Annotated in this window: 48 protein-coding genes and 2 pseudogenes (1 of these 50 only partly in view); 26 read left to right on the top strand and 24 right to left on the bottom strand. The window is 72.1% G+C overall.

The features are described 5' to 3' along the window. A protein-coding gene (locus C1J01_RS07570; RefSeq protein WP_111177461.1) for an HD domain-containing protein crosses the window boundary here: on the bottom strand, positions 1-312 show its 5' portion. The gene continues 273 nt to the left of window position 1, outside the view; the window shows 312 of its 585 coding nt (coding positions 1-312); it begins with the start codon at positions 310-312; the stop codon falls past the left edge of the window. Between the two features lie 278 nt (positions 313-590). Here C1J01_RS07570 and C1J01_RS07565 point away from each other — a divergent pair, with 278 nt between their 5' ends. Continuing rightward, positions 591-1,373 carry a BBE domain-containing protein gene (locus C1J01_RS07565; protein ID WP_111177459.1) on the top strand — a complete coding sequence of 261 codons (783 nt, stop codon included), beginning with the start codon at positions 591-593 and terminating at the stop codon, positions 1,371-1,373. A gap of 6 nt (positions 1,374-1,379) precedes the next feature. Here C1J01_RS07565 and C1J01_RS07560 read toward each other — a convergent pair whose 3' ends face one another. Together C1J01_RS07560 and C1J01_RS07555 are read right to left on the bottom strand one after the other, a co-directional pair. Beyond that, positions 1,380-1,931: a hypothetical protein gene (locus C1J01_RS07560; protein ID WP_111177457.1), complete on the bottom strand. Its 552-nt coding sequence runs from the start codon at positions 1,929-1,931 to the stop codon at positions 1,380-1,382. Between the two features lie 140 nt (positions 1,932-2,071). Beyond that, the gene (locus tag C1J01_RS07555) at positions 2,072-2,986 is read right to left on the bottom strand and encodes an NAD(P)/FAD-dependent oxidoreductase (protein WP_181448619.1); all 915 of its coding nucleotides are present in this window, start codon (positions 2,984-2,986) and stop codon (positions 2,072-2,074) included. Between the two features lie 106 nt (positions 2,987-3,092). On the opposite strand from C1J01_RS07555, the gene C1J01_RS07550 reads away from it, so the two are divergent. Beyond that, on the top strand, positions 3,093-3,935 hold the full coding sequence (locus tag C1J01_RS07550) for an alpha/beta fold hydrolase (RefSeq protein WP_111177453.1): 843 nt from the start codon (positions 3,093-3,095) through the stop codon (positions 3,933-3,935). Here C1J01_RS07550 and C1J01_RS07545 read toward each other — a convergent pair. After that, on the bottom strand, positions 3,916-4,749 hold the full coding sequence (locus tag C1J01_RS07545; RefSeq protein WP_111177451.1) for an SPFH domain-containing protein: 834 nt from the start codon (positions 4,747-4,749) through the stop codon (positions 3,916-3,918). The genes C1J01_RS07550 and C1J01_RS07545 overlap by 20 nt on opposite strands. A gap of 178 nt (positions 4,750-4,927) precedes the next feature. Here C1J01_RS07545 and C1J01_RS07540 point away from each other — a divergent pair, with 178 nt between their 5' ends. Both C1J01_RS07540 and C1J01_RS07535 read left to right on the top strand, forming a co-directional pair. Then, entirely contained in the window at positions 4,928-7,360 is a 2,433-nt protein-coding gene (locus tag C1J01_RS07540) for an acetyl-CoA acetyltransferase (protein WP_235854309.1), read from the top strand. Between the two features lie 147 nt (positions 7,361-7,507). Then, a pseudogene (locus C1J01_RS07535) lies at positions 7,508-8,365 on the top strand (class I SAM-dependent methyltransferase). A 293-nt stretch (positions 8,366-8,658) separates the two neighbouring features. On the opposite strand, the gene C1J01_RS07530 reads toward C1J01_RS07535, so the two are convergent. Further along, positions 8,659-9,189, bottom strand: coding sequence for a hypothetical protein (locus tag C1J01_RS07530; RefSeq protein ID WP_111177447.1), 531 nt, complete (start codon positions 9,187-9,189; stop codon positions 8,659-8,661). A gap of 89 nt (positions 9,190-9,278) precedes the next feature. Between C1J01_RS07530 and C1J01_RS07525 the strand changes: the two genes are divergently transcribed. After that, a complete protein-coding gene (locus C1J01_RS07525; RefSeq protein WP_111177445.1) occupies positions 9,279-9,662 on the top strand; it encodes a nuclear transport factor 2 family protein in 384 nt (127 codons plus the stop codon). Positions 9,663-10,056: 394 nt separating this feature from the next. On the opposite strand, the gene C1J01_RS07520 is transcribed toward C1J01_RS07525, so the two are convergent. After that, entirely contained in the window at positions 10,057-10,566 is a 510-nt protein-coding gene (locus C1J01_RS07520) for a hypothetical protein (RefSeq protein ID WP_146615488.1), read from the bottom strand. A gap of 156 nt (positions 10,567-10,722) precedes the next feature. On the opposite strand from C1J01_RS07520, the gene C1J01_RS07515 reads away from it, so the two are divergent. Continuing rightward, a complete protein-coding gene (locus C1J01_RS07515) occupies positions 10,723-11,322 on the top strand; it encodes a hypothetical protein (RefSeq protein WP_146615487.1) in 600 nt (199 codons plus the stop codon). 373 nt (positions 11,323-11,695) lie between these two features. Next, a complete protein-coding gene (polX, locus tag C1J01_RS07510; RefSeq protein ID WP_111177439.1) occupies positions 11,696-13,429 on the top strand; it encodes a DNA polymerase/3'-5' exonuclease PolX in 1,734 nt (577 codons plus the stop codon). Positions 13,430-13,435: 6 nt separating this feature from the next. Here the strand turns inward: polX and C1J01_RS07505 are convergent, their stop codons facing one another. Further along, a complete protein-coding gene (locus tag C1J01_RS07505; protein WP_181448618.1) occupies positions 13,436-14,329 on the bottom strand; it encodes a LysR family transcriptional regulator in 894 nt (297 codons plus the stop codon). A gap of 159 nt (positions 14,330-14,488) precedes the next feature. On the opposite strand from C1J01_RS07505, the gene C1J01_RS07500 reads away from it, so the two are divergent. After that, positions 14,489-14,914 (top strand): hypothetical protein, encoded by a 426-nt coding sequence (locus C1J01_RS07500; protein WP_111177435.1) that lies wholly within the window; start codon positions 14,489-14,491, stop codon positions 14,912-14,914. Here the strand turns inward: C1J01_RS07500 and C1J01_RS07495 are convergent. The 3 genes from C1J01_RS07495 to C1J01_RS07485 all read right to left on the bottom strand — a co-directional run bounded on the left by C1J01_RS07495 (position 14,890) and on the right by C1J01_RS07485 (position 17,591). After that, positions 14,890-15,489, bottom strand: coding sequence for a class I SAM-dependent methyltransferase (locus C1J01_RS07495; RefSeq protein WP_111177433.1), 600 nt, complete (start codon positions 15,487-15,489; stop codon positions 14,890-14,892). The genes C1J01_RS07500 and C1J01_RS07495 overlap by 25 nt on opposite strands. Positions 15,490-15,621: 132 nt before the next feature. Then, positions 15,622-16,803, bottom strand: a complete 1,182-nt coding sequence (locus C1J01_RS07490; protein ID WP_111177431.1) for a glycosyltransferase family 4 protein — start codon at positions 16,801-16,803, stop codon at positions 15,622-15,624. Then, positions 16,800-17,591 (bottom strand): sulfotransferase family protein, encoded by a 792-nt coding sequence (locus tag C1J01_RS07485; protein WP_235854308.1) that lies wholly within the window; start codon positions 17,589-17,591, stop codon positions 16,800-16,802. The genes C1J01_RS07490 and C1J01_RS07485 overlap by 4 nt, the downstream gene beginning before the upstream one ends. Positions 17,592-18,047: 456 nt before the next feature. On the opposite strand from C1J01_RS07485, the gene C1J01_RS07480 reads away from it, so the two are divergent. Further along, positions 18,048-19,679, top strand: coding sequence for a glycosyltransferase (locus tag C1J01_RS07480; RefSeq protein WP_235854307.1), 1,632 nt, complete (start codon positions 18,048-18,050; stop codon positions 19,677-19,679). Between the two features lie 60 nt (positions 19,680-19,739). On the opposite strand, the gene C1J01_RS07475 is transcribed toward C1J01_RS07480, so the two are convergent. Further along, positions 19,740-21,833, bottom strand: a complete 2,094-nt coding sequence (locus tag C1J01_RS07475; RefSeq protein ID WP_111177425.1) for an ATP-binding protein — start codon at positions 21,831-21,833, stop codon at positions 19,740-19,742. A 59-nt stretch (positions 21,834-21,892) separates the two neighbouring features. On the opposite strand from C1J01_RS07475, the gene C1J01_RS07470 reads away from it, so the two are divergent. Beyond that, on the top strand, positions 21,893-23,377 hold the full coding sequence (locus tag C1J01_RS07470) for an MFS transporter (protein ID WP_111177423.1): 1,485 nt from the start codon (positions 21,893-21,895) through the stop codon (positions 23,375-23,377). Here C1J01_RS07470 and C1J01_RS07465 read toward each other — a convergent pair. Genes C1J01_RS07465 through C1J01_RS07450 form a run of 4 tightly spaced genes read right to left on the bottom strand, consistent with a single transcriptional unit; the run spans position 23,315 to position 29,791 of the window. Then, a complete protein-coding gene (locus C1J01_RS07465; protein ID WP_111177421.1) occupies positions 23,315-26,773 on the bottom strand; it encodes a hypothetical protein in 3,459 nt (1,152 codons plus the stop codon). The genes C1J01_RS07470 and C1J01_RS07465 overlap by 63 nt on opposite strands. Continuing rightward, positions 26,770-27,582, bottom strand: coding sequence for a carbohydrate ABC transporter permease (locus tag C1J01_RS07460; RefSeq protein ID WP_235854306.1), 813 nt, complete (start codon positions 27,580-27,582; stop codon positions 26,770-26,772). The genes C1J01_RS07465 and C1J01_RS07460 overlap by 4 nt, the downstream gene beginning before the upstream one ends. Then, entirely contained in the window at positions 27,579-28,481 is a 903-nt protein-coding gene (locus C1J01_RS07455) for a carbohydrate ABC transporter permease (RefSeq protein ID WP_235854305.1), read from the bottom strand. The genes C1J01_RS07460 and C1J01_RS07455 overlap by 4 nt, the downstream gene beginning before the upstream one ends. A gap of 5 nt (positions 28,482-28,486) precedes the next feature. Then, complete coding sequence (locus C1J01_RS07450) at positions 28,487-29,791, bottom strand: ABC transporter substrate-binding protein (RefSeq protein WP_111177417.1); 1,305 nt, start codon at positions 29,789-29,791, stop codon at positions 28,487-28,489. A gap of 306 nt (positions 29,792-30,097) precedes the next feature. Here C1J01_RS07450 and C1J01_RS07445 point away from each other — a divergent pair, with 306 nt between their 5' ends. The 4 genes from C1J01_RS07445 (at position 30,098) to C1J01_RS07430 (ending at position 34,956) form a co-directional block, all read left to right on the top strand. Beyond that, positions 30,098-30,883 (top strand): DeoR/GlpR family DNA-binding transcription regulator, encoded by a 786-nt coding sequence (locus tag C1J01_RS07445; RefSeq protein WP_111177479.1) that lies wholly within the window; start codon positions 30,098-30,100, stop codon positions 30,881-30,883. A gap of 141 nt (positions 30,884-31,024) precedes the next feature. Further along, positions 31,025-32,605, top strand: coding sequence for an alkaline phosphatase D family protein (locus C1J01_RS07440; RefSeq protein WP_111177415.1), 1,581 nt, complete (start codon positions 31,025-31,027; stop codon positions 32,603-32,605). Positions 32,606-32,618: 13 nt separating this feature from the next. Continuing rightward, on the top strand, positions 32,619-33,515 hold the full coding sequence (locus C1J01_RS07435; RefSeq protein ID WP_111177413.1) for a discoidin domain-containing protein: 897 nt from the start codon (positions 32,619-32,621) through the stop codon (positions 33,513-33,515). A 16-nt stretch (positions 33,516-33,531) separates the two neighbouring features. Further along, the gene (locus C1J01_RS07430) at positions 33,532-34,956 is read left to right on the top strand and encodes an L-fucose/L-arabinose isomerase family protein (protein ID WP_111177411.1); all 1,425 of its coding nucleotides are present in this window, start codon (positions 33,532-33,534) and stop codon (positions 34,954-34,956) included. 271 nt (positions 34,957-35,227) lie between these two features. Here the strand turns inward: C1J01_RS07430 and C1J01_RS07425 are convergent, their stop codons facing one another. Further along, entirely contained in the window at positions 35,228-35,923 is a 696-nt protein-coding gene (locus C1J01_RS07425; protein WP_111177409.1) for a TetR/AcrR family transcriptional regulator, read from the bottom strand. 120 nt (positions 35,924-36,043) lie between these two features. Here C1J01_RS07425 and C1J01_RS07420 point away from each other — a divergent pair, with 120 nt between their 5' ends. From C1J01_RS07420 to C1J01_RS07405, 4 genes are all read left to right on the top strand, one after another. Further along, positions 36,044-36,778: an SDR family oxidoreductase gene (locus C1J01_RS07420; protein WP_111177407.1), complete on the top strand. Its 735-nt coding sequence runs from the start codon at positions 36,044-36,046 to the stop codon at positions 36,776-36,778. Positions 36,779-36,809: 31 nt separating this feature from the next. Further along, positions 36,810-37,322 carry a DUF1097 domain-containing protein gene (locus C1J01_RS07415; RefSeq protein WP_111177405.1) on the top strand — a complete coding sequence of 171 codons (513 nt, stop codon included), beginning with the start codon at positions 36,810-36,812 and terminating at the stop codon, positions 37,320-37,322. Between the two features lie 63 nt (positions 37,323-37,385). Continuing rightward, a complete protein-coding gene (locus C1J01_RS07410; RefSeq protein ID WP_111177403.1) occupies positions 37,386-38,573 on the top strand; it encodes a PQQ-dependent sugar dehydrogenase in 1,188 nt (395 codons plus the stop codon). Positions 38,574-38,591: 18 nt separating this feature from the next. Continuing rightward, a complete protein-coding gene (locus tag C1J01_RS07405) occupies positions 38,592-39,521 on the top strand; it encodes an SDR family NAD(P)-dependent oxidoreductase (RefSeq protein ID WP_111177401.1) in 930 nt (309 codons plus the stop codon). A gap of 350 nt (positions 39,522-39,871) precedes the next feature. On the opposite strand, the gene C1J01_RS07400 is transcribed toward C1J01_RS07405, so the two are convergent. From C1J01_RS07400 to C1J01_RS07380, 5 genes are all read right to left on the bottom strand, one after another. Continuing rightward, positions 39,872-40,768, bottom strand: coding sequence for a hypothetical protein (locus C1J01_RS07400; RefSeq protein ID WP_146615486.1), 897 nt, complete (start codon positions 40,766-40,768; stop codon positions 39,872-39,874). 202 nt (positions 40,769-40,970) lie between these two features. After that, entirely contained in the window at positions 40,971-42,794 is a 1,824-nt protein-coding gene (locus C1J01_RS07395) for an HAL/PAL/TAL family ammonia-lyase (protein ID WP_235854304.1), read from the bottom strand. An 84-nt stretch (positions 42,795-42,878) separates the two neighbouring features. Next, on the bottom strand, positions 42,879-43,883 hold the full coding sequence (locus tag C1J01_RS07390) for a sodium:calcium antiporter (protein WP_235854303.1): 1,005 nt from the start codon (positions 43,881-43,883) through the stop codon (positions 42,879-42,881). 146 nt (positions 43,884-44,029) lie between these two features. Continuing rightward, positions 44,030-44,440, bottom strand: coding sequence for an ATP-binding protein (locus C1J01_RS07385; protein ID WP_181448617.1), 411 nt, complete (start codon positions 44,438-44,440; stop codon positions 44,030-44,032). Positions 44,441-44,540: 100 nt separating this feature from the next. Continuing rightward, complete coding sequence (locus C1J01_RS07380) at positions 44,541-45,350, bottom strand: SAM-dependent methyltransferase (RefSeq protein WP_235854302.1); 810 nt, start codon at positions 45,348-45,350, stop codon at positions 44,541-44,543. A 559-nt stretch (positions 45,351-45,909) separates the two neighbouring features. On the opposite strand from C1J01_RS07380, the gene C1J01_RS07375 reads away from it, so the two are divergent. The 7 genes and pseudogenes from C1J01_RS07375 (at position 45,910) to C1J01_RS07340 (ending at position 52,840) form a co-directional block, all read left to right on the top strand. Then, on the top strand, positions 45,910-47,160 hold the full coding sequence (locus C1J01_RS07375; RefSeq protein ID WP_111177392.1) for an MFS transporter: 1,251 nt from the start codon (positions 45,910-45,912) through the stop codon (positions 47,158-47,160). Between the two features lie 416 nt (positions 47,161-47,576). Beyond that, positions 47,577-47,846, top strand: coding sequence for a metal-sensitive transcriptional regulator (locus tag C1J01_RS07365; RefSeq protein ID WP_111177390.1), 270 nt, complete (start codon positions 47,577-47,579; stop codon positions 47,844-47,846). A 78-nt stretch (positions 47,847-47,924) separates the two neighbouring features. Further along, positions 47,925-49,256, top strand: a complete 1,332-nt coding sequence (locus C1J01_RS07360) for an MBL fold metallo-hydrolase (protein WP_111177388.1) — start codon at positions 47,925-47,927, stop codon at positions 49,254-49,256. A gap of 49 nt (positions 49,257-49,305) precedes the next feature. Then, positions 49,306-49,899: a rhodanese-like domain-containing protein gene (locus tag C1J01_RS07355; RefSeq protein WP_111177386.1), complete on the top strand. Its 594-nt coding sequence runs from the start codon at positions 49,306-49,308 to the stop codon at positions 49,897-49,899. A gap of 40 nt (positions 49,900-49,939) precedes the next feature. Continuing rightward, positions 49,940-50,773: a sulfite exporter TauE/SafE family protein gene (locus C1J01_RS07350; protein WP_438943100.1), complete on the top strand. Its 834-nt coding sequence runs from the start codon at positions 49,940-49,942 to the stop codon at positions 50,771-50,773. A 238-nt stretch (positions 50,774-51,011) separates the two neighbouring features. Further along, positions 51,012-51,143, top strand: a pseudogene (locus C1J01_RS54255) (copper amine oxidase); the annotation flags it as partial. A 122-nt stretch (positions 51,144-51,265) separates the two neighbouring features. Beyond that, positions 51,266-52,840 carry an alkaline phosphatase D family protein gene (locus tag C1J01_RS07340; RefSeq protein ID WP_235854301.1) on the top strand — a complete coding sequence of 525 codons (1,575 nt, stop codon included), beginning with the start codon at positions 51,266-51,268 and terminating at the stop codon, positions 52,838-52,840. On the opposite strand, the gene C1J01_RS07335 is transcribed toward C1J01_RS07340, so the two are convergent. Together C1J01_RS07335 and C1J01_RS07330 are read right to left on the bottom strand one after the other, a co-directional pair. Beyond that, positions 52,830-54,209: an amino acid permease gene (locus C1J01_RS07335; RefSeq protein WP_220039782.1), complete on the bottom strand. Its 1,380-nt coding sequence runs from the start codon at positions 54,207-54,209 to the stop codon at positions 52,830-52,832. The genes C1J01_RS07340 and C1J01_RS07335 overlap by 11 nt on opposite strands. A 22-nt stretch (positions 54,210-54,231) precedes the next feature. Beyond that, the gene (locus tag C1J01_RS07330) at positions 54,232-55,365 is read right to left on the bottom strand and encodes an aminotransferase class V-fold PLP-dependent enzyme (RefSeq protein ID WP_111177381.1); all 1,134 of its coding nucleotides are present in this window, start codon (positions 55,363-55,365) and stop codon (positions 54,232-54,234) included. Between the two features lie 100 nt (positions 55,366-55,465). Between C1J01_RS07330 and C1J01_RS07325 the strand changes: the two genes are divergently transcribed. Then, on the top strand, positions 55,466-56,002 hold the full coding sequence (locus C1J01_RS07325; protein ID WP_111177379.1) for a helix-turn-helix domain-containing protein: 537 nt from the start codon (positions 55,466-55,468) through the stop codon (positions 56,000-56,002). Positions 56,003-56,009: 7 nt separating this feature from the next. Here C1J01_RS07325 and C1J01_RS07320 read toward each other — a convergent pair whose 3' ends face one another. After that, on the bottom strand, positions 56,010-56,774 hold the full coding sequence (locus C1J01_RS07320; protein WP_111177377.1) for a methyltransferase domain-containing protein: 765 nt from the start codon (positions 56,772-56,774) through the stop codon (positions 56,010-56,012). Positions 56,775-56,817: the final 43 nt, after the last annotated feature.

The raw sequence follows: 56,817 nt of genomic DNA, 5'->3' as shown, positions 1-56,817 counted from the left end.
GTGCAGCACGATGACGTCCTCGACCCTGGCCGCCCGATCCGCCGGCCAGCCGGCCGCCACCCCGAAGACCCATCCGAGGCGCCCACCCGCCTCCTCGAACGGCACCGTGTGGCTGTCGAACGTCTCCGTCAGCCCGATGTCGTGCAGCAGCGCCGAGACGTAGTAGAGCTCGTCGTCGTAGGAGATGCCGTGCTCGCTCGCGTACATCGCTCCCCAGAGGTAGGAGCGGACGCAGTGGTTGAGCAGCGCGGACGAGTAGAAACGCCTGGCCACGGACAGGGCCGCCGCGGTGGCGGGAGTCTCCGGGAACATGCGCTCAGGCTCTCACGCCACCCGGCCGTGATCCCGGTTCCGGACGCGTGTCATCGAGGCGCCTCCAATCGTTACACACACTATGTGTAACGTACGGGAGAAGAAAGGCCGAGACGATGACCTCGTACGACACGACCCGGCCGAATGCGCCACCTTCAACCTGATGACCCCGGTACGGCCGGTCGACGTCACCGCGGACGGAGAGCCGCGCCGGGTCACCGCCACGTCCGAGCCGGACCTGTTCTGGGCGCTGCGCGGCGGCAAGGGCAAACTGCGGCGTGGTCACCGCCCTGGAGTTCGGCCTCTTCCCGGTCGAGCGCTTCTACGGCGGCGGCCTGTTCTTCGCCGGCGAGCACGCGGCGCGGGTGCTGCACGCCTGGCGCGAGTGGACGACCGGCCTGCCGATGGAGGCGACGTCCTCCATCGCGTTCCTGCGCCGGCCCCGCTGCCCGGGGCGCCGGAGCCCCTGCGGGGGACGTTCGTCACGCACGTACGGTTCTCCGCCCTGCTGCCGGGGCAGGAGGCCGAACGCCTGGTCGCGCCGCCCGTGCTGGACACGATCGCCGGCACGCCCTACCGCATGGCCCGTACGCCCGCACATGGACGCGCCCCGGCCCGCGCCGTGGGTCGAGCGGTCGGCGGCGCTGCGGGACTTCCCCGGCGAGGCCGCCGACGCGCTCCTCGGGGAGATCGGTCCCGACTCGGGGACACGGCTCGGCTTCGTCGAGGTGCGGCTCCTCGACGGCGCGCCGGCACGCCCGCCCGCGGTGCCGAACGCGGTGTCCGGCCGGAACGCGCGATGGGCGGTGATCGCTTCAGGCGCCGGCGCCCCCGACCAGGCCCCGGCCTTCCGCGAACAGCTGGACGCCCTGGCCGGGACGCCGGCGCCGTGGACCCAGGACGAGATGAACGCGAACCTCCTCACCGCCGCCCAGGGCGCCACCCCGGACGAGCTGCGGGCCGCCTACGGCCGCGAACGCCACGACCGGTTCGCCGCGATCAAGAAACGGTACGACCCGCGCAACCTGTTCCGCGTGAACCACGACATCGTGCCCGCCTGACCGCGCTCAGACGGAGGCGTCCGCCGGGACCATCGGCGTCAGCTCGTGACCCTCGTCGTGGACGAGGATGAAGTCCGGGTCGGTACGCCGTGCGGCTGCCAGCAGCCGCCCCATGACGTCGGCCGTCAGGTCGAGCCCCAGCGCGGCGGCCACCCGCTCCTGGCATTCGGCGAGGCGGGGGAAGTCCTCCTCGACGAACTCCGCCCGGCACTCCTCGGAGATCGCGCGCATCGCCTCGACGCCGCCCCGCCAGCCGATGAGGCAGTCGAGCCACCACGGCGCGGCGACGACCAGGGTGAGCAGATCGGTGAGGTTCTCCGCGACCAGGCTCGTCATGCCGTCGGACGACAGGAACAGCACCGGGCGCTCCTCGCCGCCCTCGCCGCAGAAGAAGTAGCCGCAGCCGCTCGCCATGCCCGCCACGGCCTCCTTCGGCTGCCCCGACCGCAGCCTCTCCTCCTCGCCCACCCAGTACGGGCGGTCGAGGTCGAAGTCGAACGGGTGGATGAGGAGATCGGCGAGCTCGGGGTCGTCCTTGATCCGCTGAATGAGGCTCATGCGGCATGATCCTATTGCTCCCGGTTCCTCCCTCGGACGGGGTCCGGGCACGCCTGGAACCGGCGATCCGTGTCGTGCGCGCGGCGGCCGGTGACCTTCCACCGTCCGGGCAACGGGCCGGCGATCGCGATGAAGCTGGTTCACCGACCTGGAGAGCCGAGACCGGTGTCCTCGTCGAGAAGGGCGTCGTTGAGGGCGATCGCGGTGGTGGTGGCGTGGCCGGCGGAGCCCGCGACGGTCAGGGCGGGCCACGCGCACGACCCGGCCGCCCAGACCCCCGGCACCCCCGTGTGGCCGTTCTCGTCCGTGACGACGGCCGCGCCGCTGATCGTGCAGCCGAGCGCGGCGGGCAGCGGCGAGGCGGGGCGGCGGGCCGTGGCCGCGAACACCGCCGCCCGGGGCAGGAACTCCCCGTGCTCGAACTCGACGCCGGCGAGACGCCCGCCGTCGGCGAGCACCCGTGCGATCGGCTCCTCCCGCACGGCGACGCCCGCCGCGCGCAACCACTCCAGCCGCCCGTCGTCGAACCCGGCCGGGCCGTTGGTCAGCAGGACGAGGTCGCCGGTGAACCGCCGCAGCAGCAGCACCTGCCGCCAGGCCCGCTCACCCGCCCCCACCACCGCGACCGCCCGGTCACGCGCCTCCCACCCATGGCAGTACGGGCACGACACCACGTCGCCGCCCCACAGATCGGCCAGCCCGGGCACCGGCGGCAGCTCCTCGGTCACTCCCGTGGCCAGCAGCAGCGCCCGCGCCAGCACCCTGCCGCCGTCACGCAGCCCGACCTGCCATCGCGGCCCCTCCCGCTCCGCCTCCGTCACCAGGCCGGGGACGATCTCGGCGCCGTAGCGGCGGGCGTCGTCGCGCGCGAGCTCCAGCAGGCGGCCCGGCGCCACGCCCTCGTGCCCGGCCAGGTTGTGCACGGCGTGCGAACGCGCGTTGCGGGGCTCGCCGCCGTCGACGACCGTCACGGCGCGACGCGCACGCGCCAGCACCAGCGCCGCCTGCAGCCCCGCCACGCCGCCGCCCACCACGATGACCTCACTCGTCCTCATGGGGTCACCCAAGCAGGTGTCCGTATCGTGAGCAAATTTGTATCGGAATGCGAGACGGAGATAATCGGTTGCCGTGGCGGGTGCGGCGCTGACACGCTCGTCGGTCATGCCCTCCTTCTCCGCGCCCGACGGCACCGAGCTGGCCTACCACCTCTCCGGCCAGGGGAGCCCGGTGATCTGCCTGCCCGGCGGCACGCAGGACGCCGGCTATCTCGGCGACCTCGGCGGCCTGTCCGCCCACCGGCGGCTGGTCCTGCACGACCCGCGCGGCACCGGCCGGTCCGCGACCCCCGCCGACCCGGCCTCGTACCGCTGCGACCGGCTCGTCCGCGACGTCGAGGCGCTGCGCGAGCACCTCGGCCTCGACCGGATCGACCTGCTCGCCCACTGCGCCGGCGCCAACCTCGCCCTCCTGTACGCCGTCCGGCACCCCGAGCGCGTCGCCAGGCTCGCCCTCATCACGCCGAGCACCGTGGCCGTCGCCCTCGCCCCCACCGGCCGGGAGCGGCTCGAGGCGGCCCGGCTCCGCGCGGACGAGCCCTGGTTCGGCCCCGCGTACACCGCCCTCGAGGCGATCGTGGCCGGTGACGGCGACGACTGGGAGGCCGTCGACCCCTTCTTCTACGGCCGATGGGACGCCCGGGCCCAGGCCCACCTGGCCGCCCAGGAGGGTCGCCGCAACGCGGAGGCCGCCGCCGTCTTCGCCGTCGAGGGCGCGTTCGACCCCGAGGCCATCCGCGCCGCGCTCGGCTCCCTCCCCGCGCCGGCGCTGGTGCTCGCCGGCGAGCTCGACCTCAACTCCCTGCCCGGCGTCGTGGCCGGCCTCGCGGCGCTGCTCCCCGGCGCCGAGTACGTCGTCCAGCCGGGAGCGGGCCACTACCCGTGGCTCGACGATCCCGGCCGGTTCACCGCCACGGTGGCGGCGTTCCTCACGGGTTGTTCGGGGTGACGTTCACGGCGCTGCCCGTCGGCACCGGGACGATCGAGATCTTGCCGTCCTGGATGGCCTTGTAGAGGATCGCGCCCTGCGGCCCGAGCACCTTCGCCAGCTGCTCCAGCGACTTCAGCTCGGTCAGCGCGCGGGTGTTCTCCGCCTCCTGGGCCTTCTGCCGCTCCTGCGCGGCCTGCGTCTCGGTCTGGGCGTTCACGATCGCCTCGGGCGGCTCCGGCTGGCGGATGATGAACTGCAGCCGTTCGAAGTACTGCCCCTGCGTCAGGGCGGCCACGTACTGGTTGGTCAGCTTGGCCATGTCCTGCTCCCACAGGGCCTTCTTGGCGGGGTCGGCGTAGAGGTCGCGCCAGTTGTACTTGAGCGTCGCCTCGTCCATCGCCCGCTCGACGCTGTTGCCGATGTAGAACTGCAACATCCGGGTCCAGCCGTCGGACTCGTAGGCGGCGTACTTCTTGCCGATGTTCTCGTGGAAGGACTGCAGCTTCTTGCAGTCGGAGGCGGAGAAGTAGAACGTCAGCCCGCCGGACATCGTCATGACCTGGCCGTCCCGGCTGACCGACGTGATCTGACTGCCCTCCGACTCGTCCCGGCCGGAGAAGTCGTACGTGCGCTGGCCGTTCGGGTAGCGGTAGCCCTCGTCGCCCGGCCCGGAGATGTCGCGGGTGGACGGGCTGAGGCACTCCTGGAACTTCGTGGAGCTGAACATGCCCGCGTCGTAGACGATGCCGCCCTCGTCGGGCTCGACGTTCGTGATCGAGCAGCCCGACAGGGCGGCGACGGCGAGCAGGCATGGGGGGATGAAGCGCTTCACTGAGGATCTCCTGCCTGGAATCGGTCTGCGAAGAGGGCAGAGATGATAGGGGCACGGGGTTGATACCGGTCCCGATTCGGGAATGTCCCGCCGATCATGCTTGCCGGGCCTCGCGGACGCGGTTACGCTCCCGTTGTTCGGCACTTTTGGGACGGAATGCGTCTATAAATTGTGTCTGGTGGTGGGCTTGAAGCGGTTCGAGGGTGTTGATCCCCGTACGCCGGTGCTGGTGGGCGCAGGACAGGCGTCCGAGCGGATCGACGAGCCCGGCTACCAGCGGCTGTCGGCCGTCGAGCTGGGCGCGGCCGCCGCGCGCGAGGCCCTCGCCGACACCGGCGCCGACCCCGCCGAGGTGGCCGCCGCCGTGGACACGGTGGCGGGCGTGCGCCAGTTCGAGATCTCCACGCCGGGCGCGCGGGCGCCCCTCGGCAGGTCCGCCAACTACCCCAGGTCCGTCGCCCGCCGGATCGGCGCCGCGCCCCGGCGGGCGATCCTCGAGGTGGTGGGCGGCCAGTCGCCGCAACATCTCGTCAACGAGTTGGCCGCGACGATCGCGGCCGGCGGCGCCCGGGCGGCCCTGATCGTCGGCTCCGAGGCGATCTCCACCGCCCAGCACCTCGCCGGGGCCGCGGACCGGCCCGACTTCACCGAGAACGTCGACGGCGACCTCGAAGACCGCGGGTACGGCCTGGCCGGGCTCGTCTCCCGGGCGCTGATCGCGCACGGGCTCACCGACGCCCCCACCCAGTACGCCCTGTTCGACAACGCCCGCCGCGCCCGGCTCGGCCAGAGCCGCGAGGAGTACGCCGCCGGCATGGGCGCCCTGTTCGCGCCGTTCACGAAGATCGCCGCCGCGAACCCCCACGCCGCCGCGCCCGTCGAACGCACGGCGGAGGAGCTCGTCACCCCGTCGGAGCGCAACCGTCCCATCGCCGACCCGTACACCCGATACCTCGTGGCCCGCGAGAAGGTCAACCAGGGCGCGGCCGTGCTGTTGACATCGGTGGAGGAGGCGGAGCGGCTGGGGGTGCCGCGCGACCGCTGGGTGTTCCTGCACGGCCACGCCGACCTGCGCGAACGCGACCTGCTGGAACGCGCCGACCTCAGCAGGGGCCCCGCCTCCGTCATGGCCGCCCGCCACGCGCTGGAGCTGGCCGGCATCGGTGCCGGCGACCTGGCCGCCATCGACCTGTACAGCTGCTTCCCGATCGCGGTCTCCCACGTCTGCGAGGGCCTCGGGCTGCCCATGGACGGCTCGCGCGAGCTGACGGTGACCGGCGGCCTGCCGTTCTTCGGCGGACCCGGCAACGCCTACTCGCTGCACGCCATCGCCGAGATCGTGCGGCGGATGCGCGCGCAACCCGGAGCGTACGGGCTGGTCGGGGCGAACGGCGGCATGCTGAGCAAGTACTCCGCCGGGGTCTACTCCACCACCCCGGCGCCCTGGCTGCCCGGCCGCAGCGCGACCCTCCAGGCCGAGATCGACTCCTGGCCGGCCGTCGGGCAGGTGGCCCACCCTGACGGCTGGGCCACCATCGAGACGTACACCGTCAAGCACGGGCGCGACGGCAGGCGCACCGGCATCGTCGTCGGACGGCTGAAGGCCGACGGCCGCCGCTTCCTCGCCATGACCGCCGACGGCGACGACGCGGTGCTCGACCTGCTCACCACCGGCGAGCCGATCGGCCGCCGCGTCTACGTACGCTCCTTCGGCTTCGGCAACCGCGTCACGCTCGGGGACGCGCGGATGGACGAGCTGTTCCCGCCCCGGCCGGCCGGCCTGCGCGACGACTACGCGCACGTGCACGTCCGCCGCGACGGGCACGTCCTCGAGGTCGCCGTCGATCGGCTCGAAGCCGCCCACGACGAGCTCGACCAGGTCTTCGACGCCTTCTTCGCCGACCCTGACCTGTGGGTCGCGATCCTCACCGGAACGCCCACCGACCCGCTCCCGACGAACGACGACCTCTCCAACCGCCCGGAGCCGAAGCCCAGCCCGTCGGATCGGGTTGAGCCGGAGTCGGGCCTGTCGGGTCGGCCCTCGGCGAAGAGTGTGGTGAGCCCGCCCCCGCCGAAGACCGGCCTGGCAGGACTGACCGCTCGGCGTGGCATGGCGAAGCCGGTCATCGCCGCGGTCAACGGCCCCGTCCTGGGGGCCGCCTTCGAGGTCGTGCTCGCCTGCCACCTCGTCGTCGCCGACGAGACCGCCGTCTTCGCGCTGGACCAGATGAGGGCCGGCCAGGTGGCGACCGGAGGAGGCCTCGTCCGGCTGGCCCGCGCCCTGCCCGCCAAGCTGGCAACGGAGCTCGTCCTCACCGGCCGTCACCTCACGGCCGCGGAAGCCCACCGGCACGGCCTGGTCAACCGCGTGACACAACCGGGCGGCGCGTTGGAGGGCGCCCGCGCCCTGGCCCAGGACCTCCTGGCCGTCGCACCCCCAGCCGTACGCGCCTCACTCCGGATCCTGTCCGAGACCGCCGCCATCCCGGACCCGATCGACGCCATCACCCACCCGTCCCCCGCTCTGGACGAAGCCCTTTTCACCGAGGACGCCGCCGAGGGCTGGCGAGCCATGACCGAGAACCGCCCACCCCACTGGCACAACCGCTGACCACCGCGCGGGGCGCCGGCCGCTCGCCAGACCACGAATCCCGCTGCACGAAATCAAATTGCAATTGTTCATGTCTTAGATAATTTTTCTTTCTGTGCTATTCTCGTTTTGTCATCAAAGAAAAGCCAAAGTAATTTCTCGGCCGTGATGAACAACCGAGAACCGAGCCAGACCGCGTTGACCGCGGCGGCGGCGCGGGCGGCCCACCTGGTCGTCGACCGCGAACCTCTCATCTTCCGCGACACGGTGGCGCGAGCCCTTCTCGGCGATCGCGCCGAGGAACTCATCGGCTACCACCGCGAGCACGGCGACCATCTCATCCTCTCCAGCGCGCGGACCATGACCGTCACGCGCAGCCGCTACACCGAGGACCGCCTCGCCGACGCCGTCCGACGCGGGGTCGCGCAGTACGTCGTCCTCGGCGCGGGCCTGGACACCTTCGCCTACCGCTCACCGCATGCGGAACGCCTCCGCGTCTTCGAGGTCGACCATCCCGCGACCCAGGAGTAGAAACGCCGGCGACTGGCCGAGGCGGGGATCGCCGTCCCGCCCGCGCTGGCCTTCGTCCCGGCGGATCTGGAGGCCGATTCACCGGCAGGCCGACTGGCGCAGGAGGGGTTCGACCCGTCCCGGCCGGCGTTCGTGAGCTGGCTCGGGGTCACGATGTACCTCACCCGTGCGGCCATCGACGCGACCTTGGACCTGATCGCCGGCTTCGCCTCCGGCACCGAAGCGGTCATCGACCACATCGTCCCCGACGAACTGCGGGACGCCGACGGCCGCGCGTACGCGGAGGCGATCATGTCCTTCTCGGCCGGCCAGGGTGAGCCCTGGCTGACATGTCTCGGGCCGCAGGACATGGCGTCCCTGCTGGCGGAACACGGCCTCGAGGCGGTCGAGCACGTCGGCCAGCGCGACGCGGTCGACGCCCGCCTCTGGAACCGATCCGACCCATTGCGCCCAGCAAGCCTGGCGATGCTCGCCCGCGCCCGCGTCCGCAGGTGACCATCGGGCCACCCGGCAGAAGCGGGCGACCACCGTCCGGCGGAAAGCGGGTGACCCCAGTTCGGCATGACGCGGTCGATCGCCAGCCCGGCAGGAAACGGGCGACCGCCGACTGACAGGAGATGGGCGACGCCGCCCGCGCCATCGCGTCGGCGGCGCCGGGGGACCGCCGCCTGCCCGAAGGAGTGTGCGGATCGCCGATCTCGACGGGACGACCTTCCGGCGCAGGACCCGGGCGGCTGGACGCATCCCTCGGGGTGTGCCCGATCGGATGCGACGCGGCAGCGTCCGGCTTACGAGAGGCCGACCTGGTCGGGGATCACGCGGGGGAGCCCGCGGAGCCAGCCCTCCAGGTCGGCGGGCCACCACCGGCCGGCGGTCAGGCGGCCCAGCTCCTGGCCGACCGCCGACGCCGAGGCGTGCACCGGCACCACGCGTACCGGCGCGGCGCCCGCCAGGACGCCGAGCCACCAGTGCCGCCAGGTCGCCGTCATCCCGTCGGGGTCCAGCACCAGGTAGTAGTCGGGCAGAACGAGCCGGTCGGCGCGCAACTCGGCCAGCGCCGTCTCGACGGCGACCTCCAGGGCGCCGGTGGGAGCCGTGCCGTCGAAGAACGCCGTCCAGGCCGCGGCGACGTCGGCCAGCGGGTCGGCGTCGTGCACCACGTACGTCGCCGACGACCGCCCCGCGAGTTCCATCACCTCGGCGGGCCGCCGATCTCCCCGGGGGATCGCCCGTACGTTGTGCAGCCCCTCCAGGCCCGCGACCACGTCTCCGGCGCCCTCGCCCGCCACCACGACCACCGTACTGATCAAACGCCGCATATCGGGCAGTTTATGTCGGCCGCCACCGCCGGCCGGACCGGCCCGGCGAGGGCGCGGAAACGTCGGTGGCGGCCGTTAGGGTTCCGCGCATGGACGAGACCTCCCGCACCCGCAGCGTCGTGCACGCCTACGTCGACACCGCAGAGAGACGCGACTGGGACGCCTTCGCCGCCCTGCTCACCGACGACGTCGTCTACGAGATGCCGCAGACGCGGGAGCGCATCCAGGGCAAGACCGCCTATCTCCAGTTCAACACCGACTATCCGGGTGACTGGCATCTGAAGGTGCGCCACGTCGTCGCCGACGGCCGTCACGCCGCGGCCTGGCTCGACGCCCGCGTCGGCGACGAGCCACAGGACGCGTGCGCGTGGTTCGAGCTGTCCGCCGAGGGCCTGATCAGCCGCATCACCGACTTCTGGCCCGAGCCGTACGATCCGCCCGCCGGCCGCGAACACCTCGTGGAGCGCTGGTGACGGCCGATGCGTCCCGCACCCGCGCGGTCTGATCGATGACGGCGGCGTGCGAGCGAGGCACCATGCGCACACACGAGAACCGTCCGCTCGCCGCGGACGGCACAGAGATCGCCTAGGAACGATCCGGCGCCGGACCGACGCTGGTCATGGTCGACCCTGCGGGGGGCTACTCCGGGTTCGACTCCATCCATGGCTGGGGGCGCTGCTGGCCGAGCGGTTCAGTGTTCTCACCTACGCCCGGCGCGGTCGCGATGAGAGCGGCGACACCGCGCCCTACGCGGTCGAGCGCAAGGTCAGGATCTTGCTGCGGTAGCGACACCGCCCTGGTCTACGCCCGTCTGCTCGGGAGCGCTCGAGGATGTTGTCGAAGCGCAGATCGAAATGCAGGAGCGTGTCACCGACCGCCAGTTCCGTCCACATCGCTTCGGCGGAGGCGAGACGGGACAGGTGCTCGCGTTCCCATTCCCCCCATGCTGTCAACGGTGACCGCGCCCCGGACACCGTTGCGCTCAAGCTCCCGCCAGGTCTCACACCGTCCGGCCATCCGCTCGGCCAGCGTTGGCAGGCCGCCGATCGGCGAGGGCGTCAACTCTCTGGCGCACACGGCCAGCGCCTCCAACGCGGCGGACAGCTCATCGGGCCACCATGGCTTATGCGGCTGCGCGCCCGGCGTGATCTCGAAGCACAGCAGGAGCCACCCGGCCAGCTCACATGCGAATCGCAGCCGTGGCGTGGGCACCGTCCGGGGCAACGCGGCGGCCACAACCGTCTCGGTCCGACAGTCACGCACGCCGGCCGCATCGTCGCCTACGGCCTTGATGAACACCTGCTCGCCGGTGGTCAGCGTGGCGACACCGAGAACGCCGAAGGAGAACCCGCCTTGACGTTCCTCGAAGTCCCGCACGGTAGAGCCCAACCGGTATTCGACTGCCCGTCTCATGACGACCGGGAGCTCGGTCCACTCGCGGCGCCGGGTTCTCATACGCCCCAGCCAACCAGGAGCCGCCGGTGGTCCGCGAACCATTTGCGGGCTGCGTCTCTCAGCTCATCGAGACGTGGTGTGGCTGGGGTGGGCCAGGCCGACGACCCCGCGCTGGAGCGACGCTCCCGTACGGACCGGCGTGGTCTGGCAGTGCTGTCGCTGCTGTCGTCGGGTGGGTTCTCGATCGTCTCGTTCGGCGGCGGCCTGGTGGGGTTCATGGTCCTCGGCGTCCTCGACGTGTTCGGGCCGTCTGGGAGGCCCGCTCCGCGCACGACCTCGGCGGCCCGCCGCACGTCCGGCGACCACAGGCCCCTGGCCGTTCGCGGCCGTGGCCGTGCTGCTCCCGCTGGTCCCCGCGGCCGTCAACCTCGCGCGGCCATGCCGCTGTGGATCGGCCCCAGAGGCGCGATCGAGGAGTTCGTCGCCGAGTTCGCCGGGTACCAGGTCGCCCTGCTGTGGCCGGCCACGGACCTGCTCGTCGGCGTCGGCGCACCCGCCGCGCCGGTCGCGGTCGAGGTCGAGGCCGTGCGCCGGACCAGAGGGGTGCTGCGCGGCACGACGTACACGCTGGCCCTGGCCGGAGGGGAAGGGCGACAAGGTCGTCACCTACCGCAGGCCTCCGAAAGGCGCGGTCCGCGGCCCGGTCGGCTAGGGAACGTGCGGGTACGCTGCGGGTAAAAAACCGTGTCGATTCTCCATGATTCGGAAATCCTGGGAAGTTTCGTTATAGCTGGCTGGTTGCCGGAGATATCCAATCGATAAGAGAAGTGCCGGTCCGGGAAAATCGTCCGGCACGCGATATACGGGGGAATCAATGACGATCCGCCAGTACCTCGGACTCGGATTCCGACCAGCGTACGACCCCTACCCGCACCCGGGAGGTCGTGGCGGCTCCGACAGCTCGCGGAGTGCTCGCCGCCGCAGGCGTCGCCGCTGACGACGTCGCCCGCCCGGGAGGGTCCGGGAAAGCACAACATGACGTAGCCAGGACGACGCGAGTGCGGCGACACTCGACGCCGCCCTGGCATGCGCCGTGTCAGGGGGAAGCGACATGGCACGCACCAACGACGACGTGGCCGCCGTGCTGGAGGAGTACGCTGACCTGCTGGCCATCACCGGCGCAGAAGACTTCAAGATCCGCGTTTACCAGAAGGCGTCCCGCTCCATCGGCGCGTACCCCGCCGACATCGCCGATTACGACGCCACCGCCCTCAAACAGATCCCCAACGTGGGCGAGTCGATCGCCGGCAAGGTCGCCGCGTACCTGCGTACCGGCAGCATGGCGAAGCTCGAGGAGTTGCGCGCCCGCATCCCCGCAGGAGTGCGCGCACTCACCCGCATCCCCACGCTGGGGCCCAAACGCGCGATGGCGCTGCACCAGAGCCTGGGCGTGGACTCGCCGGAGAGCCTGGAGGCCGCCATCCACGCCGGCGCGCTGGACGACGTGCCGGGGTTCGGCCCCAAGAGCGGGGAGAACCTGCTGCACGGCATCGCCCTGCTGCGCCAGGCCGCCGAACGTGTCCACCTCGGCGTGGCCATGCCGCTGGCCGAGGACATCGTGGCGGCGCTCCAGAAGGTGCACGGCTGCCGCCGCTGCGGCTACGCCGGGTCGCTGCGCCGCATGAAGGACACCATCGGCGACATCGACATCCTCGCCACCTCCAACCGCCCCAAGGCGCTCATGTCCGCCTTCGTCGCCCTGCCCCAGGTCACCGAGGTGATCGTGCGCGGCGACAAGAAGACCTCCGTCAGGACGGAACAGGGCCTCCAGGTCGACCTCCGCGTCGTGCCCCCGGCCGCTTGGGGCGCGGCCATGCAGTACTTCACCGGCGCCAAGGCGCACAACATCCGCACCCGCGAGATCGCCGGTCACCACAAGCTCAAGCTCTCGGAGTACGGGCTGTTCGACGCCGGCACCGACGAGCTGGTCGTCTCCAAGACCGAGGAGGAGGTCTACCGGCGGCTCGGCCTGCCCTGGATCCCGCCTCCCTTGCGCGAGGACACCGGCGAGATCGAGGCCGCGCTGGCCGGCCGGCTGCCGGACCTGGTGACCGAGAACGACGTGCGCGGCGACCTGCACACCCACACCGACCTCACCGACGGCCTGGCGTCGCTGGAGGAGATGGCGGCCGCCGCCGCGGAACGCGGCTACGCGTACTACGCCGTCAGCGACCACGGGCCCGACCTGTTCATGCAGCGGATGACCCTGGACAAGGCCCGCAGCCAACGCGAGCGGCTGCGCGAGCTGGACGAAACCTGCCCGGTCAGGCTCCTGCACGGCGTCGAACTCAACATCGGCCCCGACGGCGACGTGGACTGGCCGGCCGACGTGCTGGCCGAGTTCGACGTCTGCGTCGCCTCCGTGCACTCGCATTTCGACCTGCCCCGCGACCGGACGACCAGGCGACTCGTCCGCGCCGCGGAGAACCCGTGCGTCAACGTCATCGGCCATCCCAGCGCCCGGCTGATCGGCCGCCGCCCGCCGATCGACGCCGACTGGGAGGCCGTCTTCGAGGCGTGCGCCCGCACCGGGACCGCGCTGGAGGTCAACGCCTTCCCCGACCGCCTCGACCTGGCCGCCGATCTGGTCAGGCGGGCCAGGCGGCAGGGCGTGAAGTTCGCCGTCGACAGTGACGCCCACGCCGTCGGCCACCTGGCGAACCTCCGCTACGGCATCGGCGCCGCCCAGCGCGGCTGGCTGACCGCCGACGACGTGATCAACACCTGGCCGCTCGACCGGCTCACCGCTTTCCTGCGCAAGGAACGGACGCTGACCCCCGCCTGAGCGGCCTCACGGCGACAGCGTGACGCCGAACGTCGTACAGACCAGATCCGCGAAGGCGGAGGCGGCCGACGTGAGCCGCCTGCCGGACGGCGCGACCAGCGACACGCCCCACGGCGGCAGACCGGCCACGCGCCGCCACACCAGCCCCCGCGCCCGCCTGACGTGGGATCTGGGCACGATGGCGACGCCGAACCCGGCACGGACCAGCTCGGCGCACGTCATGATGTCGGCCACCTCCACCGCGACGCTCCGGCGCACGCCCGCCTCCCGGAACGCCTCGTCGGTCAGCGCCCGGGCGCCCCAGCCCTCCGGGAAGTCGACGAACGCCTCCCCGTCCAGATCGGCGATCCGCACCTCCCCGTCGGGCAGGCGGTGGTCCGCCGGCGCCGCCAGCACGATCGGTTCGCGGGCCAGCTCGGCCACGCGCAACCCGTGCGCCCACGCCGGCGGCACCCACGCGAACGCCAGGTCGAGGTCGCCGTCGCGCACCTGACGGGCGAGAGTCAGGGAACCGCCCGGAGCGGGCCGGGGCTCGATGACCACACCGGGATGCGCGCGGTGGAACTTCGTGAACAACGTGCCGGCGTCGATGAGGGCCAGCGACTGCATCATGCCGATCCGGAGTCGCCCCCGCACCACGCCGCGAACGGCGGCCACCTCGTCCCTGGCGGCCTCGACCTCCCGCAGGACCCGCAGGGCGGCGGGGAGCAGCGCCTCACCCGCCTGGGTCAGCCGCACGCCGCGACTCGTCCGCTCGAACAGCGCGGCGCCCAGGTCCTTCTCCAGTTTCCTGATCGACACCGACAGGGCCGACTGCACGAGGTTGAGCCGCTCGGCCGCCCTGGTGAAGCTCGAATGCTCGGCGAGCACCACGAAGTGCTCGAGTTGCCGCAACTCCATCGGTATTCCCCGAATCGATGGCAGCGATCGAAGGTCTTCGTTGGACAGCATAGCTCGGCGGGGCGAAAGTGAACATGCTGGTCACCGGGCCCCTACGGGGCCATGCGGCGGCCAGGACGCGTACGAGCCACACGACTCCTCGAACGGGAGTGACGACACATGAATCGGCTTGCCCCGAAGATCGGGGCGATCTTCTACATCCTCTGGGGCCTGGTGCACATCAACGCGGCCTACGCCCTGCTGACGCTCGGGTGGTCGCTCGATCCGGGCATGGTGCAGGCCCGCGTCTTCCAGGACGCGTGGAACATCCTGGCCGGCGCCGTCGTCGCGATCATCGTCGGCGCGGTGATGAACTGGCGCAACTCCAGGGCGGGCTTCTGGATCAACCTCGTCCTGGTGTCCCTGCTCGACACGGCGTTCGTGCTGTTCGTCCTCGTGCCGGGCTACGCGCCACTGTGGCCGGGGCTGCAGGGCCCGATCGCGTGGGTGATCGCCGCGGTCTTCAGCGCCGTGGGCGTCCTCGCCGCCCGCCGGGAGGACACGCCCGGCCCCGCCCCCTCCTACGGCCGCGCCGCGCGCACGTAGTACAGCAGGTACGGCAGCTCGCCCTCCGACTCCACCTGGAACCCGGCGTCGACGATCAGCGAGCCCAGCACGTCGCGGAGGTCGCACTCCGTCGGCCCGAGACGGCCGGCGAGCGGGCGGGACTCGACGACGAGCAGCCGCCCTCCCGGCCGCAGCACCCGGTACATCTCGCCCAGCGCCTCCGGCCGGTCGTCGGCGGGGATGTGGTGGACGACCAGGGTGGCGGTCACCGCGTCGAACGATCCGTCGGGGAACGGCAGGGTCTGGGCGCCGCCGAGGACGTACCTGCAGTTGCCGCGGGCGCGGGCGGCGGCGTACTGGATCATCGCGGGGGAGGGGTCGAGGCCGGTCACCTCGCCCGCGGGCCCGGCCACGGGGGAGAGGATGCGGGTGAGGTAGCCGGTGCCGCAGCCCACGTCGAGGATGCGGTCCCCGGCGCGCGGCCGGACCATGGCGGCCAGCCGGGTGAACACCGCGCGGCGCGCCCCCAGGAACCACACCGCGGCGGACACCTCGTACGCGAGCGGGTGGTCGATCGTGCCGGTGTGGTGGCGCGGCAGCCGTACGTGCCCCATGGGGTCATTCCTATCCCGGGCGCGGTCCGGCGGACGCGACCTTGACCTCGGCACGGGACGCCCTTGAACGCACGCCGTCCCCGGTCCGCCGGAGCGGGGCCGGGGACGGCGTGTCCGGTCGACCCGGGACGGTCAGTGGCGCACGGCGCCGTAGTCGTGGGCGATGGGGGCGCGGTTGAGCAGCGCGGTGTACAGCTCCTCCCACAGCGGCATGACGACCTGCGGCGTGTAGCCGCGGGCGGTCTCCGCGGCCGCGGCGCCCATGCGCCGGCGCAGGTCGGCGTCGCTCATCACCTGCGACAGCGCCTCACCGAGCTTCGGAACGTCGCGCCGCGGCACCAGCAGGCCGTCCTTGCCCGGCGTCAGCACGTCGGCCGGACCGGTCGGGCAGTCGAAGGCGACGATCGGCAGGGCGTGGCCCATCGCCTCGATCATCGCCATCGGCAGCCCCTCCATCCGGGAGCTCAGCGCGTAGATCGACGCCTTGGCGAGCTCCTCGTGGAGGCGGTCGCTGCGCCCCATGAGCGTGATGCGATCGCCCATCTCCTGCTTGTCGATGCGGTTCTGCAGCTTCTGCTGGAGCGGTCCGGTGCCGAAGATCTGCAGCTTCCACTCGGGGTGGGCCTGCGCGATCGAGGCGAAGGCCGGGATGAGCATGTCGAAGCCCTTCTGGGGCACCAACCGGCCGGCCGCGATGACGATCGGGTTGCTGTGGTCGGAGTGCTTGCGGTGCTCCATCGGCACGGCGTTCGGGATGCGGACGATCGGCATGTCCTTGAAGATCGCGCGGTATTCCTTGCGACTGGTCTCCGTCAGCACCGCGACCGCGTCGAAGCTGCCGTAGTAGCGGGTGATGTGCTCGCGCACGGCCGGATGGTACGAGGCCAGGTTCATGTGCTCCTGCGCCACCCGGACGGCCTTGCTGGAGCCCCGGCGGGCCGAGATCAGGTTGAGCGCCGGGCGGGTGGTCACCAGGATGCCGTCCTGGACCGAGGACACGTAGTCGATCAGCGCGCTCTCCACCCGCTGGGTGAAGTAGTGGGCCGCGAACTCGCCGTACGGCACGATCTTGCCGCGGGCGCGCCGCCACACCTTGCGGGCGAAGGAGTCGGGCACCACGCCGTCACGCTGGTCGACCAGCGCCCACACCTTCACCCGTTCGTCGATCTCGAACTGCGGCTTGGTACGGCGGCGCACCGCGCTGACGATCTCGACGTCGTGGCCCGCCTCGGCCATCGCGTTGGCCTGGTTGACGACCGTGCGGATCGTGCCGCCCATGCCGTAGGCGTGCACCAGCATGTAGCGGATCTTCATGGCAGGTACTCCCAGGTCTGGCACATGGGCTTCAGCACCTCGGGGATCTCGTCCGGCGACGGCAGGTCGCGGCCCGGCTGGACCTCGCCCGAACGGATCTTGTCCTTCCAGTCGCCGAGCCCCTTCGTCACGACGTCGGGAGTGCCGTAGGTGAGCATCTCGGGGGCCCAGTCGATGCCGAGGAACTCGCAGATGCTGCGGGCGGTCTTCTCCGGCTCGCCGGTCAGGTCCTCGTACCGCACGGTCAGGCCGGGCAGCGCCTTCCTGGCGCGCTCCACGGCCTTCATGTAACGCAGCGCGTCGGTCGCGGCCTCCTCCGGCGTGCGCTTGTCGGGGCTCGCCTCGTGCCACGACGTCGCGATCGAGGCGGGGTGGCGCAGCAGGAAGATGTAGCGCGCGTCCGGCCAGCACGCCGCGATGCGGTCGTAGGCGAAGGCGTTGGCCGGCGTCTTGTCGACGATGTAGCGCTTTCCGCTGCGTACCAGCTCGCGGTGGAGCACGCGGTCCCACAGCAGGTGTTCGAGGTCGGCGCGGTTGTGGCCGAGGGCGGCCATCGCTCGTTCCGCCAGCCCGGTGCCGAAGTCCACGCTGAGCCTGCGGACGTGCAGCTCGTGCGGGGCGTGCAGGTCGGGGTGGGCGTTCATCATCGAGCGCAGCAGCGTCGAGCCCGACCGCACGGGGGAGATGACGAACACGGGGGCGGTGAGCAGGCGATCGGCCTCTGGGTCGGCCGGTGGCCGGAACGACACCTCGGCGGGCTTCTTCTTCGGCGCCGGCCGTTCTGGCACGACCTTTCCGCTTTTTCCTACTCGTTCGATTCGGAAACCCGCGTACTTGGCCAGCGCGCCGCTGACTCTACGCTGCCACATCATGATGGGCGAGGGTACCGCCAGTTTCTGGAGATTGACTGAGAATCGGCCCCGAGATGTCGAGATAGTGTCCAGAGTCACGCCGCACGCGACACATCACACTACTCCGATACGCTGCGTAACCATCGCGACCCCCCTTTAAACCCCCTTTACGGTCGTCGGGCCGCCCGAGGGAGCGTCATGGAAGATTCTGTGAGGTTACTGTGCGGGATGACCTGTGTGAACACGCCTCGGAAGAGGGGTGACCAGGAGGTTCCCCCGGAAAAGCGGCGTAAAGTGTGTTGCCGCAGTCACCGAGCCGACCGCTGAGGAGCGTCTGCACGTATGTCCGCGACATCCCCAGAAGACCGCCCCCAGCCGCCTGACGGAGGCGGCGTGGCACGGGTGCGCGGTAACGACTACCGGGTCCTCCAGCCGCCGGAGCACTTCACACCCGAGCTGCGGGTCAGCGTGATCATCCCGGCCTACGGCGGGCAGCGGAAGCTCGACCTGGTGCTGCAGGCGCTGGCGCGGCAGACGTACCCGGCGGAGCTGACCGAGATCATCGTGGTCGACAACGGCAGCGTGCCGCCGCTGCGGCTGCCGCAGGGCGTGGACGCCCGCCTGGTCCTGTGCGAACAGCCCGGCCGCGCCTGCGCCCGCAACGCGGGCCTGGCGGAGGCCACGGGCGACGTCATCCACTGGCTCGACTCCGACGTGGTGCTCACCCCCGGGGCCATCGAGGCGCACATGCGCTGGCACCACACCGCTCCCTACCTGTCCGTCACCGGCTTCATCAGGTTCACCTCGGCCGAACCGCCCGAGGTGCTGCCCGACGACCTGGAGGCGGCGTTCGAGCCGGCCGAGCCGCACGCCTGGCTCGTCCGCCTGGTCGAGCGCACCGATGGCCTGGTCCGCGGCACGCAGCGGCCGTTCAGCCTGCACGTGGGCGGCGCCACCTCCGTCAGCGCCCGCCTGGTGGAGCTGGCCGGCCCCATGGACGACGAGCTGATCCTCGGACAGGACACCGAGATGGGCTACCGCCTCGCGCAGGCCGGCGCGGTCTTCATCCCCGAGCCGCGGGCCCGCGCCTACCACCTGGGCCCCACCATGCGGATGCGTGAGCAGAAGCGCATCGACCGGGTCAGCCACGCGTTCGTGGCCGACCGCATCCCCGCCTACCAGTGGCTGCGCACGCACCCGGACCGGCAGTGGAAGATCCCGTACGTGACCGCGGTGGTCGACGGCACCGCCGGCTACGACAACGTCCGCGCCACCGTGGACGCGCTGCTCGCCGGCACGACCGGCGACCTGTCCGTGGTCGTGGTCGGCCCGTGGGACAAGCTCGACCGCGACCGCCGCGCCCCGCTCAAGGACCCGGACCTGGAGCTGGTGCTGGTCCACGGCCACTACGAGCACGAGAGCAGGATCCACCTCGCCACCACGGAGGAGGTGCACCCGTCCGTGCCGTTCGTGCTGCGCGTACCGGCCGGCTGGGTGCCCGGCGAGGACACCGTGAGCCGGCTGCTCAACGTGGCCAAGGCCGACGAGGCGGGGCTGGTCGGCGTGCTGCTGGAGGAGACGCCCGAGGGCGTCACCGTGGCGCGCCTGGAGCGTGTGTCGTCCTTCGCCCGGGCCCGCCTCGTCGCCCGGCCCGGCGAGCCGCTCGACGACGTGGTGGACGAGGTCTCCGCCGTCCGGTGGGTGGAGGGGGAGACGTACGGGTTCGGCCGCGAGCCGGTCGAGCTGCTCGGGCGGCGCGCGGCGTACCGGGCCAGGACGGAGGCCAGGGCCGAGGCCGACCGCCTGGCCAAGGAGAACGAACGGCTGCGCGCCCAGGTCGCCAAGTGGCGCGACGAGGCGGGCCGCTGGCGCAAGAGCGCCGTCGAGCTGCGCCGCGAGGTCGGCACGCTGCGCCGCGACCTGCACGCGGCCACCCGCGCCGCCCAGACGGCCGCCAAGACCGGAGTGCGCTTCAAGCTCCCCGGCAGGGTGAAACGCGCCCTGCGCCGCGCGACCGGCCACTGACCGCCCCGGGCCGAACGAGCGCCCCCTTGCCGGCGGCTCATCGACCGTCTGATGCGGAAGCTACGGCACCGGCGCGGCGGCCCTCCGTTCGCCGGGCGGTGTCCCGGCGTCCGCGGGGCGTCCGGTCTGGGTGCGGTACCAGCCGAGCGAGCCGGTCAGCCGCGCGGCCAGCCGCGTGTCGCCCAGGCTCACGGCCGCCTCCAGCGCGGCGCGCAGGTTGGCGGTCTCGGCGTCCAGCCGCCGCACCCAGCGGTGCCGGGCCGGCCCGCTCCGGTACGTCTCCGCGCACTCCGCGAACTGCGTGTAGTACATGGCGTACCGGTGCAGGACGCCGTCGTGCTCGCCGGCCGCACGCAGCCGCTCCAGCCCGTACGCCGCCACGGACTCCAGCAGCCGGTACCGCTCGCCGGTCCGCACGACCAGGGACCGGTCGACCAGCCGCGCGAGCAGCCCGGCGACGTCGGCGGGGTCGAGGTCCCCTCCCGCGCCGGGTCCGGCCGGGTCGAGCAGACCGGCCGGATCGCCTGGGATCGGCGCGGGTGCCGCGCACACCCGCTCCGCCGCCTCCAGGGTGCACCCGCCCACCTGGACCGCCAGGCGGCGCAGCACGACGCGTTCGGGCTCGGTCAGCAGCTCCCAGCTCCAGTCGAGCGCCGCCCGCAGCGTGCGCTGGTGCGCCGGCCCGGCTCGCCGCCCGGCCGACAGCAGCCGGAAGCGGTCGTCGAGCCGGTCGGCCACGGCGCGCACGCCCAGCGCCCGCACCCGGGCCGCGGCCAGTTCCAGCGCCAGCGGGAGGCCGTCGAGGCGGCGGCAGATCGTCTCGACGGCGCCGGCCTGCGCGGCCGTCACCGCGAAACCCGGCAGCGCGTCACGGGCGCGGGCGGCGAACAGCCGCATCGCCGCCTCGACGTCCAGCGGCGGCACCTCCCGCACGACCTCGCCGGCGACGCCCAGCGGCTCCCTGCCGGTGGCGATGACGCTCAGCCCGGGCCCGGCGCGCAGCAGCAGCGCGGTCAGCTCGGCCACCGGCTCCACGACGTGCTCGCAGTCGTCGAGGACCAGCAGCGCCCTGCGGCCGCCGAAGGCCGTGGCGATCAGCCGGTCGGGGCCGGTCACGCCGTCGTCGCGCAGTCCGAGGGCCGCCGCGACCGCCTCGGCCGTCTCCGGCCCGGACCCGGCGCGCACGGACGACAGCTCCACCAGGTACGCGCCGCCGGGGAATCCACCGCTCAGCCGGCGGGCGGCCTCCAGCGCGAGCCGGCTCTTGCCCACCCCGGCGGGGCCGGTGAGCGTCACCAGCCGCGCCGTACCCGGCAGGGCGAGCAGCTCGGCGAGCAGGTCGTCCCGGCCGATCAGCTCGGTGAGCGGCTCGGGCAGCCGGGCCGGCGCGGGCGAAGGAGGGCCCGCCGGGCGGCGCAGCTCGGGACGCTGCTCCAGGATCGCCTGGTGCAGCGCGACGAGCTCGGGCCCTGGGTCGAGGCCGAGATCGTCGCGCAGCCGGGCGCGGAAGGCCCGGTAGACCTCGAGCGCCTCCGCCTGCCGCCCTGACCGGTAGAGGGCGCGCATGAGCAGGCCGTGGAAGCGTTCCCGCGCCGGGTGCTGGGCGGCCAGCTCGGTCAGCTCGCCGATCTGGGAGGCGTCCTGGCCCAGCGCCAGCCGTACGTCGGCGTAGTCCTCCAGGACGCTCAGCCGCTGCTCCTCCAGCCGGGCGGCGGCGGCGCGCACCAGCGGCTCGGCGGGGAAGTCGGCGAAGGCCGGCCCGCGCCACCAGGCCAGGGCCTCGGCCAGCAGCCCGGCCCGCTCGCCCGGATCGGCGGCGGCCCGGGCCCGTGCGGCGGTCTCCAGGAAGCGGCGCGCGTCGGTGTCGCCGTCGAGCAGGTAGCCGGGCGGACGCGTGACGATCAGCTCCCTGGCCCCCGGCTCCGCTTCGTCGAGCGCCCGGCGCAGCTGCGACGCCTTCGCCCGCAGCGCCCCCAGCGGATTGCCCGGCGGCCGGTCGCCCCACAGGCCCTCGATCAGCCGCTCGGCCGCCACCACCCGCCCGTCGTGGGCGAGCAGGAACGCGAGGAGCGCCCGCACCTTCAGCTCGGGCACGCGGACGGGCCGGCCGTCACCGGTGGTCGCCTCGATCGGCCCGAGTACGGCGAAGCGCATGGACCTCACCCTAAACAGATCCGAATCAGACCGGAACGTCCCGACTCCACGCTGATCGCATGACGACCACTACGGAAACCACCCGGGGCGGGGCGCGCGCGTGGCTGGGCCTGTCCGTCCTCGCCCTGGCCACGCTCCTGCTCGCCGTGGACAACACGGTGCTCATGCTCGCGCTCCCGCACCTGGCCGCCGACCTGGACCCCAGCGCCACCGAGCTGCTGTGGATCACCGACGTGTACGGGTTCATGATCGCCGGCTTGATGATCGCCATGGGGGCGGCCGGCGACCGGATCGGCCGGCGGCGGCTGCTGCTGATCGGCGCGGCCGCGTTCGCGGCCGCCTCCATCGTGGCCGCCTACGCCACCTCGACCACGATGCTGATCGCCGCCCGCGCGCTGCTGGGCGTCGCGGGCGCCGCCATGGGGCCGTCGTCCCTGGCGCTGGTGGCCGGGCTGTTCGCCGACGCCAGGCGGCGGGCCCTGGCCATCGGCGTGTTCACCGCCTGCTTCATGGGCGGGGCGGCGGCCGGGCCGGTGATCGGCGGGCTGCTGCTGCAGCACTTCTGGTGGGGATCGGTGTTCCTCATGGCGGTGCCGGTGATGGTCCTCGTCGTGGCCGGTGGCCTGACCCTGCTGCCGGAGACGGCCGCGCGGGGCTCCGGCCGGATCGACCTGCTCAGCGTGGCGATGTCGCTCGCCGCGATCCTGCCGCTGGTCCACGGCCTGAAGGAGCTGGCCGACGACCCCGGGCGGCCGGTCGCGTACGCCGCGATCGCCGTCGGCCTGGGGTTCGGCGCGGCGTTCGTGCGGCGGCAGCGGCGGCTGGCGGAGCCGCTGGTGGACCTGCGGCTGTTCGGCAGCCGTACGTTCAGCGCCGCGCTGCTGATCCTGGCGCTCGCCATGGTGGTGCAGGGCGGCGTCTACCTGTTCGTCAGCCAGCACCTGCAACTCGTCGAAGGGCTCTCGCCGCTGGCCGCCGGGTCGTGGATGGCGCTCCCGGCCCTGGCCCTGGCCGCGGGCTCGCTGGCCACGCCGGTCCTGGCCGGCGTGTTCCGTCCGGGTCCGCTCGTCGGGACCGGGCTGGTCGTCTCGGCGGCCGGGTTCGCCGTGGTCGTGACGGGCGACGGCCTGGGCGCGCTGGTCACCGGCGTCACGGTCGGCTTCCTGGGCATGGCGCCGGTGGGCGCGCTGGGGCTCAACCTCATCGTCGGCTCGGCGCCGCGGGAGCGTGCCGGGTCGGCCTCCGCGCTGGCGGAGTGCGGCGGCCAGCTCGGCATCGCGCTGGGCATCGCGCTGCTCGGCAGCGTCGGCACGGTCGTCTACGGCGCCACGGTGCGTTCGCCGCAGGCGGGCGACTCGCTCGCCGAGGCGCTCGGCACCGCCGCCACCCTGCCGCCGGGCCCCGCCGCGGCGCTGGTGGAGCAGGCCCAGGCCGCCTTCGGCCAGGGCCTGCTCACCGTCGCGGCCGTGAGCGCGGTGGTGTCACTCGCGCTGGCCGTGGTCTCCATGTCGCTGCTGCGGCGCCTGCCCCCGGTCGGCCGTTAGCAGGCGGACGGGGCCGAACAGGCCGGTGGTGCGCTGGCCGGGGAAGACGAAGTGGGTGGGGCTCACCTCGTCCAGGTACGGCCCGAGCGTCCCGAGCACGAGGATCTCGACCGTGTTGACCCCTTCGTCCAGCTCCACGTCGAACGTGTACGGCGAGCACACCCGCACCCCGCACGCCCGCCCGTTCACCGTGACCTCCGCCGTGCCGCGGACCCGCCCCAGGTCGAGCCGGCCGGGCCCGGCCGACGCCGTGACGGCGGTGCGGTAACGCACGCCGCCGCTGTAGCCGGGCAGGCCGCGTTCCTCCCAGTCGCCGAGCCGCATCCGCCCCGGCCCGCAGGCGAACCGCACGGGCCCGCCGAACGCCGCGCCTCCCTGCGCGCCCGGCCGCGTGGCCACCCGCAGCTCGACGGTCCCCGCGGACAGGTCGCCGGCCACCTCGGCCGGCCCCGCGTCCACCGAGATCGCGCCCGGCGGCGGCTCCAGCAGGAACGTCTCCACCAGCGGGCGGGCGCCCGGCACCGCGAACGTCGCGGGCAGCGCGGTGGGCCGGCCGTCGAGCCAGCCGGCCTCCGGCAGCGGATGCGGGCGCGGCCGCAGGTAGAGGGCGGCGGGCTCGCCGTGCTGGCGGCGGCGTACCCGCGGGCGGGGCGACCAGCCGGGGCCGGAGACGGCCAGGCCGTCCACCAGCACCCAGCCGTCCGACTCGATGCGTACGGTGTTGTCGCCCGCGCGCAGCAGGCCGGAGACGTCGTAGCGGCGCACCCGGGGGATGTCCGCCTCCGCGTACGGGTCGAAGCCGCCCTGCCGGCCCGCCTCCACGCCGTTGACCAGCACCCGGCACGACGCGGTCGAGGCCACCTGCAACGGCTCGGCGGCGGCCGGGTCCCCGACCCGCACGGTCGTCTCCAGCGGCGCGCCGGAGATCCACTCGGGGCGGGCGGCGCCGGCCGGGTCGGCGACCAGGCAGACGTAGGCGCGCAGGTCGAGGTCCTCGTCAGGGGTGAGGATCAGCTCCAGCAGGTGCTCGCCGGGCGCGAGCGGCGCGCGCGTGACGGCGGCGTACCCGGGATCGTCAAGAAGCAACTCGGCGCCGTCGAGCCGCAGGGTCTTGGCCGCCCCCGCGCCCACGGCCAGCCACGCCCGCGGGCCCGGCGGCACGGTCAGCAGCGTGCGGAAGCAGGCCCGCGTGCCCGCCGCGACTCGGCCGAACGCCAGGAACTCCGCCGGCACGTGCCCCTTGGGACCGAGCGTGTCGCGGTGGACGGGGTCCTTGCGCAGCCCGCGCGAGGCCGACCAGACCGACGGCGTCCACGGGCCGTCGCCGACCCGCTGCTCGCCGTGCGGCCCGAACGTGACGTGCACCGGCTCGCCGTCCGGCGTCCGCAGCGTCCAGCGTTCGACGCCCGCCCCGCCGCCGAAGTCGGACCACGTGTCGTCCAGGGTGGGCACCAGCTCGACGTCCCACTCGTCCCCGAGATCGCTCTCCACGGGGTACGCGGGCTGCGGCGGCGCCGGCTCGGCCTCGGTGCCGTCGAAGACCAGCAACGCGGCCGGCCCGTCGTCGAACGGCACCACGACCTCCACCGTGTCGCCGTCGCGGGTGTGCGGCAGCGCCACCGGCTCGCCGCCGCCGAAGAGGCGGGCCAGGCGCGGCGTGCCCGAGACGCCCCGGACGGTGACGCGCATGTCGCGGACGTAGCGGGCGGGGTCGAAGTCGATGGAGGCGTCCAGCCAGCCCAGCTCCACACCGCGCTCGTCCGGGCGGCCCACGCCGATCCTGCTCGCCATCGGGTGCGTCGCGGTCAGGAACACCAGCGTGGTCCCGTCGGTCTCGCGCACCAGCGCCGGCACCGGAGCCTCCACCCGGCGCGGCAGGTCCGCCAGTGCCTCGCCCAGCGCGGCGGGCGAGCCGGCGTACCGGACCCGGTCGTGCTCGACGGGCCGCGTGCCGACCGTGACGACCAGCCCGCCGGCCGCGGCGAACTCCGCGAGCCGGGCCGCGACGTCCGCGTCCAGCTCCGTGACGGCGGGCAGGATGATCGCGCGGTACGCCTCCGCCGCGACCGTCAGCCGCCCGTCCTCGACGGTCGCGCGCCGCACCGAGTCCTCGTCGATCACGTCGGCGTCCAGGCACAGCCGGTCCAGCACGCCCGGTTTCGTGGCGAACCACGCCATGTCGCCCACGATCTCGCGGTAGACCTCCTGCGCCCGCGCGGCGTCCGCTCCCACCGATACCGGGCCGGTGCCCGCCTGAGCGGTGGCCGTCGGCAGCAGCACGGCCACGTCGCAGGCGTGCCGCCCCTGCGACAACACCGCGCACAACCGGGTGACGGCGTCGGCGAACACCCGGTGGTGGCGCCAGTACGGCTGTCGCCAGTCGGTGGACGGCGGCGCCCACTCCCACCAGCCGCGCCGGGTCGTGTAGTAGACCGCGTGCGGGTTGTACAACGTCGCCCCCGCGCGCAGCCACGGCAGCAGCCAGTCGAACGTCTCCTCCAGCGTGCCGCCCCAGCCGCTGGAGTGGAACGCCTCGATCCACGTGCGCGGCCGGCCGTACAGGTGGGCGAGGGAGGCGTGCAGGCGGGCGTCGCCGTGGTGGTCGGAGCCGGGCGCGCCGAACCAGCGGTGGGTGCGCGCGTAGTCGGCGTACAGTTGCACGCCCTCCACGGGGTGCCCGGCGCGCGCCGGGTCCTGCTGGTCGCAGCCGTTGACCAGGCCGTGCCGCTCGTGCCACTCCGCCAGCGGCCGGAAGAACGCCTCCTCGGCGAGCTCCGCCCGCGTGCGCTGGTAGGCGAGCCAGTCGGGCTCGTCCAGCGAGAACGCCTCGCCCCGCCGGGTCAGGTGCTCCTCGGCGAACCGCGCCGACCACGTGGGCAGCGTCGGCAGCTCGTCCTGGAACGATCCGGCGATCACCCGGCCGAACCAGTGCCCCACCCGCCGTTCGAACTCGCCGTGCACCCGATCCAGCAGCACCGCGCACGCCTCACGCGACAGGTAGTCGAAGCCGCGCCGCGTCACCGAGCCGTCCGGCGCCAGCCACTGGCCGGCGAACTCCGGGCGTTCCACCACGAGCCGGGCCTGCAGGTCGGCGCCCGAGAAGCCCAGCTGGTCGTAGAACCACAGGTACGCCCCCAGCTCGTACGCGTCCGCGCACACCCCGTCGAGCAGCTCCCACCACGCCTCCGACAGGAACGGCGGGTCGTCGGCGTCCGCGCCGAAGCCCGGCCCCGACGGCGCCAGGTTGAGGATGACGAGGTTGCGCACCCCGCCCGCCACCAGGCGTTCCAGCTGCCAGCGCAGCCGGTCGCGGCGCAGCGGCTCGCCGCTCCACCACCAGATCGCCGCCGGCGAGTACGCCGCGGGCGGCTCCCGCAGCAGGTCGAAGACGTTCACCCTTTGAGTCCGCTCGCGAAGCCCTTGATGACGTAACGCTGCAGCGCCAGGAACACCAGCACGATCGGCACCGCGCCGAGCACGAGACCGGCGAAGACCAGGCCGTGCTGGGAGACGTACTGGCCGACGAAGGCGAAGACGCTGACCGGGACCGTCTCGTAGCCGGAGCCGCCGAGGTAGACCAGCGGCGTGAAGAAGTCGTTCCAGATGAAGACGGCGTTGAGGATCAGCACCGTGCCGGTGATCGGCCGCAGCAGCGGGAAGACGACCCGGGTGAACGCCACGAGGTGCGAGGCCCCGTCGATCTGCGCGGCGGCGGCGTACTCGCGGGGCAGCGCCCGGATGAACCCGGTGTAGAGGAAGACGGTGAACGGCAGCTGGATGCCCGTGTAGAAAAGGATCATCCCGGCATGGGTGCCGATCAGCCCCAGGTCGTTCACCAGCTGGTAGAGCGGGATCATGCCCAGCTGGAACGGCAGCACGATGCCCAGCAGGAAGAGCACGTACAGGCCGTAGCCGAGCCGGGTCCGCACCCGGGCCAGAAAGTACGACGCGAACGAGCCCAGCGCGATGAGCGCCACCAGGCTGACCACCGTGATCACCGTGCTGTTCACCAGCGACGGGCCGAGCGCCGCCGCCGTCCACGCCTCGGCGAAGTTCGCGAACGTGGGCGGGTCCGGCAGCGCCAGCGGCGACTGCGAGATCTGCGCCGGGTCCTTCAGCGACAACGACACCAGCGCGTAGACGGGGAACAGGAACGCGACCGCCACCGCGATCATCACGATTTCGAGGAGGAACGTCCTTTTCACGCGGTCACCTCACGGCTGCGCAGGTAGTACACCTGGACGAGGGAGACGGCGGCCACGAACAGGGCCAGCACCAGCGCGATCGCCGTGCTGTAGCCGAACTTGCCGAACACGAACGCCTGCTTGTACAGCACCGTCGAGAGCGTCTCCGTGGCGTAGCCCGGGCCGCCGTTCGTGGCGGCGAAGACCTGGTCGAACAGCTTGAGCCCGCCGATCGTCGAGAGCATCAGGTTGATCGTCAGCGCGGGCGCGAGCAGCGGCCAGGTGACGAAGCGGAAACGCTGCCACGTGCCCGCGCCGTCGATCTTGGCGGCCTCGTGCAGCTCCGGCGGCACGCCCTCCAGACCGGCCAGGAAGATGACCATGGAGTATCCGGCGTTCTGCCAGATGACCATGCCGGCGATCGACCACAGCGCGACCGACGGGTCGCCCAGCCAGTCCACCCGCACGCCGAGCAGCCCGTTGAGGCCGGAGGACGGGTCGGGGTTGTAAAGGTACTTCCACAGGAACGCCACCATGACCGGGCTGACCACGACCGGCGCGAAGAACACCACCCGCAGCAGCGCCCGGCTCCTGAGCCGCACGTGCACGCCGAGCGCCAGCAGCAGCCCGACGGCGTTCTGCACGACGACGATGGCCACGGTCAGCAGCAGCGTGTTGACGATCGAGCCGAGCGCCTGCTCGTCACCGAGCAGCGTGCGGAACTGGGCCAGGCCCACGAACGACATGTCCTCGCCGATGCCGCTCCAGTCGGTGAACGCGTACACCACGCCGCTCACCGCCGGGTAGAGCACCACCACCGCGTACACCACGAGGGCGGGCGCGGCGAACAGCCACGGCGGGCTGGTCACGCTGAATCGCCGCCGGGAGGCCCGCGCGGGCCGGGCCCGGTGGGCCGTCACGGGTGTCACTTCTGGTACGCCTCGTCCATCTTCCGCAGCGCCTCGTCAATGGTCGACTCGCCGGCCAGCAGCTCCTGGATCACCGCGAAGTGCACCGGCTGCACCTCGGCGTTCGGCCAGCGCTGGTCCATGAACGGCACCGCGCGGTCCTTGGTGAACGGCAGGAACGACTCCACGGCCGGGTCGATGGTGGAGGCGGCGTCCTGCACGAGCGGGATGGCGGCGATGGCCTTCGCCCAGGCGTTGATGTTCTCCTGCTTGCCGAGGAAGTCGATGAACGCCTTGGCCTCCTCGACGTTCGCGCCCTTGGCCCCGGCGCCGAGCCCGACGACGACGCCGGCCGGGATCCACACGCCCGCCGCGTCGTCGGCCCCCGGCACCGGGAACATCGACAGGTCGTCAGGGGTGGAGGCGGCCTTGCGGAAATCCGGCAGCACGGCCGAGACCTGCACGGCCATCGCCGCCTTGCCGGTCGCGACCATGGACGTCTGCTGCTCGAACGTGGTGCCGTTCGGGTTGTCGTTGAAGAAGCCGCGCTTCTGCAGCTCCAGGTACATCTCCATGGCCTCGCGCCAGCCGGACTGCGCGAAGCTCGCCTGCCCGGCGAGCTGCTTGTCGTCGAACGACGGATCCTTGGCGTAGACGGTGGAGGGCACCAGCGCGTACGTGATGAGCTGGGTCACCCACGGCGTCTGCGCGCCCAGGGCGATCGGCACCACGCCGGCCTTCTTCAGCCGGTCGCAGACCGACAGGAACTCGCTCCACGTGGTCGGCGGCGCCTCGACGCCCGCCTGCTCGAACGCCTTCTTGTTGTAGACGGCGCCGATGACCGACGAGCCCGCCGAGTAGATGTAGGTCTTGCCGTCGAGCTGGAAGGCGGGCCTGAAGCCCTCGGGGATGGTCCGCGTCCACGCCTGCGCCGACAGGTCCGCCAGCAGCCCGGCCTCGGCGATCTGCGACATCGACATCGCGCTGCCGCTGCCGGGGTAGACGACGTGCAGGTCGGGGGCGTTGCCGGCGCCGAGCTGGGTGCGCACCGAGGTCTGCACCTGGTCGGTGGGGGCGTACGACGCGGTGATCCGCACCGCCGGCTTCGCCTGCCGGTAGGCGGCCACGAGCTGGTCCATCGGGGTCTTCTGGTCGGACACGCCGATGAACTTCAGCTCCGTCGTCGCCTGCCCGCCGCCCGACGGGGTGCTCGTCTGGGGCCGGGTGGAGCAGGCGGTGGCGAACGCGGCCGCGCCCAGGCCGCCCATCATGCGCAGGAACTGGCCCCGAGACACCCGGGCGTCGTGCAGCAGGTCGGTCATTGTGTCTCCTCGGTCGTTCGGAAGGTGTGATCCCCCGAGAGAACCTGGTGGGCCCGCCCGCCGGCACGCCGTGCCGCGACTGGCGTCCGTCCCGGGACACGGCGACGGCCCGGCTCCGATGCGAACGTTTTAATGCCTGCGGTCCGCATCTCGGTGGTGAGCGCCACGCCCACCTCCCTTTGAAAAGGGTTTGTTAACTTAACAATCAAACTTGTTAAAACTGATAGATGGGGGGAGAGTACGAGTCGCCCAAGATGGGTGTCAAGGGTTACGATTCGCTGCCGTCCGAGTGAGGTGGAGAACCAGGTGAATTCGCGGCCGCACACCTCGAGCAGGTCAGCGCGCTGGCACGGCATGGCCGAGCACATCGTGCGTCAGGGCTCCGCGTCCGTCACCGAGCTCGCCGAGAGCTTCGGCGTGAGCGTGATGACCGTCCACCGCGACCTCGACGAGCTGGAGCGCCAGGGGATGGTGCGCAAGGTCCGCGGCGGGGCCACCGCGCAGGCCAGCAACGTGTGGGAGAGCAACATCGCCTACCGGCTCAAGGCCCACACGGCGGAGAAGGACGCGATCGCGCGCGTGGTGGCCCGGATGATCGAGCCCGGCAGCTCCGTCATGCTCGACGACTCCACCACGGCGCTGGCCGTGGCGCGGCAGCTGCACGAGCTGGCCCCGCTGACCGTGGTGACGAACTTCCTGGAGGCGATCAGGCTGCTGGCCGGCCACCCCGACATCCGGCTCATCGCGCTCGGCGGTGAATATCACGCCTCACATGACTCTTTTCTCGGCCTCGGCTGCGTGGACGCGGTCGAGGCGGTCAGCACCGACGTCGTCGTGGTCTCCACCTCCGCCATCTCCGAGAAGTACGCCTTCCACCAGGAGCAGGAGATCGTGCTGGTGAAACGGGCGATGCTGCGCTCGGGCGGGCGCCGGATCCTGGCGGTGGACGGCTCGAAGCTGGCCCGGGTGGCGCTGCACCGGGTGGCGCCGCTGAGCGACTTCGACGTCGTCGTGGTCGACGCGAACGCCCCCGCCGACCTCCTCAAGCGCCTGCGCGACCACCACGCCCACGTCGAGGTCGCCCAGATGTGAACCCGTGACGCCCACGTCCCCCGCCCGGCCGCTTCGGGGTGATGTAACGCAAGAAGATGTTATTTGTAACTTGCATCTTGTTAAGACGTTGCCTGCTTGCTACAAAGTGAGGGCTTTCGCCCCCCACCTTAGGAAGCAGGCATGGACCGTCCCTCGCGACGTACGTTCCTCGGGCTCGGCGGCTCCGCACTGGCCGTAACCTTCACCACAGCCTTCACCACCAACCTGGCCGACCCCTGGACCGCACGTGCGGCCGTGAAGGGCGACTACCCCTTCCGGCTCGGCGTGGCCTCCGGCGACCCGCTCTCCGACCGGGTCATCCTCTGGACGCGCCTCGCGACCGACCCCCTGGAGCCGCTCGGGGGGCTCCCGTTCGGCAAGATCAAGGTCGAGTGGGAGATCGCCGAGGACGAGACGTTCACCCGGCGCGCCCGGCGCGGCACCACCTGGGCCCATCCTGAGTACGGCCACTCCGTGCACGTGGACGCCAAGGGGTTGGAGGCCGGCCGCGAGTACTTCTACCGGTTCCGCGCCGGCGGCGAACTCAGCCCCACCGGCCGCACCAAGACCGCACCCGCCGCCGGCAGCAGCCCCGAGTCGATGCGGCTCGCGTTCGCCTCGTGCGCGGCCTGGCAGGACGGCTACTACACCGCCTACCGCCACCTCGCCGAGGAGGAGCCCGACGTGGTCTTCCACCTCGGCGACTACCTCTACGAGTTCGGCATCCTGCCGATGGGCGGCAACCGCAACACCCCTGTTCCCGAGCAGTTCCGGGTGCAGTGCGACACCCTCGACCGCTTCCGCATCCAGTACGGCCTCTACAAGAGCGACCCCGACCTGCAGGCCGCCCACCACCGGGCGCCGTGGATCGTCACCTGGGACGACCACGAGGTGCTCGACAACTGGGCCGGCCCCTACGGCCCCGGCGGCGAGGTCACCGAGGAGGACTTCCTGGTCATCCGGGCCAACGCCTTCCGTGCGTACTGGGAGAACATGCCCATCCGGGTGCCCGCGCCCGAGGGGCCGGACGCGCGGATCTATCGCCGGTTCACCTTCGGCGACCTGGCCGAGTTCAACGTGCTCGACACCCGCCAGTACCGGGACGACCAGCTCTGCGGCGACGGCCAGCAGATCGGCTGCGACGACCGCCTCGACCCGGCCCGCCAGATGCTCGGCGCCGAGCAGGAGAAGTGGCTGCTCGACGGCCTCGGCGCCTCCCGCGCCAGGTGGAACGTGCTGGCCCAGCAGATCGCCATGATGCAGCTCGACTTCGCGCCCGGCCCCGAGCAGCAGCTCAGCATGGACCTGTGGGACGGCTACAAGGCCGCCAAGGACCGCCTGCTCCAGGGCATGATCGACCGCGAGGTGAGCAACCCCGTGGTGCTGACCGGCGACATCCACTGCAACATGGCGGGCGACCTGAAGGAGAACTTCGACGACCCGTCCTCCCGGACCGTCGGCGTGGAGCTCGTCTGCACGTCCATCAGCAGCGGCGGCAACGGCAACCCGAACCAGGGCATCCCGCCCGGCGGCGCCGACCCCCTCAACCCGCACCTGAGGTTCTCCAGCTACGAGCGCGGCTACGTCTCCTGCGAGGTCACCCGCGACCGGTGGCGCTCCGACTTCAAGGTCGTCCCCTACGTGAACCGGCCCGGCGCCCCCATCTCCACCAGGGCCAGCCTGGTCACCCTCGACGGCGCCCCCGGCGTCAACGTGCTCTGAGGAAGGAGCGATCATGCGTACCCTCACCGCCGCGCTGGCCGTCGCCGCCGTCGCCACGCTCACCACCGCCGCCGCCTGGGCCCCGGACCCCGAGCCGCCGTCCTCGGTGTCGGTCAAGGTCAAGCCGGGCTCCTCCCGGGGCACCGGCAAGCTCATCCCGGTCGCGGGCGCCGAGCGCCTCGTCGCGCCGCTCGGCGTCGACCCCGCCTGCCCCGCCAAGATCGACATCGGGATGCGCAGCGACGCCGAGAAGGCCGGCTTCGCCACCATGAACGTCGAGATCGACGCACCGCTCACCGCCTCGCGCACGATGCTGACCAGCTACCTGCCGCCCGGCCACGAGGTCCGCGCGAAGCTGCTGGTCGCCGTCCCGCCGGGCACCGAGCAGGGTGAGTACGGCCTGCGCCTGCGCACCCCCGCCCAGACCCTGTCCGTGCCGGTCGAGGTCGTCACCGTGGACGAGCTCGAGAACGGCGGCAACCTCGCGCTGCGCCGCCCGGTCACCGCCTCCTCCCAGCACGCCGGCGCCAACTACCCGCCGTGCAGCGTCGTCGACGGCGACCGTTCCTCCAACGGCTGGGCCGGCGGCAACGGCTGGAACGACGCCACCGGCCGCGCCTGGCCCGACACCGTGGCGATCACGCTCGGCGGCGCCAAGCAGATCTCGCGGGTGGACCTGTACACGCTCGACACCGAGCGCTACCCGGCCGGCACGTACGGGCTGCGCGACTGGGACGTCCAGGCGCAGGTGGGCGGCCAGTGGCAGACCGTCGCCCAGGTGCGCGGCAACACCGCGGGCGAGGCCCGCTCGGAGTTCGCGCCCGTCACCGCGGACGCCGTCCGCGTCGTGGCGCTGGCCTCGAACGGCGCCAACGACTACACCCGCATCATCGAGGTCGAGGTCCGCTGACCGAAGGAGGTTCGTCATGAGCACGTTCACTCGCATCACGCCGCCCCGCGTCAAGGTGGGGCTGGTCGCCGGGGGCCTGGGGGCGTACTGGCCGCAGTTCCCCGACCTGCTGCCGCAGCTCCAGCGCTCGGCCGCGCGCGTGTCGGAGCGGATGCGCGAGTTCGACGCGGAGATCGTGGACGTCGGGTTCATCTCCGACGCCCAGGAGGGGGCCCAGGCCGCGGAGAAGCTGCGGGAGGCGGGCTGCGACCTCATCGTCGGCTTCCTGACCACGTACATGACGGCCACCATGCTCGCGCCCATCGCGCAGCGCAGCGGCGCGCCCATGCTGCTGATCAACCTGCAGCCGACCGAGTCGATGGACCACGCCACGTTCGACACCGGCCAGTGGCTCGCCTACTGCGGGGCGTGCCCACTGCCGGAGATGGCCAACGCCTTCACCCGGCTCGGCATCGCGTTCCGCTCGGTGTCGGGGTACCTGGAGGACGAGCGGGCGTGGACGAAGATCGGCCGCTGGGTGCGGGCGGCGGGCGTGCGCGCCGCGCTGCGCCGCGGCCGGCACGGCCTCCTGGGCCACCTCTACCCGGGCATGATGGACGTCGCCACCGACCTCACCCTCGTCAGCGCCAACTTCGGCGGCCACGTGGAGGTGCTGGAGTTCGACGACCTGCGGGTACGCGTCGAGAAGGTCACCGGCGACGAGGCCGCCGAGCGGGTCAAGCTGGCCCGCGATGTCTTCGAGCTGGCCGACTCGGTCGACGAGGACGACCTGGAGTGGGCGGCCCGCGTGTCGGTCGGCCTGGACCGGCTGGTCGAGGACTTCGAGCTGGACAGCCTCGCGTACTACCACCGCGGCCTGGACGGCGAGATCCACGAACGGCTCGGCGCGGGCATGATCCTCGGCGCGTCCCTGCTCACCGCGCGCGGCATCCCGGCCGCCGGCGAGTACGAGTTGCGCACCAGCCTCGCCATGCTGATCATGGACCGGCTGGGCGCGGGCGGTTCGTTCACCGAGTTCCAGGCGCTCGACTTCCACCGCGGCCACGTGGAGATGGGCCACGACGGCCCCGCCCACCTGGCCATCAGCGCGCGCAGGCCGCTGCTGCGCGGCCTCGGCGTCTACCACGGCAAACGCGGGTGGGGCGTGTCGGTGGAGTTCGACGTCAAGCACGGGCCCGTCACCGTGTTCGGGCTGCGGCAGGCGCGCGACGGCCGCTACGGCTTCGTTGTCTCGGAGGGCGAGGTCGTGGACGGCCCCCATCTCCAGATCGGCAACACCACGTCGCGGGTGGACTTCGGCTGCGACCCGGGGGAGTGGACCGACGCCTGGAGCGCCACCGGCATCTCCCACCACTGGGCCCTCGGCACCGGCCACCGCGCCGCCGACCTCCAAGCCACCGCCGACCTCCTCGGCGCCGACCTCACCCTCGTCCAGCCCTGACCCTGCCCCGGGGCCACGCCGGTTCTTCCGGTACGCAGGCGATCGGCTCGGTCGGAAGGCCGAGCCTGACGAGACCGCCGGCCAATCCTCGACCCCGGTTGTGGGCCGGAAGAGGCCCGGCTCGGCGCCACATGCCCGACCCGCCGCCCGGTGAGCAGGCGATCAACGGCCATGAACGGTCGGCCGGGCGTTACGGCAGGACAAGAAGCCTCCGTGCGGTGCGGATTCGACATCTGCACCACATCGGAGGCTTCTCCCTTGATGCCTGCGCCTAGCCGTCGATGATCCGGTCGAGCCAGTCGCCCAGCAACTGGCTCTCGGAAGGGGTGAGGACCTTCAGGTCCGCGAGGGCGGCCCTCAGGGTGATGGCGCCGGCCACGACGTCGTGCCCGGTCCGCGTGGCGTCGGCAGTGACGGGCTCGGTGATCGCCTGGATGACCGCTTCGCGGACGATCCGGGCGGCGTCCATGTCACGCTCCGCCTCCGGCGTGGCGATCAAGGCCAGCGTGGTGCCACGGCCGGCCGAGTGGATCACGCGCGCCGCCCGCTCCTCCGGGACGCGGAGCCGACCGGCCAGGGCGACACGGTGCACCAGCGTGGCGAGGATCTCGGCGGCCTGCTTCGCGCCGTCGGGCTCGGCGCCTGCTCGCGGGCTCCCGTAGATCAGCGAATACAGCGTGGGCTCGGCGAGACCGAACCCGACGTGCAGATCCCAGCCGCGCCGCAGGTCCTCCACGGGGTCGCCGCTCGGTGTCATGCCGCGCTTCTGGGCGAGGTACGTCATGAGCCCTCGACTGGCCACGGCGTCCAGCAGACCCTGCTTGTCACCGAACAGCCGGTACAGGATCGGCGCCTGCACGCCGGCGGCCTTGCAGACCGCCCTGGTCGAGACGGCGTCCCTTCCCTCGCGCGCCAGCAGCTCCGCCGCGACGTCGAGGATCATCTCCCGCTTGTTCTTGCTGGACATGTATCGATGCTAACAGGGCTTCGACGTAGTCGATAACTCTTCTGCTAACAGGCTCTTGTTATCGGATCGATGACAGTGTTAACTGGCAATCGTTAGCACCTGCCGCAAGGGGGAGTGTACATGAGTACCGCATCACGCATCGCCATCGTGACCGGAGGTTCGCGGGGTATCGGCCGCGCCGTCGCCTCGAGGCTCGCCGCCGCAGGTCAGGACGTCGCCGTCGTCTACGCGTCCAACGACAAAGAGGCGGACGCCGCCGTCGGCGAGATCGAGGCGGCCGGCGCCCGCGGGATCGCGCTGCAGGCCGATGTCGCCGACGAGGCCGCGGTCACCGCCGCCTTCGACACCGTGGAGCGGCGCCTCGGCCCCGTCGACGTCGTGATCAACGCGGCCGGTGTGATGGCGCTGCAGCCGACCCGCGAGCTGGACCTGGCCGAGCTGGACCGGCAACTGCGCACCAACGTGCGGGGCACGTTCGTCATGGCGAAGGAGGCCGCCCGCCGCATCCGGCCCGGTGGCGCCATCGTCGCCTTCTCCACCAGCATCACCCGCCTGCGCTTCCCGACCTTCGGCGCCTACGCCGCGACGAAGGGGGCGGTGGAGGCCCTCGTCCCCATCCTGGCCAAGGAACTGGGCGGCCGCGACGTCACGGTCAACGCGGTGGCGCCGGGCCCGACGGCCACGGAGCTGTTCTTCGACGGCAAGACACAGCAGGACATCGACCGGATCGCCGCCATGAACCCGATGAACCGGCTCGGCACCCCGCAGGACATCGCCGAGGTCGTCGCCTTCCTGGCCGGGCCCGGCCGGTGGGTCAACGGCCAGGTCGTGTTCGCCAACGGCGGCGCCGCCTGACCCCGCACTCGACCATCTAGGAGGGACTCTCATGGAGACGCGTACCAGCACCACGCCGGCCACCACCGTGGCTCGGCCCGCCGCCGGACCGTTCGCGGCCTTCACCGCCATCGCGGCCGTGGTGGCGGCCGTGGCCGCCTACAGCAGCACAGCCCTGGGCCTGGAGGCGTGGGTCATGTTCGCCGGCTGGGTGGCGTGGTTCACCCGGCCCACCTCCACCCGTCTCGGCATCCACGCCGTCATCTGCCTCTGGCTCGGCATGGTGCTCGCCGTGCTCGGCCACACCATCGTCGGGCTCACCACGCCCATCGCGGGCGCCGTGGCCCTGCCGCTCGCGGTCTTCGTCCTGGCCACGGTCGTGGTCGGCCTGCGCACGACGCCCGTGCTCAACAACATGCTGGCCTGGTTCCTCGGCATGGTCACCTTCTTCGCCGCGGAACCCGAGCACACGCTCCCCGGACTGCTCACCCTGATCGCCGGTAGCGCCCTGGGCGCCTTCGCCGGCTTCGCCTGCCAGCGGCTGCAGCACCGGTTCGCCACGTGACGGCCCGAGCGGGGGCGGCGCGCCGTCCCCGCTCGCCCGACCAACCCTAAGGACAGATAAGCCATGCTCCTCATCCCACGCACCGGCCGCGGCCTCGGCGCGGTCGCCGCTCTCGTCAGCGTCCTGGTCCTGCCCGGTTGCGCCACCCCGGAGTCCAGCGCGTCACAGGACGGCACGCCGGAGTCCGGCCCGTCGCGCAACAGCACATCCGAGCCCCGCGCGCCACAGAACAGCACAGCCCAGGTCACGCACGGCCTGGTCCCCGGAGAGGTCACCGAGATCGCCGGCGGCCTGACCATGCCCTGGGGCCTGACGTTCCTCCCGGACCGCTCCGCCCTGGTGTCCGAGCGGTCGACGGGACAGATCCTGCGCATCCGGCAGGGCCGCGATCCCGAGCCGATCGGCACGGTTCCCGGCGTCGAGGTGACCTCCGAGGGCGGCCTCCTCGGCCTGGCCGCCTCACCGTCCTTCGACAGCGACCGCACCGTCTACGCCTATGTGTCGGCCTCGCCCACCAACCGCGTCGTGGCACTGCGCCTCGCCCACGACCTGCGCTCCCTGCGCCAGGAGCGGGTGATCCTCGAGGGCATCGAAACCGCCGACCGCCATCACGGCGGACGCCTGCGCTTCGGGCCCGACGGCAACCTCTGGATCGGCACCGGCGACGCCTTCTCACCCGAGAACGCGGCCGACGACGCGTCACTGAACGGCAAGATCCTGCGGATCCGCCCCGACGGATCCGTGCCGCCGGACAACCCCTCGGGGACCGTCATCTACTCCAGCGGCCATCGCAACGTGCAGGGCATCGCGTTCGGCCCCGACGGCACCGCCTACGCCTCCGAGCTCGGCCACCGCACCTGGGACGAGCTGAACGTGCTGCGCCCCGGACGCGACTACGGCTGGCCCGAGTCCGAAGGACAAGAGGGCTCGCACGGCGAACGCCCGCTGTTCACCATCCACCCCGACGACGCCTCGCCGTCCGGCATCGCCGTCGCGGGCGGGGCCGTCTGGATGGGCGCGCTCGGCGGGCAGCGGCTCTGGCGCCTGCCCGTCGACGGACCCCGGGCGGACGGCGACCCCGTCGCCTACTTCACCGAGCGCTACGGACGGATCCGCACGGTCGAGCCGGCACCCGACGGCTCCTTGTGGATCACGACCTCCAACACCGACAGAGCCACCTGGGGCGGCACCGACGCCCGCCCCGGCGACGACCGGATCCTGCGCGTCGAACTCGTCCCCGCCACCTCCTGACCCGAACGGAGAACCGCCATGTCCACCGTCCTCATCACCGGCGCCGCCACCGGCATCGGCCACCTCACCGCCCAGGCACTCACCCGCGCCGGGCACACCGTGTGGGCCAGCATGCGCGACCCCTACGGGCGGGACGACGTGCATCGCCAGGAACTGCTCGACTTCGCCGCACAACACGGCGGGACACTGCGCGTCGTCCCGCTCGACGTCACCTCGCAGGAATCGGCCGACGCGGCCGTCGCCACCGTCCTGCGGGACGGCGGCGACCTCGACGTCGTGATACAGAACGCGGGACACCTCTACGTCGGATACACCGAGGCGTTCACCGCCGAGGACATCGCCCACCTCCTCGACGTCAACGTCATCGGCGCGCACCGGGTGAACCGGGCGGTCCTGCCTCACCTGCGCGGCCGCGGCGGCGGCACCCTGCTGTACGTCGGCAGCACCATCATCGTCACCACGCCGCCCTTCCTCGGCCCGTACGCGGCGTCCAAGGCGGCCTTCGACACCCTGGCGGTGGCCACGGCGTACGAGGCGAACCCGTTCGGCATCGAGACCTGCATCGTCATGCCGGGCGCGATCACCAAGGGCACCCAGCATTTCCCGAACGCCACCCGAGCCGCCGACGCAGCCGTCTCGGCCGCCTACGCCGAGCTCGACCCGCTGGTCGCACGCAACGAGGAGGCGACCTCCGCGCTCTTCGTGCCCGGAGTCGACCCGAGCCCCGTCGGAGTCGCCGACGAGATCACCCGTATCCTCGCCCTCCCGCACGGCGGCAAGCCCTTCCGCACCGTCATCGACTACACGCAGGCCGGCGTCGAGGCGGTCAACGACGTCGCTCGCCGCACGCGCGAGAACTTCGTCCACCGCATGGGGTTCGGCGAATTGCTAACCCCGCGGCAACGGCACACCGCAGACCTGCCCGTCACCGGCTCGCCGAACTCCTGAGGGCCGGTCACCAGCGCCTATAACCGACAGGCGCGGACGCACGTACCGAACGCTCAGCTGCGCCCCACCTCCCCTGAGAAGCCCCTGAACAGGGATCCCTGGTTCAGGGGCTCTTCGGTTCGCCGGTCGCGTTAGGGGAGCCGGCGCGGTGCTGTCTCCTGCTGGGCCTTCGACACCCGCTTCCTGGATGGGTGGTGTGCCACCTCAACGGCCGCGACCAGGCTCCCGCCGCTTTCGAACCATGCCCGCGGCCTTTACGGATTCCGCGGTCTCTACGGATTCCGGGGCACAACGCTCTGCAGCTTCGCGACGGCCACATCGCGGCCGGACACGCTCGGTCAGCGGTGCGCTCAGAATCCGATCAGCTCCGGTGCGTCGCCGGCGGACCGGAGTATGCCGGGCAGGACGGTACGCAGCCGTTCGATCTCCTCCGCCGGCAGGTCGAGGAGCACCTCGAAACACGTCTCCGTCTCCAGCGCGTCGGCCGCCTCGGCGGTCAGCTCGAGCCGCAGCACCGTGCCGTCCACGGCGAGAGAGCGTACGCCCTCGCCCGTGGCGCGCATGCGGTCGCGGATGATCCAGCAGTCCTCGCCGGCCGACGCGACGGCGAAGTGAGCCTCCTTGGGCGCGTCGGTGTCCCGAACCAGCACGGCGAGGTGCCGGTGGCGCTTCTCCTTGTGCTGGAAGCCGCGGGCGGTCATGGCCGTGGCCGGGACGTAGGACAGGTCGCCGCTGATCGACGGCGGAGGTGGCGGTGGCTGATCGTTGTGAGAGCCACGGAGCCACTGGCCGTGTGTGTCGCCCCCCATGGGCAGCGTGAGCGGCGGCGCGGTCGGCAGCGCGTCCAGCAGCCAGCCGGGCGCCTCCTGGCGGGGGAACACGGTCAGCTCCGCCAGCGCCGCCACGGGCGGCACCTCCGCGAACGGCGGCCCGGAGGCGTCGACCCGGCCGGTGTAGCCCCGGCCGCCGGGCGCGAACCACAGCTCGCAGGTGAACCAGGTGCCGTGCCCAGACGTACAGGACACCTCCCGCATCCGCCGGAACGGCTCCTCCATGCCCTCGACAACGATCTCCCGCCCATCGCAGGTGACGGTCGTCAGCGCGTACGCACCCACCTGGCCACGGCGGACGACAAGCTCCGACCAGCCCTCCCCGGCCGCGGCCCGGGCGAGATCACCGACGGCCATCCGCATCGCGTGGGCTTCGTCCCGCCGGGACGACCAGCGCTTGTTACGCGTGGAATCCATCCTCATCCTTCCCGCCCACCGGTGCCGCCGGCACCGAGAGCGCCCTGACACCCACTCAAGGAACCGGCAACAACGGACCCAGACCCGCGCTCGCCAGCAGCGTGACCACCCTCAGCAGCGGTAACCCCGTCCTCGACCACGGCCCGGCCGGGGTTTGGAGCGGTCATGACGCCGGCGAGGGGCCGCTTCGTTCGGTCGGGGGTCAGAGGGCTGGGATTGTTACAGGGTCTGGGAGTGGCTGGTCGGGTGCTGTGGGGGTGTGGCGGACGGCTTGCAGGAGGCGGTTGCCGGGACGGTCGTTGACGAGGGCGATCATCTCGTGCAGGTCGCCGGTGAGGTTTCTGTCGTTCTCCAGCTCCGTGATCCTGGAGCGGATGACGGAGTGGATGCGGGCGGTGCCGGTTCCGAGGCGGGGTGGCGGAGCGCCGTCGTCGATGCCGCGGACGACCAGGTCGACGCCCTGGGCGCTCATCAGGTACTGCACGGCCAGGACGGTGTCGAGCCGGTCCTGGTTCGCCAGCAGGTTGCGCAGGGACGCCATCGCCATGCTGTTGTGGTCCTCCTGGCCGTCCTTGGCGGGCCGCGACAAGGTCCCCGACGGGAACGTCCGTACCTGCATCTCCGGGATCAGCGCCGTGGCGACGGTCTGGAGTTGCACCATGCCGGAGTTGAGCCCCACCGGCCCACCGGCCAGGTTGGCCGGCAGGCCGTGATTCCACCTGCTGGACAGCAGCCGGGCCGACAGCTCCTGCGACAGCACGCCCACGTCGGCGAGCCCGGCGTTGAGCGCGTCGAGGCTGTGGCCCATGACGGCCCCGTCCCAGTTGCCGCCCATCACGAACTCCACCTGGCCGTCGCCGTCCCGGAAGAGCAGCGGGTTGGAGGTGGAGGCGTTCAGCTCCTGGCGGAGGACCCGCCGGGAGTGGGCGAGGTTCTGCCGGAGCGAGGCCAGGATGTGCGGCGCCGCGCGTACCGACACCGCGTCCTGGATCCGGTCGGTGTCGTCGGGGTTGAACCGGACGCGGGTGCGGTCGGTCATGAACTCGCTGCCCCGCACCAGGGCCCGCAGCCGCGCGGCGACCTGCTCCTCCTCGGGGATCGCGCGTTCGGCGTGGGTACGCGGGTCCAGCGAGCCGGCCTCGGCCCTGGTGGCCTCCATGAACAGGGCGAACGCGCCCTCGGCGTGGTCGGCCTGCGCCTCGGCCCGGCGCAGCGCCGCCACGTGCCCGGCGGCGACGACCGTGCTGCCGCTCACGATCGGCAGCGCCTCGCCCATCTCCAGCTCCAGCGGCGCGATCCCCGCCTCGCGGAGAATCTCCGCGGCGGAGGCGACCTTGGTGGCCTGCCCAGGCCGCCGCAGGCTCGCGCACGCCCCGGCGCCTCCGGTGGCCACCAGCCCGGCCACCGCCATCGGCTGCAGGTCTCCGGAGCCCAGTGAGCCGACCTGCGGCAGCACGGGGGTGACGCCCTTGTTCACCAGCTCGAGGAGTTTCGCGGGCAGTTCGGGCCGGACGCCCATGTGGCCGCGCGCCATCTGGTTGGCACGGATCACCAGGGCCAGCCGGGTGATCGCCCCGTCGAGCACCGGCTCCGTCGCCACCCCGTGAGAGGCGAGGATCCGCCGCTGGAACTCCGCGGACTCCTCGACGCTGATCGGCCTGTCCTTGAGCGGGCCGAGGGCCTGGTTCCACCCGTACACGCGGGGCGGCGGCGGGTCCTGCCGCGTCACCAGCGCCACCGCGTCCTCGCGATAGCGGCGCATCGTCCGTACGGCCTGCGGGTCGAGCCGCACGCGCAGGCGCGGCGCGGTCAGCACCGCGAAGGCGTCCTCGACCGTGAGGCTCCCGCCGTCGAGGCGCAGCGAGACCACCGGGCCGTCGGGGAGCCGCGGCGGGTCGACGCGCAGGTCCCGGCAGTCGGCGATCGAGACCGGCCGCGCCGCCGCGCCGGCCGGGGCGGCGAGGGCGGGAGAGGTTCCGCCGGCCATCAGCAGAGCGCAGCCGATCAGCCCTCTGTACACACTCATGCGGTCACCTTGGAGATCGTCGACGACGTGCGGCCTCGTCATACCCCGGCGCAGGTCAGCAGGGTGGTTCGGAGAGGTAAACGCTCAGAACGCCAGGATGACCACCGTGGAGACGTAGATGACGAGCAGCAGCACGCCCTCGAACCCCACCCGCGCCCATTCGCGCCGCTGCCGGACGAGCATGCCGCCCAGGAGCACGGCGGTCATGAGCAGCGCGGCCGTGGTGAGGAAGAGCTGATCGGGCTGCGCCGCGTGGAACAGGGATCCGCCGCGGAAGGCGATGTCGCCCACGACCAGGTTCAGCGCGTCGAGGCTGTTGCCCCCGATGACCGCCGCGATGGCCAGCGTCATGGCGCCCCTGCGTACGGCGGCCACCGCGGTGATCGACTCGGGCAGCGCGTTCACCACGCCCATGAAGATCGCGCCCACCACGCCGGCGCTCAGCCCGGTCAGCACCACCAGGTCCTGCGCCGCCTCGGCCACCGCCCAGCCGCTCGCCACGACCAGCAGCGCCACCGCCGCGAACTCCGCCCACACCAGCCAGACGCGGCGCCGGCCGAGCGCGCCGTGGTCGGAGGGCCTGTCCGGCCTGATCTCGCGCGTGGTCACGGCCCGCCACATCTCCGGCCGGCCGTGGATGATCTTCAGCCCGCCCGCGTACCCGGCGACCATGATCACCGACGCCGGATGCACGCCGAGCACGGTGACCTCCGGGCTGAACGACGCCAGCAGCGCGACGCTGAGCAGCACGATCAGCAGCCAGCCGAACAGCAGGTTCTGCGCCGAGGCGGCGGCGTGCTCGAGGTTGGCGCGCCGGTAGGCGACGTCCGCCGCCACGATCGCCACGGTCTGGGCCGCGATCCCGCCGACCGCGTTGCTGTAGGCGAGCTGCGCCTGCCCGTCGGCCGCGCTCACCGCCGTCATGGCTATCCCCGACAGCGAGGTGGCGGCGCCGAAGAACACCGCGCCGAACAGCGCCTCACCCCAGCCCGTACGGTCCGCCAGCGCGTCCCCGAGACCGACCAGCCGCACGGTGCACACCATGGTGACCACCGCAGCGAGCACGAAGACCGCGATGGCCAAGCCCAACGGCCACGTCTGACCCGTGATCGGCAAAACCGTCCTCCACCGGCGTGAGCGTCGTTTCCCGCCGGCCGTTCGTCACGGAACGGGCGGCCGAGGTGACCCAGTACCCGGAAGTCCGTGACCATCACCAAGAAGTGACAAATACCGATCTACGCCGTGCGGCCGACGAAGAACCAGACCGCCTTGCCGCCCCTGGCCGCCGTGACACCCCACTCGTCGGCGAGCGCGGCGACGATCTGCAGGCCGCGCCCGGAAAGCGACTCGACGTCGGGGGAGCGCGGCCGCGGCTCGCCCTCGCCCGGATCGAAGACCTCGCCGTAGAGGCGGTCGCCGCGGTCCTCCAGGCGCAGCGCGTACGCCGAACCGCCGTACCGCACGGCGTTGGTGGCCAGCTCGCTGACGATGACCAGGCAGTCGTCGGCCTCGTGCCCGCGTCCCCAGCGAACGAGCTCCGCACGGATCAGGGAGCGCGCCTCACCGACAGCGGCCGGGACGGACGGGAGCAGGCACTCCACCGTGTGGATCGGAGGGGCGGACAGGGGCCCGGGGGGAAGGGCCATCAGCATCACATCTCTCGGTTGGGAGCGCTCCCAATACCACGATAAACGCTGATGTTCACTCTTGGGAATCCGCCGCGGACACAATTGTTGCGCGTACGAGTCAGGGGATGCGGGCCAGGGCGCCGTAGTTGCCGGAGGCGGCCGGTTCGGCGGCGCAGGCGACGGTGGAGCCGTCAGGGCGCCACCGCGGCACCCAGACCAGGCCGGGCTCCACCAGGTCGAGGCCCTCCAGCAGCGATTCGACCTCCTCGCGCGAGCGGATGGCGAGGCGGGGCAGCGTCATCGCGAGCAGGTCGCGGATCGCCGGCAGGAGCTCGGCCGGCACGCCGTCGAAGGTCGTGTGCAGCAGGCCGAGGAAGCTGCCGGGCGCCGCCGTGTGCCGCAGCCGCTTGACGACGTAGTGGGCGTACTCGTCCTCGTCGAGGCAGTACGCGGACAACAGCAGGATCGCCACCGGCCGGTCCCAGTCGAGGTACGTCTGCACGACGTGGTCGTGGAGCATCTCGTCGATCTCCCGCACGTCACCGTCGACCACGCGGACCAGGTCGGTGAAGGGCTCCACGGTGGCCTGCGCCATGGTCACGACCATCGGGTTGTTCTCCACGTACACCACCCGCAGGTCACGGGCGGCGGCGGCGCGGCGCGCGACGTCGTGCAGCAGGAGCCCGTCCGGCAGGCCGGGGATGCCGCTGCCCACGATCATGAACTGGTCGACGCCCTCGTCCGCGGCCAGGTGGCGGATCATCCGGGTCAGGAACTCCAGCACGGCGCGGGCCGCGTTCGTGAGGGCCGGGGTCGCCTGGTCGAAATGGCGCACCGTGTCCCTGTCCGCCAGGAAGTTGTTCTTCCCGCCGGCCGCCGCGTCGAAAATCCGCGTGATTCTGGCTTGCGTCGTATCGAGCTTGGCCAAGTTTCGGACAGCACGTTGGTGCATGAGCGTCGCCCCTTTCCCCTCGCCGCCGTCTTCTCCTGGAAGCGATCTATGGACCTCACTCGATGACTCTGACCATATGTTCCAACAATTCCAGTCAATGACAATACGATAGACCGGTTATTTCAGGAAATGTTTGTTACCCGAATGCGCGCACAGCCCCTCGCCGGGAGCGCCGCACCACGCGCTGGTGACCGTCCTGACCTGCGCGTTTCCTCATGAGATACGAGCCACCGCGACGCCCGAATGATCGTTCTCCAGGGGCGGCCAGGGTTCTGGGGCGGTCGCTGGTACCGATGGGAGGATTGGGACAAGGTCACTCCAGATTCGTTCCCTGTGTCAAACAGGCACGATCCTTGAATGCCGGAATGGGTGTGGCGAATTTCGCGATCTTCCTAGCAGCTTGAACGTGATCTCCAGGCGGTGACTGCACCTCGATTTGACGCCGCCCCGCAGGGACCGGTAACGTCCCCCACCCCTGGCGACGCCTTCGGAGCCGCGGGTGGGGGTCCATCCCCACCGGCTCTCTGGAGGACCGATGCCCGGCGACCCCACGTTCCGGCAGCGCGATTTCCGCCTGCTCCTTCTCGGCCAGACCACCAGCCAGCTCGGCGCGCAGGTGAGCACGGTCGCCATCCCGCTGCTCGCCGTCGTGACCCTGCATGCCTCCCCGCTGCAGCTCGGCCTCGTCACCGCGTCGGGGACGGTCGCGTTCGCGCTGATCGGCCTGCCCGCCGGCGCCTGGCTCGACCGGTGCCGCCGCCGCCCGGTCCTCGTCGCCGCCGACCTCGTACGCGCGGCGCTCCTGGCCACGATCCCCGTGGCGGCCCTGCTCGGCGCGCCGTCCCTCACCCACCTCGTGCTCGTCTCGCTGCTGACCGGCGCCGCCCGCGTCTTCTTCGACGTCGGCTACCAGAGCTACCTGCCCGCCGTCGTCGGCAAGGGCGGCCTGCTCGCCGGCAACGCGGCCATGGAGACCATCCGGGCCGGCGGTCAGCTGGCCGGCCCGGGGATCGGCGGCTGGGCGGTCACCCTCGCCGGCGCCGCGAACGTGGTGCTGATCCAGGTCGCCGCGTTCGTCGTGTCGGCGGCGTCACTCCTGGCCATCAGAACCCGCGAACCGGCCGTCCCTCCCCGGCCGCAGGGGGAACGGCTCGGCACGGAGATCCGCCGCGGCCTGGCCTTCGTCCTGCGGACCCGGCTGCTGCGCGCGACCCTGCTGACCAGCGCCGCCGGCAACTTCTCCTTCGGCGTCGCCTCGGCGGCCGGCTTCGTCTTCATGGTGCGCACGCTCGGCCTGCCGCCCGCGGCGATCGGGGCCGTGCTCGCCGCGGGCTCGGCCGCCGTCATGATCGGCGCGGCCCTCACGCCCCGCCTCGCCCGGCGCTTCGGCTCGGCACGGATCAGCTGGCTCTCGCTGGCCGTCACCGGCCCCGTCGCGCTGCTCGGACCGCTGGCGCAGCCCGGGTGGGGGATCATCGTGTTCCTGATCGGCGCCGCGGCCGGTGAGCTCGGCCAGATCGTCTACGCGGTCACCAACGTCACCCTGCGCCAGCGCCTGTGCCCCGGGCACCTGCTGAACAGGGTCAACGCCACCATGCGCTTCTTCATGATGGGCCTCTTCCCCGTCGGAGCCGTCCTCGGCGGAGTCCTAGGGGAGACGGCCGGACCGCGCGCCACGCTGTGGGCGGCCGCCGTGATCGTCCTGCTCTCCCCGCTGCCCCTTCGCGCCGCCCTGCGCGGCATCCGCGACGTCGAGGAACTGCCCGCCTGGAAACAGGCGCTGTAACAACGATTCATTCTCGCCCTCATCGGCGGGCAACGTGCCGCACCCCATCCTGAGGCAGTTCGCGCCAACGGATGGGGTGTCATGACACACCTCGTAGACGACTCCGTCATCCCCCACGATCCCCGGCCCGTCGACGACGTCCGCCCCGCGGGATCCACGTTCTCCCGGCTCCTCCGATTCGCCCTGGCCAACCTGCGGCGCAGACCGGAACGGGCGCTGCTGTCCGTGCTCGGCATCGGCGAAGGTCCCGGACGCCTGGATTCTCTGGGCCGCTCGGGTCGGCGACTCCGGATGGGCCGGCCATGGCGCTGGACGGCCTCGCCGTCGTCGCGGCATGGGCGACGGCCGCGGCTCTTGCCCAAGGAAGCGGGTGCGGGAGTTGCCAAGTAAGATACCCCCTGGGGTATAGTCTCGGCATGGAGATGAACGAGAGCATGGTGGGCGACGCGCTGACCCGGCTGAAGCGGGCGCATGGCCAACTCGCCGGAGTGATCGCGATGATCGAGGCGGGCGAAGACTGCACGAAGGTGCTCACCCAGCTCGCCGCCGTCTCCAAGGCGCTCGACCGCGCCGGCTTCAAGATTGTCGCGACCGGCCTGCGGCACTGCCAGGACGCCCAGAGTCGCGGCGACCAGCCTCCCATGAGCGTGGCCGAGCTGGAGAAACTCTTCCTCGCCCTGGCCTGACACCCGCGGCCGTGGACTCCGCGGCCGTCTTTTTTGACCTGAAGATACCCCCCGGGGTATAGAGAGGAGCAGAATGACATGGAAGTCACGTCATTCCGGACCCACGGCCTGGGTGACCAGACCTACCTGTTGACCCACGAGGGCAAGGGCGTCCTCGTCGATCCTCAGCGCGACATCGACCGGTTCTTGAACGCCGTCGCCCAACACGACGTGGACCTGCGGTTCGTGCTGGAAACCCACCTGCACAACGACTATGTCTCCGGCGGTGAGCAGGCCGCGTTGCGCAGCGGCGCCGAGCTGGTGCTGCCGGCCGCCGCGGCGGCCGCCTACCGGCACACGCCCGCCTTCCACCTGGAGGAGATCGGGAGCGGCGGCCTGACCATCCGGCCGCTCCACACACCGGGCCACACCCCCGAGCACACCAGCTACCTGGTGTTCATCGAGGGCGAGCCGGTGGCCCTGTTCTCCGGCGGCAGCCTGCTGGTCGCCTCGGCCGGGCGTCCCGACCTGCTGGGCCCCGAACGCGCCCGCTCTCTGGCCCGCCTCCAGCATCTCTCGGTGCGCCGCCTTGCAGCGCTGCCGCCCGCCGTCGCCCTGTACCCGACGCACGGTGAGGGCTCGTTCTGCACCGTCGCCGGCGTCGGCCGCCTCACCTCGACCGTGGGGGAGGAGCTAAAAACCAACCCGCTGCTGGCCCTCGCCGATGCGGAGGAGTTCGCCGATCGGCTGCTGGCCGAGCCGATGCCGATCCCGGCCTTCTACCGGCATGTGGGCCCGGCCAACATCCTCGGGGTACCGCCCATGCCGCTCGTCCGGGTGCGCGAGGTGGACGAGCCGGTGGCGGGCACGCACGTCGTCGACATCCGGCCGCGGCGGACGCAGGCCCTCGGCATGCTGCCCGGCTCGTACGGCATCGAGCTCGACGATGACTTCGGCAGCTGGGCGGGCTGGCTGCTGCCGTACGCCGAGCCGATCACGCTGGTCGCCGAGCCCGGCCAGGACGTCGCCGAGGCCGTCACTCAGCTCGCCCGGATCGGCATCGACACCGTCCAGGGCGTCGTCCGCGACCTCGGCCCGCACGCCGGCCAGACGTACGAGCTCGCCGGACTCGACGACTTCGTTGAAAGGCTGACTCAGCCGGACGCACAGGTGCTGGACGTCCGGATGCCCGAAGAGCGGGAGCAGACGCGGCTGGAGGGCGCCGTCGAGCGCTTCCTGCCCGACCTGTTCGCCGGCGGCGTGCCCGGCGAACTCGACCAGGCCCGGCCGGTCCTCGTCGCCTGCGCCTCCGGCCGCCGTGCCGCGATCGCCGCCGGCTTCCTGGCCCGAGAAGGCTACCGGCCGATCGCGCTCACCGGCGCGGGCGTTCCCGAGGTCGCCGCCGCCCTCGGGAAGCCCGAACGCGCCTGATCTCGTCCATGAGTTCCCAGAACATGCCGACAACATCGGAGAGACTCTCGTGTCACGAATAGACGCCGCCTCCGCCCGCTCGCTGATCGCGGCCGACCCCGACGTCCTCATCGTGGATGTGCGCACCCCGGCCGAGTTCGAGTCCGCGCACATCGACGGCGCCATCAACCTGCCACTCGACCAGGTCGACGCCTACCTGCGACGCATCGTCAGCGACGCCGGCGGGCGCATGCTGCTCATCTGTCAGTCCGGCGCCCGCGCCGAGCGCGCCAGGTCGGCGCTGACCGGCGCCGGCCTGGCCGACGTCGCGGTCCTGGACGGGGGCATGAACGCTTGGATCGCCTCCGGCGCGCCGGTCGACCGCGGCAGGGTGCGTTGGTCGCTCGAGCGGCAGGTCCGGCTCGTGGCGGGAGGCGTCGTGCTCGCTTCCGCCGTGGCCGGCCTCTGGTTCTCGCCCGCAGGGCTGATCGCCGCGTTCATCGGGGCGGGCCTGACGGTGGCGGCGCTCACTGATACCTGTGCCATGGGCATGCTGTTGTCCAAGCTGCCCTACAACCGCGCCGGCGGGGTGAACGCCGAGGCCGCCATCGCCCGCCTGCGTCAGGGGGCATCCCGCTCGGGTGCTTGCTGTACGAGGGCTTGACCATGACCTTTGTATACCCCAGGGGGTATCATTGATCGCCTTGACCCTCGCCGCCGCCGCCGTGGTCGGTGTGACACTCGGCCTGTTCGGCGGCGGAGGGTCCATCCTGACCGTTCCGGTGCTGGTCTACCTTGCCGGCGTGCCGGCCAAGCAGGCCGTCGCCATGTCGCTGTTCATCGTGGCCGTCACCAGTGCCGTCAGTGCCATCGGTCATGCGAGAGCCGGGCGCATCCGCTGGCGCACCGGTCTTGTCTTCGGCGTGGCCGGCATGGCGGGCGCGTACGGCGGTGGGCTGCTCGGCCCGTACCTACCCGAGGCGCTGCTCATGGCCGCCTTCGCGGCCATGATGCTCGCCACCGCCGTCGCTATGATCCGTGACCGCCGCATTCCGGCCGTCCCGCCCCAGCGGCGCGAGCTGCCCGTGCCGCACGTGATCGCCGAAGGCTTGGTCGTCGGCCTGGTGACCGGGCTGGTCGGCGCGGGCGGCGGGTTCCTCGTGGTTCCCGCGCTGGTCCTGCTCGGTGGCCTGCGGATGGGCGTGGCGGTGGGCACCTCGCTGGTCGTCATCGCCATGAAGTCCCTGGCCGGCCTGGCCGGATACCTGCACAGCGTGCCTGTCGACTGGTCACTGGCACTGCCGATGACCGCGGCGGGGGTGGCCGGTGGGCTTATTGGCGGCGCTCTGGCAAGCCACCTCGATGCTGATCGCCTGCGCAAGGCGTTCGGGTGGTTCGTCCTGGCCATGGGCGTCTTCGTCCTCGTCCAGCAGGCGCCGCCCGCGCTGCTGCACAGTCCCTGGAGCGCCGTGCCTGCCGGCATCGCGGCGGCGGCCGCCGCGATCGCGCTGAGGCGGAGACGCCGGCAGATCACGTGAGTGCTGGTGACGACCCTCCATGTAAGGGTGGATCCCGCAGGATGCGCCCGCCGGTCGGAGATCATCGCCCGGCTGCTGGGCGACCTGCGGCGGTTGGGCAACCGTGAACCCCGCCGGTCCTGTCGGACCTTTCTGGTCATTTCCCCGTTGCGCTTCTCGCCCTGCCCCCGGCCTCCGTTACCCCGGCTGACCATCAGGACGTCAGCAAGAGGGCGACAATGACGGGGAACACTCCTGCCGGCCAGAGGACTTCCGGGTGATGTCGGTCGAGTACACCGGCTTCACGCTGGAGCCGGCAGGCTTCCTCGACCGCGATCCCGCCGTCGACCTGGCCCCGACGAGTACGCCGCAAGGCCACTGCCACACCTGACGCCCAACCCCGTACCGCACCGACCGGCCCGGGAGGCGCGTGGCATGACCTTTAGGAGAAGTGTCACGTCGGCGTCCCCCTGGCGACATCTGATCGTCGGCCGCGATCGCTGCGATGGCCGGGTGATCTCCCCGAACGACCCCATGCGCCGCCGCGGCTTCCTCAGCGGCGTCGGCGCCATCGCGGGCCTGGCCGTCTTCAGCCAGGTCCCGCTCGAAGGCACCGCGCTCGCCGCCCCCGCCCTGCGCGGGGGCGCCTACCCGTTCACCCTCGGCATCGCCTCCGGCGACCCCACGCCCGACGGCGTCGTGTTGTGGACCCGGCTCGCGCCGGACCCGTTCAGCCCCGACGGCGGCATGCCGACCAGCGCGGTGCCGGTCGACTGGCAGCTCGGCCTGGACGAGAACATGCGCAAGGTCGTTCGTCAGGGCACCGTCTCGGCGCTGCCCGAGCTCGCCCACTCGGTGCACGTCGAGGTGGACGGCCTGGAGCCGGAGCGGCACTACTACTACCGCTTCCGCTACCGCGGCGACGTCTCCGAGGTCGGCCGCACTCGCACGGCGCCCCCGGAGCACGGAGGCCCCGGCGCGCTGAGCTTCGCCTTCGCCTCCTGCCAGGACTGGACGCACGGCTACTACGCGGCGTACCGGAGCATGGCCGAAGAGGACCTGGACCTGGTCGTGCACCTCGGCGACTACGTCTACGAGTACGGCGTGCCCGCCGACGGCGGCCTGCGCAAGGTCCCCACGCCCGACGTGCTCCGCGACGGCCCCCGCGACCTCGACCGCTGGCGCATGCAGTACGCCCTGTACAAGTCCGACCCCGACCTGCAGCGCACCCACGCCCGCTTCCCCTGGCTGGTCACCTGGGACGACCACGAGGTGGCCAACGACTACGCCGGCGCGTACGGCCCGATCGACGCCAACCGTGCCGCCGCCTACAAGGCGTGGTACGAGCACCAGCCCGTGCGCCGCCGCTCACTGCCCCGAGCCGACGGGTCGCTGCAGCTCCACGGCCGGACGAACTGGGGCCGGCTGGCGCAGATCGACCTGCTGGACACCCGCCAGTACCGCAGCGCGCCGCCGTGCGGCTGGGGCGAGGCGCCCGCGTGCGCGGCCGGCGACGACCCGGCCAAGGGCACCATGCTCGGCGCCGCCCAGGAGCGCTGGTTGCTGGACGGGCTGCGCGCGTCGAAGGCCCGGTGGAACGTGATCGCGACGAGCGTGATGATGGCGCGCCTCGACCACGACGGCCCCACCGGCGACATCATCTGGCACGACGCCTGGGACGGCTACCCGGCCTCGCGCCGGGCGATCACCGACACGTTCGTCTCCGCCAAGGTTCGCAACCCGATCCTGGTCGCCGGCGACTGGCACTCGACCTTCGTCAACGACATCCACCAGGACTTCGACCGGCCGGACTCGCCGGTCGTGGCGACGGAGTTCGTCGGCACGTCCATCACCACCAACGGCGACGACGAGGTCTACGGTCCCTACTACGGGCCGATGATCAAGTGGAACCCGCACATCAAGTTCTTCGACGGCGACCGCCGCGGCTACGTCACCTGCCGGGTGGACCGGCACCAGTGGCGCACCGACCTGCGCATGGTGCCGACCGTCAGCCGGCCCGACGCCGCCGCGGCGACGTTCGCCTCGTTCGTCGTCGAGGACCGCCGCCCCGGCGCGATCAGGATCTAGCCGCCGCGCGGCGCGACGCGACGACGTACGCCACGCTGAGGATCACGAAGAACGGCACGCCCGCCCACCACGCCGGCCGCAGCGAATCGATGAACAGCGTCGAGACCAGCACGGCCGCCAGGAAGACCATCACCACGGACGACGTCACCGGCGCCCCCCACAGCCGCACCGGCGACGCCGGCAGCCCCTGCGCCGCGCGGGAGCGCCGGAAGGCGTGGTGGGTGAGCAGGATCAGGAACCACACCACCAGCGCCCCGAACACCGACACCCCGAACAGCGCCAGGTACGCCTCGCTCTCGCTGGCCGCCGAGACGCCCGCGGCCAGCGCCAGCCCGAGCGCCGACAGCGCGAGCGCGTTGCGCGGCACGCCCGAGGCGCTGAGCCGGCCGGTCCAGGCGGGCGCGTACCGGTTGGCGGCCAGCGAGTGCAACATCCTGGTGGTCAGGTAGAGGTTCGTGTTGGCGCTGGACAGCGCGGCGGTCAGCACGACGAAGTTCATGACGGTCGCCGCCGCCGGGATGCCGGCCGCCGCGAACACCCGCACGAACGGGCTCTCGGTGACCTCGCCGCCCTGGGCGGTGGTCGTCCACGGCACCACGGTGAGCACGACCGAGATGGCCAGCACGTAGAACAGCGCCAGCCGGGTGACCATGCGGCGGGCGGCGCGCGGGATGTCGCGCACCGGGTTCTCCGACTCGGCGGCGGTCACCGAGACGGCCTCGGTCCCGATGTAGCTGAACAGCACGAACACCATGGCCAGGAACAGCCCGTTCACGCCGTTCGGCAGGAAGCCGTCGTGCGCGGTGAGGTTGGCGGTGCCGGTGGACTCCGCGCCGGGCAGGCCGACGGTGATGAGCAGCACGCCGAGCAGGATGAACACGACGATCGCCACCACCTTGATCATCGCGAACCAGTACTCGACCTCGCCGAACAGCTTGACCGCGACCGCGTTCACCGCCAGCACGACCGCCGAGAAGACGATGACCGGCAGCCACAGCGGCAGCGACGGCCACCAGAACTGCACGTAGATCCCCGCCGCGATCACCTCGCCGCCGATCGCGATGACCTGGATCGTCCAGTACGTCCAGCGCACCACGAACCCGGCCCACGGTCCAAGGTACCGGTGCGCGATCGCCCCGAACGCGCCCGCCTCCGGGTGGACGACCACCATCTCGGCCAGCGACCAGCCGATCACCAGGGCGACGCCCGCGCAGATGACGTAGGCGAGGATCGTCGCCGGGCCCGCCTGCGAGATCGCCAGGCTGGAGCCGAGGAAGAGCCCGGTGCCGATCGCGCCGCCCAGCCCGATCATGGTGAGCTGCCGGCTGGTCAGCCTGCGATGCAGGCCGGAGGTGGTGTCGATGTCCACGGATGACCTCTCGGGGGGATGATCACGCCTTACGGCAGGCGCGGATGGCGTCGACGACCGCGTCCACGTCGGAACGGTCGTTGTAGTAGTGGAAGGACAGCCGCAGCAGGTCGCCCCGCGGCGCCGTCCAGATGCGGCGCTCGGCCAGCCGCGCCGCCAGCCGGTCGGGGTCGGCGTCGAGGATCGCCACCTGCGGGCCGCGCGCCCCGGCCGGGCTCGCCACCCGCTCGCCGTCGGCCGTCAGCCGTTCGGCGAGTTCCTCGACCAGCCCCGACACGTGCGCTCGCACGTCGCGCAGGTCCACCCGCTCGATCAGGTCGAGCCCCGCGTTGGCCGCGTACGCCGACGGGACGGGCGGCGTGCCGGTCTCGAACCGGCGCGCGTCGTCCGGGAAGTCGAGCAGCCGCGGATCGAACGCGAACGGGTCCGTGCGGCCGAACCAGCCGGTCAGCTCGGGATCGCGCTGCGACTCCAGGCCGCCGCGTACGTACAGGAAGGCGATGCCGGGCAGGCCGAGCAGGTATTTCAGCGACCCGGCCACAAGGTAGTCGCAGCCCAGCCGGTCGACGTCGATCGGGACGACGCCGGCGCCCTGGTAGGCGTCCACGAACACCCGTGCGCCCCGCGCGTGCGCGATCCGCGCGACGTCCTCGACCGGGAGGCGGGCGCCGTTGCGGTAGGTGTGCAGCGGCACGGACACCAGGTTGACGCTCTCGTCGATGACGGCGTCGTACGCCTCCGCCGCGACGTTCTCGCCGGTGTCGGCCGCCACCGTGACCTTCGCGCCCCGTCTGCCCTGGGCCAGCCACACGTGCGCGATCGACGGGAACTCCAGATCGGTGGTGACGACGCCCGGACGACGCGACCAGTCGAGCGACGAGGCGGCCTGGTAGGCGGCCTCCGACGCGCACGACAACACGGCCACCTCGTCCGGCCGCGCGCCGATGAGCCGGGCGAAGCGCTCCTTGGCCCGGCCGACCTCGGCCATCCACCGCCCCCACGGCGCGCCCTGCTCCCGCAGCGAATGCCCGATCTCCTGCAGCGCGTACGCCAGCCGCGACGACAGCGCACCCTGGCTGCAGCTCGCGAGGTGGACGGCGTCGGCCAGGGAGGGGAACTCGGCGCGGAACTGACTGGCGTTCAACATCTCTGACATTTCGGGCACCCTATCCGTGGCTGTTTAACCAGGTCAATACATCTTTAATAGGATTGATCCTCACGAAGTCACCTATCGGCGGGTGAACTAGGATCAGCGGGTGATTGGCGCCAGGATCCGTGAGCTGCGTACCGAGCGCGGGCTGACCCTCGCCCAGCTCGCCGCCGCGGCCGGTGTGTCGAGCGGGCTGATCAGCCAGGTCGAGCGTGACCTGGCCGACCCGAGCCTGGAGACGCTCAGGAAGATCGCGAGGGTGCTGGACCTGCCGCTGTTCAGCCTCTTCCAGGAGCCGGCCGCCGCCGCGGTGGCCGTGGTCCGGCGGGAGGGGCGGATGCTCGTCAGGTCACCGGCCGGCGGCATCTCCTACACCAGGGTGTCACCCGGCCACGGGCGGCTGGAGGTGCTGGAGGGGTGCCTGCTGCCCGGCGGCTCGTCGGCCGCCGAGCCCTGGTCGCACCCGTCGGAGGAGTGCGTGCTCGTGCTGCGGGGGCGGCTCGTGGTGGAGGTGTCGGGCACGGAGCATCTCCTGGAGGAGGGCGACAGCTGCTCCTTCGACTCCTCGCTGCCGCACCTCTACCGCAACCCGGGCGAGGAGCCGGCGGGCTTCCTCGTCACCGTCACCCCGCCCAGCTACTGACCGGCGCTCAGTCCGCCCGGCGGCCGAGCGCGAGGTCGGTGGTGAACGTCATGTCCACGCCGTCGCCGATCAGCGCGGCGATCTCATCCAGCAGCGCCTCACGGACGCCGGCGTCCAGGACCTGGTACGCCGAGATCGACCGGACCAAGTCGAGGTAGCGGCCGGCGTCGTAGCGGCCGGTGTGCTCGTAGTGGCGCTCCTCAAGGTCGGTCCAGCGCGGGTCGCCGGTCAGCTCGTGATCGGCCTGGCGGGCGCGGACCTCGGTGCTGCGGTGCAGGCTGGAGGTGGTGATCTGGTAGCGCCGGTCGACGGCGGCGAGCTCGGCCCGCAGCGCGGGGTCGGTGACGACGTACTGGTTCCAGAAGACCGCGACCGCGCCCGAGGGGGCCAGGGCCGCGTGGGCGAGGTCCCAGCGGCGGTCGGGGTCGACCCAGTGCCAGGCCTGGGCGGAGTAGAGCAGGGCGAAGCGCCGGTCGGGCACGTACTGCTCGAAGATGCCGATCTCGACGCGGACGTCCGGGCACTTGGCGGTCAGCACGGCGGCCATGCGGGGGTCGGGCTCGACGCAGGTGAGGTCGGCGCCGGTGGTGGCCAGCAGGGCGGCGAAGCTCACCGTGGCCTTGCCGGTGCCGGCGCCCACCTCCAGCACGGGGCCGGGCGGCGCGTAGGCGAGCACGTCGGCGACGAGCCGGTCAGGGTAGCCGGGGCGGGCGGAGTCGTACTCCGCGGCGACGCTTCCGAACACCACGCTGCGCTCGCGGTCGACCGGCATGCTTTCCTCCTCGGGGAGCCGGGCTCGGGGGCCTGGACTCTGG

Source organism: Nonomuraea aridisoli (genome assembly GCF_003236395.1).
GTDB classification, from domain to species: Bacteria; Actinomycetota; Actinomycetes; order Streptosporangiales; family Streptosporangiaceae; genus Nonomuraea; species Nonomuraea aridisoli.
This window is presented reverse-complemented; position numbering and strand designations above follow the sequence as displayed.

Bases quoted from the DNA above. Each gene is read 5' to 3' on its own strand.
- C1J01_RS07560 (WP_111177457.1), bottom strand. From the start codon at position 1,931: ATGAGCCTCATTCAGCGGATCAAGGACGACCCCGAGCTCGCCGATCTC.
- C1J01_RS07555 (WP_181448619.1), bottom strand. From the start codon at position 2,986: ATGAGGACGAGTGAGGTCATCGTGGTGGGCGGCGGCGTGGCGGGGCTG.
- C1J01_RS07550 (WP_111177453.1), top strand. From the start codon at position 3,093: ATGCCCTCCTTCTCCGCGCCCGACGGCACCGAGCTGGCCTACCACCTC.
- C1J01_RS07530 (WP_111177447.1), bottom strand. From the start codon at position 9,189: ATGCGGCGTTTGATCAGTACGGTGGTCGTGGTGGCGGGCGAGGGCGCC.
- C1J01_RS07525 (WP_111177445.1), top strand. From the start codon at position 9,279: ATGGACGAGACCTCCCGCACCCGCAGCGTCGTGCACGCCTACGTCGAC.
- polX (WP_111177439.1), top strand. From the start codon at position 11,696: ATGGCACGCACCAACGACGACGTGGCCGCCGTGCTGGAGGAGTACGCT.
- C1J01_RS07505 (WP_181448618.1), bottom strand. From the start codon at position 14,329: ATGGAGTTGCGGCAACTCGAGCACTTCGTGGTGCTCGCCGAGCATTCG.
- C1J01_RS07500 (WP_111177435.1), top strand. From the start codon at position 14,489: ATGAATCGGCTTGCCCCGAAGATCGGGGCGATCTTCTACATCCTCTGG.
- C1J01_RS07495 (WP_111177433.1), bottom strand. From the start codon at position 15,489: ATGGGGCACGTACGGCTGCCGCGCCACCACACCGGCACGATCGACCAC.
- C1J01_RS07490 (WP_111177431.1), bottom strand. From the start codon at position 16,803: ATGAAGATCCGCTACATGCTGGTGCACGCCTACGGCATGGGCGGCACG.
- C1J01_RS07475 (WP_111177425.1), bottom strand. From the start codon at position 21,833: ATGCGCTTCGCCGTACTCGGGCCGATCGAGGCGACCACCGGTGACGGC.
- C1J01_RS07470 (WP_111177423.1), top strand. From the start codon at position 21,893: ATGACGACCACTACGGAAACCACCCGGGGCGGGGCGCGCGCGTGGCTG.
- C1J01_RS07450 (WP_111177417.1), bottom strand. From the start codon at position 29,791: ATGACCGACCTGCTGCACGACGCCCGGGTGTCTCGGGGCCAGTTCCTG.
- C1J01_RS07440 (WP_111177415.1), top strand. From the start codon at position 31,025: ATGGACCGTCCCTCGCGACGTACGTTCCTCGGGCTCGGCGGCTCCGCA.
- C1J01_RS07435 (WP_111177413.1), top strand. From the start codon at position 32,619: ATGCGTACCCTCACCGCCGCGCTGGCCGTCGCCGCCGTCGCCACGCTC.
- C1J01_RS07430 (WP_111177411.1), top strand. From the start codon at position 33,532: ATGAGCACGTTCACTCGCATCACGCCGCCCCGCGTCAAGGTGGGGCTG.
- C1J01_RS07425 (WP_111177409.1), bottom strand. From the start codon at position 35,923: ATGTCCAGCAAGAACAAGCGGGAGATGATCCTCGACGTCGCGGCGGAG.
- C1J01_RS07420 (WP_111177407.1), top strand. From the start codon at position 36,044: ATGAGTACCGCATCACGCATCGCCATCGTGACCGGAGGTTCGCGGGGT.
- C1J01_RS07415 (WP_111177405.1), top strand. From the start codon at position 36,810: ATGGAGACGCGTACCAGCACCACGCCGGCCACCACCGTGGCTCGGCCC.
- C1J01_RS07410 (WP_111177403.1), top strand. From the start codon at position 37,386: ATGCTCCTCATCCCACGCACCGGCCGCGGCCTCGGCGCGGTCGCCGCT.
- C1J01_RS07405 (WP_111177401.1), top strand. From the start codon at position 38,592: ATGTCCACCGTCCTCATCACCGGCGCCGCCACCGGCATCGGCCACCTC.
- C1J01_RS07400 (WP_146615486.1), bottom strand. From the start codon at position 40,768: ATGGATTCCACGCGTAACAAGCGCTGGTCGTCCCGGCGGGACGAAGCC.
- C1J01_RS07395 (WP_235854304.1), bottom strand. From the start codon at position 42,794: ATGAGTGTGTACAGAGGGCTGATCGGCTGCGCTCTGCTGATGGCCGGC.
- C1J01_RS07385 (WP_181448617.1), bottom strand. From the start codon at position 44,440: ATGGCCCTTCCCCCCGGGCCCCTGTCCGCCCCTCCGATCCACACGGTG.
- C1J01_RS07375 (WP_111177392.1), top strand. From the start codon at position 45,910: ATGCCCGGCGACCCCACGTTCCGGCAGCGCGATTTCCGCCTGCTCCTT.
- C1J01_RS07365 (WP_111177390.1), top strand. From the start codon at position 47,577: ATGGAGATGAACGAGAGCATGGTGGGCGACGCGCTGACCCGGCTGAAG.
- C1J01_RS07360 (WP_111177388.1), top strand. From the start codon at position 47,925: ATGGAAGTCACGTCATTCCGGACCCACGGCCTGGGTGACCAGACCTAC.
- C1J01_RS07330 (WP_111177381.1), bottom strand. From the start codon at position 55,365: ATGTCAGAGATGTTGAACGCCAGTCAGTTCCGCGCCGAGTTCCCCTCC.
- C1J01_RS07320 (WP_111177377.1), bottom strand. From the start codon at position 56,774: ATGCCGGTCGACCGCGAGCGCAGCGTGGTGTTCGGAAGCGTCGCCGCG.